Source organism: Desulfitobacterium sp. (assembly GCF_035539115.1).
GTDB lineage: Bacteria > Bacillota > Desulfitobacteriia > Desulfitobacteriales > Desulfitobacteriaceae > Desulfitobacterium_A.
Genome location: NZ_DATLJA010000015.1, coordinates 1 through 57,671, shown reverse-complemented (window position 1 = coordinate 57,671; position 57,671 = coordinate 1). Strand labels below are relative to the sequence as shown.

Here is a 57,671-nt window from a genome sequence, read left to right as displayed (position 1 = left end):
GAGCATACGTGGGTTGGTAAGGTGGCGAGTTAGGGGAACCCTGACGAATCTTCGCGAGGGGGTGTTTCTAGGGCTTCTCGTTATTTCAGGTTTGCTTTTAATGATAGGGTTTAATCAGGGAGCTTTTCAACATCTTTTCGATTGGAGAATAAGTAATTCTTTAGGAGAGAGGTTCCTCTATGTGCAAGATGGGTTAAAACTAGCATGGGCTCATCAGGGGATGCCTCAAGCTGGGGGGTGGTTCGCGTTTCCTGTCGTCCAAAACATTCCCTACTGGACGTCGGATCCCCATTCCATATTAATTCGGGTCCTTCTGAATCAGGGAGTCTATGGAGTACTAGCATTAATTCTTTGGGGGATCCTTACTTTTAAACAGATAGGGAGAGTAAATAAGTATAGAAAATCAGCGCTTAGCCCGGATTGGGATGACCGACGACCAGATAGCTATAGCGCGCTCCTCTTTTTAGGGCTGCACGCCATGATGGATGCGGATTTCTTATTTGGCACGCTTGGAATTTTATTTTGGACATTACTCGGAATGTTCCTTCCTCAGCAAGATCGAGAAACCTCACGATTTGAATCCCAAAAGGCAATAAAGAAAACCCGGCTTGCGCCGAGCATAGCGAGAACGAAAGCCGTTGGTTGCACTTATGCTATCTGCCCTAAACTTATACTTTCTGTTAGTAAAATAAATGCTTTAAACCTTAGACATTTTTTTCAGGATATTCATTTTCCTTATTTGAAGAATCAATTTATGGGATTATTCTTCCTATTATTAAGTTTGACGCTCCTGGGATCTTGGGTTTATCCGCAATGGCTTGATCCCCAGAAAAGCCTTGGGCAGGAAACGTTCAAGGGGAAAGGGGATCAGCAACGCTCTCTCCAAATCCTGCAAAGAGGCTTGGAGCAGGATCAGACCCAGCTTATGGTTCGACGAGAAATTGCCAGTTTGGAGCTTGAGCTGTATGGAGCAGAGGGTTTAGATGCTGCCGAAGATGTTTTAGCCTGGGAGAAGTTCGATCTTCGAGCATATGAATGGATTCAAGGACGTGTACTTGAAGAGGCGGAAAAACGCCGAAGCACGAACCCAGGTGAAGCATTAACCCTGTATCGATGGAGTGCGAAATTACCATCACGTCTCCAAAGGCTTGTTTCCGTGAGCGCCTTCGAGAGAAGGCTGTGGCCAGACACAGTGAATTTCCAGCCGTCAGAGTTGATGAACTTTTTCGCGAGTGCCGCTCAAGAGAGACAACTTACCCTTCGCTAATCCTAGACATAGGCTAGGGTTAAGGGGGGAGTAACATGCGTGAAATTTGGCCGATTTTTGGCGTTGTTTTAACAGGTACCCTTTGGGGGATCAGTGGGCTATGGGAGTGGACAGTTCCTGAACGTCTTGAACAAAGAATTCTCGAGTGGAAAAGAAAATGGTATTGGTCTCAAGTCATTATCCGAGTGATAAGTGATGTACCCATTGAAGAGTTGGAGCAGTTCGCCTGGTCAATAAAATCGACTATACCGAAGCTGCAGCGGGAGCTCGGGATTCCGGTTGTCTTGGAGATTGAGTGGAAGGCTCCGGAGCTGTTAATTGATCCAGCGGAGTGCTGCCTGACAAATGCTTCAAAACGAGTTCAAGATCAAAATTCTCCTGAATTCAAAGTGGCTAGACAGAATCTTGATGAGTATAGTGATGAAAAAAAGAGTGATTTAAATTTTGAAAAGAATGAAATCGACCCAAAATCGTACTTCTCCTGCTTAAGTCGTCGCTTTCCTGAGTTCTTTTGGATGGGGCAAGTGGAGTGTGAATAAGAATAGATCCCCCAGCTCTTGAGTTGGGGGATTGGGATAAGTTCCAGTTAATATCTGTAGTTTACTTAGAGATTAAGTGTTACTTGGAGAAGGACTCGTTTGGGGAACGCTCTGAGCCTTGTGTTTGCACTCTTTGTCAAAGCCCTGACCGTGTTTCTTCCCAAAGCCCGTGTATTGCCCATTAGCAAAATCTTCTTCCACTTGCTTTTGGCGTTTCTCGATGAAGGTTTTCATCTTAGTAGCCTTTTCCTTATCGAGCAACCCTGCTTCCTCTTGTTTGTCCACCATTTGCTTCTTCAGCGTAAACATTTGCTGGTTTAACGCTTTGAGCTCGTCAAGTTTGGCAGGGTCTGGCGAGGCTAAACTCGTCCCAGCACCTAAAGTTAGGAAAGCTAATGTCAGCAAACTTACGGCGAATTTCTTCAACATTTGCACTCCTCCTTGTAAAATTTCGTTTAACTGGAACGTTCTTTAGAATACCCAATTTACAGGAAGAAAATTTCAGGGATCTGTTAAGATTCTGTGAATATATTTTGTATAAGCAATACCCTTCGTGTGGGCTAGTTTTCCGTACGATTCTGTTGATTGAACTTATTTCGTCGTACAGTATCGAAAAAAGAGGAGGAAGTAGAAATGCGCGCATTTCTCATAGGTCTTGTGATTGGAATTTTAGGGTTCGTCGTTTCCCTCTTTCTGAAAGAACCGGGGTTAGCCGAGAATGGATTACTGATTCTTGGACTTGGAGCGATGGGGCTTGCTGCAGTCTTCGGAGGAGCTTTAAATAGCGGAGACCGGGGAAGGGCGAATTATTCTGATGAACAAGATTTTAAGCAACGTATGAATTGGTCGACGCAGCTTTTCTTGTTTGGGCTGCCTTGTGTTTTAGCGTCTTTAGCGATTTATCTCCTCAATATGAAGTAGGAATGGGTAAATGTGATTCAGCGATCCTTTTTATGGATTTATTCGTTTACGTTAATCAAGGGCTAAAAGACCAATTAATTAGAGTTTCAGAGGCTTTGAAGGCCCATTATAATTAAAGGGAGGGAAGGTTTTGCGAAAACGGGTGATTTGGCTGCCCCTTATTTTGCTGATCGGCGTAGTGGCAAGCGTGGTCTTCATTTTTGGGAAAGCCCACTTCAAAAATCCAATTCCCTTTCAGCCATCTGTAATAATCCCTAGTGTTGCTTGCCCAACGGACAAAGATGGGGATGGCTTAGACGACCTAAAAGATATCGTTGCCGGTGCCAAAGCTGAGGTCAAGAGGAAACCGGAGTATCGCAGTGCCTATTATCAAGAGGGATATCCTCCGGAGAATGAAGGCGTCTGTACCGATGTCGTGTGGCGAGCTTTTCGGGATGCAGGTTATGATCTAAAGGGTCTAGTGGATCAAGATATTCGCTCAAATCCTAGTCAATATCCTCGCATACAGGGTAAGCCAGATCCGAATATTGATTTTCGGAGAGTGCCGAATCTGATCTCTTTCTTTCAACGGAATGGTCAAGAGTTAACTCGGGAAATCAAACCTGGAGATATTGAGAATCTAACTCTTTGGCAACCCGGAGATATTGTCACTTATGGTTTGCCTCATGAACATATCGCCATTGTTTCGGATAAACGCAGGCCTGATGGAGTTCCTTATATTATCCATAATGCGGGCCCCATACCCACTGAATCAGATCAATTAGAGAGCTGGCCTTCGCCCATGACCGGACATTTTCGGTTTCCTCAGTTTTGAAGTTTGGAACGAAGAAGGATTCTTTAACTGAATGAACCATATTTGGAGCCATTGCGGACACATGTTTATAGGTTGAGTCAGGAGGAGGCAGGTTATGCATAGCTTAAAGGTAAAAATAGGAATTGGGGTACTCATTTCTTTCCTAACGATTTTTGGATTTATGGTATACCAATATCAAAGCAAAGTCGACGAATTAAAACAGCAAAATTGGAGTTTAACGGCAGAAATTGGTAAGTTACAACAAAAGAATGAGGAGGGTATTGCGGATCTGACACGTTTGAATAGCGAAATTCGAAAACGAGATGAATAAATTAAAACTCTGCCGAAATTAGAGCAACCGATGTTGCTGAGACTCCAGAGTAAAGGATTTAAAGGAGACCCGCAAGAGATTGTTTCGGATTTAAGAAAACACAGCGAGCTGATTCCTTATAAAGGAGTTCTAGGTGGGACAATGGGTTTTTATAATGAAAACGCTATCCATGTACTTACTGATCAATGGGTGCTGGCGTCATTTAATGATGGTCATATCGGGGGGTACATGTTGCTGAAATACGATTGGAATGACGGGGAGTTTTCTTGGAAGGTTATGGAGTCCTACTTGCCGGACTGGTAAGATTACCTACAAATGGATAACAGGGGCATTCGAATCGATGAGTATGCTATCATAGATATGATCTGCAATGATAGGGCAGGGGAATAAACTTTGGGGGTAGGGCTATTGATCCATCTGAATCGAAACAAACGAATAATTTTAAGTGTAATCATCCTTTTGGTAACTGCATTTTTCGTAAAGAAAGTACTGATAGATATTGTCTATGTTGGTCAGCAGTATGAGAAAAATAGAATTGTCACGCCTTATGGAGAAAAGATAAAATCGGGTAACCTGTCCGTCGATTATTCCATTGAACAGGTTATGATGGATATCGAGCAACTCGGGCTCAATACGGTAAATGTACCTGTGCAGATTGATATTCCTTCGTTAACAGCAAATACAATGACGGTGAACCCTGAAAGTAAAACGAAAGCGCTGCAATTGATTAAAAAGTTAAGGTACAAAGGAATCAACGTTATCTTGGAACCCTATCCTTATATCCGTAATGGAGAGCTTTATGAAACAGAATTGAATCCTGAGAATATAAATGAGTGGTTCTGGAATTGGAAACAAGTCGTGCTGAGTCCACTGATTAACGATATCGCCAAGCCTTATAAGGTTTATGCTTTATGTTTGGGTTCAAACTTTGATCAGTTTGAGAGTGAATATAATTATTGGTCTGACGTGGCCGATTTTGTTCGAACAAATTATCAGGGCCGAATAACCTATAAAACCAACTGGTGGTATACCGCCGAGTGGGATACTCAAAAAGATAAACGAATTGGCAGCTATACAATGAAGTTAAACAATCCCATACTTCAGAAAGTGGATTTCATTTCGGTCGCTGCCTACTTCGAATTGACGGATAAAGAAACAAATACCGTTGAGAATCTTGTGAGTTCGATTTATAGCACCCCAATCTTCAATCGGCACCAAAATATTTATGAAGAACTAAAGAATTTGTCTACTCAGTTAGATAAACCGGTTTTTTTTGGTGAACTGGGTTTTCCGAAAAGAAATGGAGCGGCAGTTCATCCTTGGAATCCCCTACCTTCAAATATCGTGAATGAGCAAGAGCAAGCCAATGGGTTCCAAGCCTATAAAGAAGTATTCGAAAAAGAGACTTGGAATTTAGGATTCTCTGTTTTCGCAATCGGGAAAAAGGATGAATTAAAGAATTATTATCCTAGTGACCAGAGCATTGCCATAATTAAGAGTTGGTATAGGTAACAATTCAAATATTTGAAGCAGGAATTGGTACAATCAATGAGGAAGTAAATGGCAGAGGATGGATAAGCAAGAATTTTATTGAGGGTACGTATCATTTAGTATTACTGAAGAATTAGCACATAGAACAAAAGGGTTTGCGACAACGGGAAGGACATTTAAGAAAATCCCGTACGCAAACCCTTTTGAGCTTTGGAAAATGAGATAGCAAAGTTCAAGTCTGAATCTCAGAAGTAATTCGCAAATACTGAGTAAAGTAAAATTTATGAGGGAGGTTGCTATGAAAAAGTATATTATTGGTTTATGTATAGCTGTGCTTTTACTTGCATCTCCCAGAGTTACTTTTGCGGCAGATGCGCTTTATCGGATGTTACATGCGGATGAAGTTGAATCATTTAAACAAGACCAAGATGCGATGATTTTGGGTCAGTTAATGGATAAACAAGGAGACACGTTTAAGGTTAAAATAATAAAAGTTTTCAACGGAAGAGTTAGCTCCGACTTAATACTTGTTGCCGATGATTTTAATTACGGATGGGATCAACTTACACCGAGGGTTGGAGATTTTTGTGTTCTATCCCTTAAAAAGCAAGGCGCTTTCTATAAAAAGGCATGGGGTATTTTTAAAGCTGACAGTGGTGATTATAGGACCCTAAGATTAGATGCGTCAAATGCTTCTACTTCAGGGTTACTTGGAGACCTTGCCTGTATTCAATGGTACGTAAATTCAGGAGGTCAAGAAAATGATTTTTCGGGGGTTAGCGGGACTTATTATGTAAAGCGTCCAAATGATCAAGAGGTTCAAATATATCCAGTCCCAACGACGGATGCAGAGGCTCCAATTTTGGATAATGCTCAAACCCAAATAAGCAGTGGGTTAATACAGAATAATAAATCACGATCAAATCCATATAGCTATGTCCTATTAATTATTGCCATTTTTTTAATTGGAATTGGGACGGCGGTGTTTGTCCGATCTGGAAGAAGAAAGGAATAGTCATGGAAAAGGATTTATTCGATCCAATAGTTACTTGAAAGGGGAGTAAGAAGATGAGCCAAGGAAGTTCCCAAGGACTAATTTTCAATTTTGATTGGGGTGCATCCGATAGTTTTGCTTTTCGTATTAAAGAGATTCTCCAGGATTATATAACGGGTGATGTTATTGAAGATAAATAAACTGTTTTCGTGGCACATAAGAGGTGGTAAGTTTGCGAAAGACACTTAAGGGATTAGGGAGATCTGACCGGCCGAAAGTGCGCTCCAAAGTGCGACTACGTCTAGGAAAACTTTTTTTTACCTTGCACCGATATTTCTTATGGTATTTTGGTCGATCAATCCGGTATGCCCAAATGGCTATCCCAGATTCAGAGAAACCTCCCTATATTATTGCGAATCATCAGACCCCTTTATTTCGTCATTTGAAGAATGTAGATATGTGGTTGCAGGTAAATAAAGTAACAAATTTGAAGTTGGCGAGTGCGAGAATGAATGGAATCATTCTCAAGCCGGGAGAAACCTTTTCTTTTTGGCATCTTGTGGGAAAGCCCACAAAAGCGAAGGGATATCTGGAGGGGATGGTTTTATCAAATGGCTCCTTTCTTCCGGGAGTAGGTGGCGGCCTTTGTCAACTTTCGAATTTGATCTATTGGATGACGCTACATACTCCTCTAACGGTTACCGAACGGTGGAGGCATACCCATGATGTGTTTCCCGATTCCAATCGGACCCAACCCTTTGCTAGCGGTGCGACTGTGGTTTATAACTATGTTGATTTGCAAATACGGAATAATACCCAAGACGATTATCAGCTCTTTGTGGAGGTTGGAGATAACGAGTTAACTGGAGAATGGAGATGTGGGCAAAAGAGCCCCTGCCAATATCAGGTATACGAAAGCGAGCACCGTATTACCCATGAATGGTGGGGAGGATATATGCGCCATAACGTGATTAGTCGGAAGGTTTTTGATGAACTAGGGCTTGAAATATCGGATGAAGTTATAACGGAAAACCATGCCATTATGATGTATGAACCCTTACTTGCTTCAAAAGTTTCTAATTAAGCAATGCCCATCGTTAATGATGCCAAAAACTCCTAAAGCGAAGGATGTAAAGGAATGCTGTTTTACATTATAAGAACAGATTCGGGGGAACCTTCTATTTCTCCAATCGTTCAAGGGGACAAGCTCCCCTCGCGAGCTGAGATGCTCACACCGGGGTTGCCGTTGGCTTTCGCGCAAAGTCTAATCGAAATTCTTAAATCACAACAGGTGAAGAAGGGCAAGCAGGAAATCCTGAAGTTTTTACTTCGTAAACATTCGGGACTTGCAAGCATGGACTGGCGATGGAGAAGTACACAACCGGAAGCTAAGAATCCAATAGTCCATACGCAAGAGGTTGAAGTTGACGTTGAAGAGTTTGCCTTCGCTTCCCGTGTCCAAAGCCGGCAGCTTTCAGAAGCAGATTTTCAAAGATTAGCAAACGAAATGGGTCTTAATCTTAAGGAAGTTATCCTGCTTTGTCATGAGTCCGTTCTGCAGGGTCAAGCCGAATGGATTCCTGCTGTCCAGAAGGAGGGTCAGGGCTGGCGCTGTATGCGATGCGGGGAGACGGAAATTAAGGAATGGCCCAGCATCTATGGTTTAGCTGGAACATGCCCTTCATGTGCTGCTTTAGGAGCATTGAGTTCACTGCAGACGCTTTACCGAAGTTTAGGACCTCACCCAGATTGTAAGGAAGGTGGAATGCCTTTTGCTAAGCTTCCGGAGAATCAGGGTTTAGGTGATTCTGTAGAGTTACAGCCTGTTAGATTTTCTCCTCATTGGACGTTAAGCCTAGCACAGGAACAAGCCAGCCAGGGAGTCTTAGAGTTTGTTTCGACCGAAACGGGGAAGAACCTCCTGCTCTGGGCTGCGTGTGGGGCAGGGAAAACGGAGGTCTGTTTTCCGGCAGCAGCTTGGGCCTTAGAGAGAGGGCAAAAAGTTCTCTTCGCAGCACCTCGCCAGGATGTGGTCTTGGACGTGGCGCCCCGATTGGAGCGAGATTTTCCAGAATTAAGTGTGAGTGTATTGACCGGAGTGAGTACTGAACGTTTCTCGCCGGCTCCGTTAGTTCTAGCGACAACCCATCAAGTTTTACGTTTTTATCAAGCCTTTGATTTGATTTTTATGGATGAAGTGGATGCCTTCCCTTATCATGGAAATGCGGCTCTGGCGTGGGGATTACAACAGTCACTGAAACCTGGAGGAAAGATCGTCTATTTGACCGCCACTCCGTCTCCAGAGAATAGAGCTAAAGTTCAGAACAAGGGAATGCAACTAGTGCGTTTACCAGCGCGTCACCATCGTAAGGCTTTGCCTGTTCCTGAGTGGATCAAATATTCCACAAACCAGGAGGTAGCTTCTCAATGGATTAAAGCGCTTGCTGAATCTGGACCCGTCCTTATCTTTGTTCCCAAAATCTCATGGGTTAACATGTACGTCGAAAAACTTCATGACCTCTTTCCCGGATGGGCCATTGAGGGAAGCTATAGCTCCGATCCTGGCCGACGAGAGAAAATTGAGCGGCTTAGAAAGGACGAATATCGAGTTTTCATCAGCACTTCCATATTGGAACGAGGAGTAACTATACCCAATGCTCAGGTGATGGTTTTAGCAGCGGATCATGAACTTTTTGATGAACGGGCACTTGTCCAGATGGCGGGGCGAGTAGGTCGAACCCAAGAGAACCCCGAAGGAAGAGCCTTGTTTCTTGCCAAACACAAAACTCCGGCAATTGAGAAGGCAATCCATTGGATTCAGGAGCAAAATCGACTCGCTTTGGAGCAAGGGCTCATAGATCCGTTTTAAAACATAATAACTCGAATGCGCGAAATGCTACATTGACGCATTTACTTCCTTCAATGATGCTGCAAAGTGGCATGAAGGGCTACTATAAAACGAGGGGAGGGAAGACCCTTTGCCTAAACTCAAAGCGCATGGGGAGACTATCAGAGCCCTTTGGCAATCGGTGTTGTATGAAAAACAAGAGAATTGTCTCTTATGTGGTAAAGCTCATGGTCCAATCTGTCCAACTTGCGAGGAAGAGTTTTTCCATCCTGAGCTGGGACGATGTCGAGACTGTGGAAAGTTAGTTTCGAAGGAACAACTCCTTTGTCGGGACTGTGGTGAAGGACGAGGCCCCAAGGGACTAAACAGAGTAGCCGCTTGGGGCCATTATACTGGAGCCTGGCGGGATTATATCCAATCTGTAAAATTTAAATCTCAACCCTATCTTCTTAGAGAAATTGCACGACCTTTCGCGGATTGGGCTATTCGAAACTTGCCACCACCAGATGCGCTCGTGCCTGTCCCAATGCACCTCGAACGTATAGCGGAAAGAGGATTCAATCAATCTTCTGTACTCGCCTCAGCACTCCATTGGGAACTGGGGATACCTCTCATCGAAGGATTGGAACGAACGACCCCGACAACACCGCAAGTCGGGTTAAACCGCTATGACCGTTTGCATAATTTATCGGGTGTTTTTTCACTCTCGGCGATTGGAGAAAAGTGGGGATTTAAAGGGAGAAGAATTTGGTTGCTTGATGACGTGGTGACCACTGGAGCCACCCTGGAATCATGCGCTAACGTCTTAAGGGAGTGGGGAGCTGAGGAGGTATATGGACTAACTCTGGCTGCAGGAATCCAGGTCAATATTTAGGCATTGGCGAATAAAGGTGGTAGCGAGGAACGACATCTGAAGTCTAGCCAATTTATCCTCGTGGAATAAAAAAGTATTGTTTACTTAAGCCAATAAATGTTATAATGGCATTGGATAGGCGTGAGTCTGTTACATTTTTTAAGGTAAGGGGATTTTCTTCATGGCGTTTCAAGACAAAGAACTCGTTTGCAAAGACTGCGGAGCTACATTCATTTTTACAGTTGGTGAGCAAGAATTTTACGAAGAAAAAGGATTCGAAAATGAACCACAACGTTGCCGCGAATGCCGCAATGCACGTAAAGCTGCCCGTAACAATTCTGAACCTCGTCAACGCGAAATGTACACCGTTGTTTGTGCAGAATGCGGAGTAGAAACACAAGTACCGTTCCAACCGACGTCTGATCGTCCCGTTTATTGCCGCGAGTGCTACCAAACCCATCGCGTAGCTCGTTAATCGGTAATATACGCGAATATAAGAAAGCATTGGGTCAAACCAATGCTTTTTATTTTACTAACAGAAAGTATAAATTTTGGGGCAGATAGTATAAGTGCAACCAGCGGCTTTCATTCTCGCTGAAGCTCGGCGAAAGCCGGGTTTTCTTTATTACACTTTTTATGTTTTTTGTATTCTTCTGAGATTTCCCGAATTAAGCTTGCACGGAATTACATAGATTTGTATAATAGCGACATAAAGTTTGGAATTTGAACAATCAAAGCGCTAGATGAGAAATGGAAGGGGAATATTTGAAGATGAAGAAGTTTTACAAAGCGGGTGTGGCAGTCCTAGTCATGGTGAGCTTGCTGGGGTTAGCAGGCTGCGGAGGAGCCAAGACTCCAAGTGCACCAGCGCAGAATGGTTCGGGTAGCGCGAATACGGCTTCAAGTGAGAACGTACTTAAAGTGGGTTCGGATATTGCCTATGCTCCGATGGAATATATGAATACCCAACAGCAACCTGAAGGTTTTGATGTTGATTTGATGAACGCTATAGGAAAAGATTTGGGTTATCAGGTTAAGTTCGAATCGGGGACTTTTGATGGCTTGATTCCGGCGCTTAATTCAGGAAAATTTGATGCTATAATTTCTTCGATGACGATTACGGAAGAACGCGCAAAAACGGTTCAGTTTACGAATAGATATTTCCAGGCAACGCAGTCTATTGCGGTAAAGCAAGGTTCACCCATTAAGTCTGAAGCTGACTTCAAAGGGAAGAAAATTGGAGTTCAATTGGGAACGACGGGTCAAGACGCTGTAGAAAAAATGGGTCTAACGCCCCAGAAATATGAGACAGCACCGGATGCCCTGAATGACTTAATCAATGGCGGAATAGATGTAGCGGTTATCGATTCTCCAGTTGTTGCTTATTTCATTAAACAGAATCCCGATAAGAAGATTGTAACGATTCCAGGAAATTTTGACCAAGAGTATTATGGAATTGCCGTTAAGCAAGATCATAAAGCATTAGCCGATCAAATGAATGCTTCTTTGAAGAAACTCATGGATAACGGAGAATATAATAAGATTTTTAAGAAATGGTTTAATTCAGAAGCTCCGAAACTTTAATTGTTTTTAGTTTCCTACCCGGTTCAACCGGGTATTTTTTTTACTAACAGAAAGTATAAGTTTTGGGCAGATAGCATAAGTGCAACTAAGGCTTCCGCCTACGCCAGAGCCTTGGCGCAAGCCAAGTTTTCTTTATGCCTTAGGGAAGTATATATAATTGATGCCGGATAAGGGTATTGAATAAATTTGTAAACATATGTATACTTATTTAGGTTGTACTATGATTTTAGGATAAATTATGAGAAGGAGAAATGGAGATATGTTAAAGATCGGATTAAAAACTGCTTTGGCTTCCCTTGTTATTTTATCTTTAGGTTTAGCAGGGTGCGGGAATACAAGCACTCCACCAGCGACATCCAATCAAACCACGAGTTCGGATAGTGCAAAAGTGCTTAAGGTGGGGACGGATCCAACATTTGCTCCGTTTGAATTTATGGATGATCAAAATAAAACCACTGGTTTTGATGTCGAACTGATGAATGCTATTGGGGCAGATATGGGGTATAAAGTTCAATTTGAATCTTCCTCTTTTGATGGCTTAATTCCTGCTCTGCAAGCGGGAAATTATGGTGCAGTTATTGCTGCTATGACGATTACACCTGAGCGTGAGAAAAGTGTGGACTTTAGTAATAAATATCTGATGGCAGCGCAATATATCGCGGTTAAAAAGGATTCCTCAATTAAAAGTGCAGCAGACTTGAAAGGGAAAAAGATTGGTGTCCAAAATGCTACGACCGGTCAAACGGTTGTGGAAGGGATGGGGATTACTCCTCAGAAATATGAAGCTATTCCAGATGCAATGAACGATCTTATCAATGGCGGGTTAGATGCAGTAGTTGCGGATTCCCCAGTCGTGCTCTATTTTATTAAACAAAACCCAACCACTAATATTCACTATATTAATGGAGATTTCTCAAATGAATATTACGGAATTGCTGTGAAAAAGGGAGACAGCGAGCTTAAGGATAAGATCAATGCTTCCTTGAAAAAGATCCAGGATTCTAGTAAATATAATGAGATCTACAAGAAATGGTTTAATGAGGATGCACCGACCTTAAAGTAAACGCAAAAGACATATGTTGATATTGCAGGAGGCGTTCAGAATGATCTGGACGCCTCTTGTATCTTACGCTGAAAGTTAAGTTCGGCTTTTTAAAGAATTAGAAGGAAAACTTCTTATCTTGAATAAAATTACGTAAAACTGTATAATGACCAAGGAATTGACGAATTTCTATCAGATGGTGTTGAACTCCACCTGAAATAATCTTCAATGATGTTGAAAGGAGGATTCCTGTGGGAACAATCCGTTGGGAATTAATAATCCCCAGTTTTCAACCCTTATTAAAAGGGACACAGGTAACTATAGAGCTTACGGCAGGAGCTGTGGGTATAGGTATCGTACTTGGCTTGTTTTTGGCGTTGATGAGGTTATCCAGTAAACGTCTTCTTAAAGGAATTGCAATTTCTTATATTGATTTTTTCCGGGGGACGCCACTTCTTGTGCAGATCTTTTTAGCTTATTATGGGCTCCCACAAATTTTAAATTTCACACCTCCAGATAATTATAAGTATATCGCAGCTATTTCAGCGATGGGATTGAATTCTGGGGCATACCTTGCGGAGATCTTTCGCTCGGGAATTCAGTCGATTGATCGGGGGCAAACGGAGGCAGCCCGTTCCTTGGGTATGACTCAGACCCAAGCAATGTGGTATATTATTCTGCCGCAAGCGTTCAAACGTGTGATCCCACCGTTGGGAAATGAGTTCATCGCTTTGCTGAAGGACTCTTCTTTGGTAGCCTTAATTGCCTTGGAAGATTTAATGTATTCTGGGAAAATCATTGTTGGACGGACTTACCAATCTTTTCCGATCTACATTGAAGTTGCTTTTATCTACCTGGCGATGACACTGGTCCTTTCTCGTATAGTCAGTTATACCGAAAGGAGGTTTGGTAAGAGTGATATACGTTAAGAATTTGCATAAGTCTTTTGGCAAACTCGAAGTCCTGCGCGGGATCGACTGCCATGTCAAAGAAAAAGAAGTGGTCGTGGTGATCGGCCCGAGTGGCTCTGGAAAAAGCACGTTTTTGCGATGCTTAAATAAACTGGAAGAGCCAACGAGCGGGGAAATCGTTGTTGATGGAATTCCTCTCAACTCGGAGACGAATGTGAATGCAATTCGCCGCGAAGTAGGGATGGTATTTCAGAGCTTTAATCTTTTCCCTCATATGACAGCTTTGCAAAATATCGTGCTTGCTCCAGGGGTCGTTCGGAAAACACACAAAAAGGAAGCAGAAGAAAGTGGTATGGAGCTTCTGCAAAAAGTAGGTCTTGTGGAGAAGGCTCACGAATATCCCGACCGGCTTTCTGGTGGGCAGCAACAACGGGTTGCTATTGCCCGAGCGTTGGCGATGAAACCGAAAATTATGCTTTTCGACGAACCCACTTCAGCACTCGACCCGGAAATGGTCGGTGAGGTTCTTGCGGTTATGAAGGATTTAGCGCGTGAAGGGATGACCATGATGGTTGTTACTCATGAAATGGGCTTTGCACGAGAGGTCGGGGATCGGGTTATTTTTATGGACGAGGGTATCATCATGGAAGAGGGAAAACCAGATGAAGTCTTTGGAAATCCTCATAATCCACGAACCCAGTCCTTCTTAAGTAAAATCCTCTAGGTGTTTAGAATTGGCGTATTCTGGTTATCCTCATGGGGTAAGGCTTTATGGTATGTGTTTTCTTTTGAAAACCTCCAAGCGGCCAAATTCAAGGAGGTAGTTTTTCAGTGTTAGGTAAAGTCAAATGGTTTAGCAAGCAAAAAGGGTATGGATTTATTGAGAGTGAAAGCGGTCAGGATATCTTTGTCCACTTCTCTTCCATCACGAGTGATGGATTTCGCACCTTGGAAGAAGGCCAGAGCGTTGAATTCGATGTTATCCAGGGGCCGCGTGGAGAGCAAGCTTCAAATGTAATCCTTCAGTAAGACCTTAGAGGCTTGGGAATATTAAACTCTAAAAACTATAGGTTGTTAATCTTTTACAGGTATTGAAAAAGAGAGTTGTTGAAATAATTTACAATGATTCTCTTTTTTTATTGAGAAGAAAATTATAGACGTGGTCATCATATAGCAGGATTTTTCGGCGAAATAGGGAATATTAATATTTAAGCTGATTAAAAGGGGGTACAAACTATGAACATCATGATTCGAGGCAAACATATCGAAGTAACGGATGCCCTGAAAGAGTATGTACTGAAACGGGTCGGCAAACTTGAAAAGTACTCAGATGAGTTTATGGATGTCAAAGTGACTTTACTGGTTGAGGAAGGCCGCCACCGGGTAGAAGTCACAGCCCCTATTCATGGAATTATTCTGCGCGGAGAAGAAGAAAGCGCCGATATGTATGCTTCCATTGATCTTGTCGTCGAAAAATTAGAACGCCAAATCGACAAATATCGTACCCGAATTAACAAACGGATGCGCTCGAAGGTCTTGAAGGATCATGAACCAGAGCATCCTGTTGATCTTGCGGATGAAGATGAAAAGGTTGTACGGATTAAGAAATTCGCGTTGAAACCGATGTCAGTTGACGAAGCAATTATGCAGATGAACCTCGTTGGGCATAACTTCTTCGTATTTACGAATTCAGATAATCAGGCAGCGAACGTGGTTTACCGTCGTCATAACGGCGATTACGGCTTGCTGGAACCTGAAGCCTGAGACGAAGATCGAATTCAATGAAATCTGGAGTTTTAAAAGAGGCCCAATTTGAATTTGAACGGGTCTCTTTTTTTGTTAGGATAGGAAATATCTAACCTGAATTTTCCATGCTGGTTTATACTATCGTAGTTGCACCGAAAGTAGGGTAATGCTAAAATGAGATGATACGCTGGGACGTTTGAAAGGTGGATCGGTTAATGGGATTTTTAAATAGCCTTCTTGATGACAATGCACGTGAAGTAAAGAAGTATCAGAAACGCGTACAAGCAATTAACGCTCTTGAACCTGAGATACAAGCTTTAAGTGATGAGGAATTGCAAGGAAAGACTGCAGAATTTCGACAAAGGTTAGAAAATGGAGAAAACATCGATAATCTTCTGCCTGAGGCTTTTGCGGTTGTGCGCGAAGCATCACACCGGGTTATCGGGCAAAGGCACTATGATGTACAATTAGTCGGCGGTATGGTTTTGCATGACGGTCGAATCGCTGAGATGCGTACTGGGGAAGGTAAAACCCTAGTTGCGACCCTGCCCTCTTACCTTAATGCTTTAACAGGCCAAGGTGTGCATATTATTACCGTGAATGATTATTTAGCTCGTCGTGACAGTGAATGGATGGGGCAGATCCACAAGTTCCTGGGGTTATCTGTTGGGCTAATTGTTCATGGCTTAAACTATGAACAACGCAGAGAAAGTTATGCTGCGGATATTACGTATGGGACGAATAATGAATTCGGTTTTGACTATTTGCGCGATAATATGGTCACACGCCCAGAAGGCTTGGTGCAACGTGAACTAAATTTTGCGATCGTGGATGAAGTGGACTCCATTTTAATTGATGAAGCACGGACTCCTTTGATTATTTCAGGTGAGGCGGACAAGCCTACAGAACTCTATTACCGGGTGGCGATGATCATTCCTCGCTTAAAGCCTGAAGAAGACTATAATTTGAATGAAAAAGACAAGGTTGTGACCTTGACGGAACAGGGAATTAGCCGAGTCGAAACCATGCTTGGGGTTGAGAATCTGTATGATGATGTTCATACCGAATTAGCACATCATGTGAATCAAGCCTTAAAAGCGCATGCCCTTTTCAAACGGGACCGGGACTATGTTGTCAAAGACGGCGAAGTGATCATCGTCGACGAATTTACAGGCCGTTTGATGTTCGGACGACGCTACAGCGAAGGACTTCATCAGGCGATTGAAGCCAAAGAAGGCGTTAAGATCGAGAAGGAATCGCAAACGTTGGCGACGATCACCTTCCAAAATTATTTCCGGATGTATGATAAACTTTCGGGGATGACGGGTACAGCATTGACTGAGGAGCCGGAGTTTAAGAAAATTTATCATTTGGATGTTGTCGTGATCCCCACGAATATGCCTATGCTTCGCCAAAATATACCGGACGTAGTTTATCGTACGGAAAAGGGTAAGTACCAGGCCGTTGTCGAGGAGATTGTTGAACGACATGCCAAAGGCCAGCCTGTACTTGTAGGGACAGTCTCCGTTGAGAAGTCAGAACAATTGAGTGCTTTACTCGAGCGCCGGGGTATTCCACACCAAGTATTGAATGCTAAATATCATGAAAAAGAGGCCGAGATTATTGCCGGAGCGGGGCAACGTGATATCGTAACGATTGCGACGAATATGGCTGGTCGCGGTACGGATATTATCCTTGGCGAAGGAGTATCGGAACTGGGTGGTTTGCATATTATAGGTACAGAACGCCATGAATCCCGACGGATTGATAATCAGTTGCGGGGACGTGCCGGACGTCAAGGAGACCCGGGTTCTTCTCAGTTCTTCCTCTCTTTGGAGGACGATTTAATGCGTCTCTTTGGAGCAGAGAACATTATGGGCATCATGGATAAGTTGGGCATGGATGATAGCGTGCCAATTACGTCCAAAATGATTACCCGTTCGCTTGAAACTGCACAACGTCGTGTGGAAAATCGGAACTTTGAGATTAGGAAAAACGTGCTCGATTATGATGATGTCATGAATCAGCAACGGGAAATTATTTATGGACAGCGCCGTATGGTTCTTGAAGGTGAGAATCTCCGTGAAAATATTATGGAGATGGTTAATAAGGTCGTTACCGACACGGTTGATATGTTTAGTGGAGAAAGCCCTTACCCGGAAGAATGGGAATTGGATAGCTTTTTAGAATATATCGATACTAACTTCTTACCCAATCACGATATTACGGCTGACCAGGTTGTTAATCTCAATAAGGAAGAAGTCGTCGAGTTATTACTGGATAAGGCTGTAGCTTTATATGAAGCTAGGGAGAATGCGTTTGGTCCCGAACTGATGCGGGAAATCGAGCGCGCAGTTATGCTCCAGGTCGTGGACGGTAAGTGGATGGATCACTTGGATGCCATGGATATGATGCGTGAAGGAATCGGGTTGCGTGCTTATGGGCAAAAGAATCCGCTTGTCGAGTATAAACACGAAGCTTTCGATATGTTCCAAGCGATGATTGATGCAATTCAAGAAGATATCGTCCGCTATATGATGAGAGTTGCCCCACAGGTAACGGAACAAGCTCCGGAAGAACCTCAACGTGTTCACACGAATCGGGATGAAGAGGAAGCAGCTCGTCCAGTGCATAATGCGGGGCCTAAAATTGGACGTAATGATCCTTGCCCTTGCGGGAGTGGGAAAAAGTATAAGAATTGCCATGGAGCAAATGAGTAAATCCTGATAGAAATACCAAAAATAGTTTTAAAAAGAATAGCGAGAAACAGGTGAAGGCTTTAAAGCGAGTCGTGATCAAACTTGGTTAAAACGCAACATGCATAGGCAGGGCGGAACACACGATGTGTTTCGCCGCCAACAGAGTCAGGAGACGATTTTGGCGGGAACCTTGCCTCCCCAGATCAGGCGTTTGAACCCTAGTTTGATAGGCGAGCGCCCTTGTCTGAACCTGTTCTCGCAATTCTTCGGAAGGAATGAAGAAAAGTGTTACTAGCTGACTGGAAAAGAGAGCTTGAAAGTTTAGAAATGCGCTTGGCAGATTTGAGGGCTTCTCTTTGACGTCGCTCAGCGCATAGATAAGATTAGCGTATTAGAGCGGGAGTTTAACCGCCCAGATTTTTGGGATGACTCGACTTCTGCTCAGAAATATATGCAGGAGCTTTCCATTCAACAAGGAAAAGTAAAAATCTATGAAGATCTTCGCATTGAATTAGGAGATTTAACAGCACTTTACGAACTGGCGATGGAAGAGGATGACGATTCTCTTGAGCCGGAAGTAGAAGCAGGGGTTAAGAAACTACAGGAAAAATTCGATGGATTGGAACTGGAGATTCTGCTCAGTGGACAATATGATCGGAATAATGCGATCTTGACTTTACACGCGGGCGCGGGGGGTACGGAGGCTCAGGATTGGGTTTCCATGCTCTACCGGATGTATGTCCGTTGGGGCGAGCGTCGCGACTATAAAGTGGAAACGATGGACTTACTTCCAGGCGATGAGGCAGGAATCAAGAGCGCAACGATTTCGATCGCGGGCGAGAATGCTTACGGTTATGCTAAATCGGAGAAGGGGGTTCACCGTCTTGTTCGGGTTTCCCCGTTTGATGCAGCTGGGCGCAGGCACACCTCTTTTGCTTCAGTGGATGTTATACCGGAAGTTCCAGAGGATGATTCGGAGATCACGATCAATCCCGATGAATTAAAAGTTGACACCTATCGGGCAAGTGGAGCGGGTGGGCAGCATATCAACAAAACAAGCTCAGCGGTGAGGATTACCCACTTGCCGACAGGAATCGTGGTTGCGTGTCAGAGTGAACGTTCCCAGATTCAAAACCGCGCGTACGTGATGCGGGTTCTCAAAGCCAAGCTTTTAGAGCTTAAGCGCAAACAGCAAGAGGATGAGATCTCTGAAATCCGTGGGGAGCAACAAGAAATTGCTTGGGGTAGTCAAATCCGTTCGTATGTGTTCCATCCGTATAATTTGGTTAAGGATCACAGGACGAATGTGGAGACCGCAAACGTATCGGCTGTCATGGATGGCGAGATTGATGAATTTATTGCAGCCTACTTGCAAAAAACCAAAAATGTGAAATAAAGTCTAGCCATCGGATGAAATCGAACTCATTAACCCCTGCGGGTTAATGAGTTCAAACTATACATCTACGATGCAAGTATCACAAAAAAAATAGCAGTTTTAGGGAGGAAATTAGCGTGTCAGTCCTTGAATTAAAACGCATGGCGAATCAGCTTCGTCAAGATATCATCACGATGCTTTTACCCGCTAAATCAGGTCATCCCGGAGGAAGTTTGTCTTCTGCGGATATTGTGGCAACCTTATATTTTCATGAGATGAGGGTTAACCCACAAGACTCGCATTGGCCAGATCGTGACCGTTTTGTTCTGTCGAAAGGTCATGCTGCACCTGTTCTTTATGCTGCCCTAGCAGAAAAAGGGTTTTTTCCAAAGGAAGAGCTTCTGGGTTTAAGACAAACCGGACGGATGCTCCAAGGACATCCCGATATGAAAAAGATTCCAGGCGTTGATATGTCCACAGGTTCCTTGGGACAGGGCTTATCTGCTGCAAACGGCATGGCTTTGGCTGGAAAATTGGATAAAAAAGACTACCGCGTATACGTCGTGATGGGCGATGGGGAGATGGCTGAAGGACAGATTTGGGAAGCGGCGATGGCTGCGGCTCATTTTAAATTGGACAATGTCACCGCTATCTTGGATTGCAACGGGCTACAGATTGACGGACCCACTGAACAAGTAATGTCTTCGAGTCCTCTGTTGGATAAATGGCTGGCCTTTGGTTGGCATGTGATCGAGGTTGATGGACATGATATTGAACAATTAATCGCAGCGTTTGCCGAAGCGAAAGCGACGAAGGGCAAGCCCACTCTTCTATTGGCTAAAACGATCAAAGGTAAAGGTATCTCCTTCATGGAAAACCAAGTCGGCTGGCATGGTAATGCGCCCAGTGCCGAACAAGCAGAACAAGCGCTGAGCGAATTGAGAGAGGAGGCATCACGTCTTGGCTAAGCAAGCAACCCGGGAGGCCTATGGTAAGGCTTTAGTCGCCTTAGGAGCAGAAAATCCCGATATCGTCGTTTTAGATGCGGACTTATCGAAATCTACAAAAACTGCGGATTTCGCTAAACATTACCCAGAACGTTTTTTTAATATGGGGATTGCTGAAGCAAATATGATGGGCACAGCGGCTGGATTAGCTGCGGCAGGCAAGATACCATTTGCTAGCACTTTTGCTGTCTTCGCAACAGGGAGGGCTTTCGAGCAAATTCGTAACTCAATTGCCTATCCGAAACTCAATGTCAAGATTGCCGCCACCCATTCGGGTGTAACCGTCGGTGAAGATGGGGGTTCCCACCAAGCCATCGAAGATGTAGCGATCATGCGTGCTCTACCGAATATGACTGTTCTCGTACCTGCCGATGGCGAAGAAACGCGCCAAGTGATTTATGCTGCAGCCCAGTATAAGGGACCTGTTTATATCCGCATGGGGCGGCTTGATGTTCCTTTACTTTTTGATGAAAATTACACCTTCGAGATTGGCAAGGCCAATGTTATTCGTGAGGGATCAGATGTCGTAATTTTTGCGAATGGCGTAATGGTTGCTGCAGCTCTGGAGGCGGCGGAGGAATTAGCGGGACGCGGAGTTCAAGCTGCAGTCGTGAATGTAGCGTCTGTTAAACCACTTGACCAAGAGACGATCGTCCGGATGGCTAAAGCAACGGGTGCTGTGGTCACAGCCGAAGAACATACCATTATTGGTGGTTTGGGGAGTGCTGTAGCTGAAGTTTTGGCGGAAAATGCACCTACTCCCATGGTTCGGGTCGGGCTCAAAGATTGTTTTGGGGAATCTGGGCGCCCATTTGAGCTGTTAGCGAAATATGGGTTAACTCAGAAGGAGATTCTGGAAGCGGTTGACGAGGTTTTGAAAAGAAAATAGCTTAAAGCTCCTCGGAAAAAACCATTAGATCAGCAATAAATAATAAAACAAAGCGACAACCTCAAACTGTCTGGAAAGTAGATGTTTCAGACATCGCGGCGCCAAAGTTAGTTCTTTAACGGATAAATTTTGGTGCTTTTTTATCACGGTTTTATTTGTCGAAGTGCTTCAATCATTTCTTGCCCATCTGGAACGTTGTCTGGCAAAAGAATGCCAATTCGTCGGCACATCCGTAAATGCAACTGCCAATGGTTCAAAATATGTTTTCCATCCTTTTTTTAATAAATTCCATGTTAAAACGATATCTTCACCAATTGCGTCTGGCCATCCACCTACTTCTATAACATTTGCAGTTCTATATATACTGTAAGCCCCTTGTGCAACAAGAGTTCCTTGATAAAGACCCTGCATTCTTTTGATGGACGCAATTCCCAGAAAATAATTCCATTCCTGAATTTTCGTTTTGATGTTATCCCTGCTGTTGCGGACAAGTACCGAACCTGCAACTGCACAGACCTCTTTAGGTGAACTTTCAATACGAGAAACTAAATATATGATGGCTGATTTATGTAAAAGTGTGTCCGCATCTAATGTAATAACCAAGTCGGTATCGGTATATTTAAGACCGGTGTTTAAGGCGTTAAACTTTCCCGGCTGCTCTTCTCTGATAACTGTTACATCAAGATTTAAATTTTTACCCTCAAGGTACGCATTAGCTTCTGTGTTATCAGTAGAGCCATTATCAATAACGAAAACTCTGATTCTTCCGGTGTAATCTTGGTTAGCTACATATTTAAGTGTATTACCTATGGTATTTGCTTCATTTCTTGCTGCGATAAGAACCGTAATATCCTTGGTTGGATATCCATCCTTAATGGGCGGCTGTCTATCGAAAATCAGGCTAATGACCATAAAAGCATTTAAATATCCCGGTAAATAGGCTATACCGGTGATAATTATCAGTGCTGCCGGGAAAGTAATAATTTTGGAAAATTCGAGAATCCACGGAATAGACTGTTCAAATTTTCACTTTTCACCTACTTAAGGGTTGCTGAACATCCCCCGTTGTTATCGTTCCTCCCGTTGTTACCCGTTAAAACCTTCACAATTACTTTTCCGAGTTTATCCGGATGAAACGGTTTAGTCACAAAAGCAACTGCACCGATCTCCAACGCTTCGCGAACGCTGGTTTCTTGCGAAGCGGCACTACACATAATCACCTTAGCTTTCGGGTCAAAAGCGATGATTTCGATAAGGGCAGACAACCCATCAAGTTCCGGCATCGTAATATCCAGAATCGTGAGTGCGGGTGTATTTGCTTTATAAATTTCAATCGCTTCAAAACCGTTCTTAGCTTCCAAGATGTTAGTGTAACCTAAACGGGTTAAAACCTGGCGAATCATCATACGTATAAAACTCGCATCATCCACGACCAGAACTTTACAAATCATTGAATAGATTCCCCTCGATTTTTACCGATAGCTTAGTTGTATAGGGTAATTCTATCACTATAAAATACTAATGGTCAACATGAATCATACCAGCAGCATCTTCAAGCCTTATCCTCAATACCATATAGTGGGATCGAAGGGGGCTATGAAGATGGTATACAAACATTTGGGTCAGCGAATCCGAGAAGAGAGAACGAAGTATAGACTCACGCAGGAACAACTTGCCGAGGCAGCACAAGTTAATGAGTCATACGTCGGTCAGGTCGAGCGGGGAGAGAAGAACCCTAGCCTGGAGACCGTAGTCAATATCGCAAGTTCTTTAGGGGTCACAGTCGATTACCTCCTTCAGGAAGAAGTAAACGTTGAACCCAACAGTTTGATCAATGAGCTAGTATCCATAGCTAAAAATAAAGAGCCGGAGGAGCTAAGGCTGATGCTCAACATCTGGAGAATGATCAGCGAATACTCAAGCAAACTTAAGAAAAAATAAATGGTTGGTAAATTAACCCTTTGCCATCTTGCTCTTAATCTGTGAAAATAGATGAAGGGCTTTTTTTACTTCTAACAGGAAATCTCTGGCTCGTGTCGAATTGGAATATAAGTTAGGGAAAAAAAGGGATCTGACACATAATAAGTAGGAGGGCTAAAATGATCCAGTTTACAAACGTTTCGAAGATTTACCCGAATGGTGCCAGGGCCCTTGTCGATATTAATCTAAAGATTGAAAGTGGAGAATTTGTCTTTTTAGTGGGGCCAAGCGGCGCAGGAAAATCCACGATTATTCGTTTGCTTTATCGCGAGGAAACTCCAACTCGCGGACAAGTGGTCATCAATGGGAAAAACCTTCTGAGGATGAAGGACCGCGACGTTCCGCACCTCCGCAGAAATATCGGAGTTGTTTTTCAAGACTTTCGGCTATTACCCAGTAAAACTGTTCTCGAAAACATTTCCTTTGCCTTAGAAGTTATTGGCGTGGCCAAGAAAGAAGTACGAGAACGGACACGGGCGGCCCTGGATCTTGTGGGGCTGGCTTCGAAGGAAAAAGTTTTCCCAAATGAACTTTCAGGAGGAGAGCAACAACGGATCTCTGTTGCTCGAGCAATCGTAAATAATCCAGCGTTACTGGTTGCTGATGAGCCTACAGGTAACCTTGATCCGGATACGGCCTGGGAGATCATGGATTTGCTTTATAACATCAATAAACGGGGTACGACCGTTGTGATGGCTACACATGCCCGTAATATTGTCGATCAAATGCAAAAAAGGGTTATTGCGATTGAGAGTGGAAAAATCACCCGGGATGAGCAAAAGGGAGGATACGGATATGTCGATTAACTCCCTAAAGTATATTTTACAAGTCGTTTTAAAGTCGATACGCCGCAACTTCTGGCTCAGTCTAGCTTCGGTTTTAACGGTGTTGGTTTCTCTTGTGATCTTAGGTGCATCGGCTTTTTTCTTAGTCAATGCGAATAACATGGCTAAGGATTTTGAATCTCAACTCCAAATTGCCGTATTTACCCAAGATAAGTTGAGCCAAGCTGAAGTTCAAAGCTTACAGAAACAGGTTGAAGAATTAAGTGGAATTACCTCGGTTACATTGGTTCCCAAAGAACAGGCCTTGAGGGATTTTTCGCAATCCATGGGATCGAATACGTTAGTTTCAGATTTAGGAGGGACAAATCCTTTCCCGGATAAATTTACCGTGCAAGTGTCTGACCCTCAACAGGTACAGGCGGTTGCCGACCAGATTCAAGCACTTAAAGGCGTAGAGAAGGTCCGCTACGGTCAAGAGATTGTGGACAAGCTTCTGCCTTTTACACGTTGGCTGCGGTGGGTCGGGATTGGCATTGTTTTGGCTTTTGCTCTTGCTTCCTTGGTCTTGATTTCGCTTAATATTAAAATGAATGTTTTCTCAAGAAGACGTGAGATTCAGATTATGAAGCTTGTGGGAGCAAGTAACAGTTTTATTCGTTGGCCTTTCTTAATCGAAGGGATGTTTCTCGGGTTAATCGGAGGGGTGTTAGCCACCTTCGTTGTCGGTTTTGGTTATCAATGGCTCGCGGGTTATGTTAGCTCTACCTTAACGTTTATGCCAGTTGTCCAAGATTCCCATCTGATTGGCCAAGTGTTGATATCACTTCTCTTGGTGGGGATGGCAATAGGAGCGATGGGAAGTGTAATTTCTCTTCGTAAGTACTTAAAGGTTTGATGCTCGCGAATGTGCATGAGAAAGGAGAGGAAAGATGCCTAAACAATGGGCAGTATCCCTAATCCTAACCAGTGTCTTGATCGGAAGCACGGTTCTCCCAATCCAAGCGGGAGAACTTGATGCGGCAATCCAGCAACAACAAGATTTAAAGCAAAATCAGAATCAAATCAAAGGACAGTTAAATCAACTGACCTATTCCGAGGATAAAATCAAAGCTCAAATCCAGGATCTAACAACGCAAATTTCCTCTGCCAAAACATCATTGAGCCAACAACAAGTGGCTTATACCAAAGCGCAGAAGGATGTAGCTGTCTCTCAAAAGGAGTTGGAACAACGCATCCAAGAGCTCGATGCTCGTCGTGAGGTTTTGAACAAACGGGTGCGGGGAATTTATGAAGAAGGTCAGCTCAGCTATTTGGAAGTCCTTTTTCAATCGGCTGACTTGGGTGACTTTATCACGCGTCTTGAGTATTTCTCCAAATTGGTGGAGAATGATCAACAAATTTTAACGGAAATTCGAGTGCAAAAAGAGGATGTTGAACAAAAAACAAAGGAGCTGCAATCTCGTCGTGATCAAGCGGCTCAACTTCAAGCTCAGGCGGCGAGAGCCAAAGCGGATTTAGATGGGAAGAATCAGCAATATCAGGTTGCTCTTGATCAGAATAAAAAAGCGCAAGACGACTTATCAGAACAAAATTCGCGATTAGCCGCAGACTCCGCTACAATTTCCCAGAAAATTCGTCAATTAACAGCGGCTTCGTCTGGAAAAGTCCTAGGGACGATTAGCACTTATCCTTTACCCGGGTATTATGAGGTCAGTGATCCCTATGGCTGGCGAATCCATCCGATTACACATCAGAAAAGTTTACATACAGGAACAGATATCCCCGCTCCGGGGGGGACTGCAATCCTTGCTGCAGGTTCCGGTGAAGTCATCATGGCAGGCTGGTATGGAGCCTACGGAAATGCGGTTATCATTGACCACGGGGGCGGTTATACTTCCCTTTATGGGCATCAGTCTCGGCTTGGAGTGTCTGTAGGAGATAAAGTTAAGGCCGGGGATGTAATTGGCTATGTTGGTACGACTGGCTGGAGTACGGGAAACCACTTGCATTTCGAAGTCAGAGTGAATGGAAATCCTACCGATCCACTGCAATTTTTTCATTAAGTATGACTGGAATAGGATAAGCATATAATATCAAAAGGTTTGTCTCAAGCGATTGAGGACTGCAGTTGCTGGGTAGGAAGGGGTTAGGGTAGTGCAAGAGAGAAATTGGAGAGACTTTTTTAAGCATCTCGGAATATTCATTGGCATTGTTAGTATTATCTTTACAGTCACAGTTGGCGGATTCATCGTGGTGAATTTACAACATATGGGGCGATTAGCTCGGGTTGTCCAGCTCGTCCAAGGAGATTATCTGGAGAAGACATCCATTAGTCAGCTCATCGACGGGGCGACACGCGGGATCGTCGATTCTCTGGGAGATCCCTATTCCGTCTATATGGATGCTCAGGAAAACACGCAATTAATGGAACAAATTGAAGGAAAATTCGGTGGGGTCGGAATTATCCTCAGTCTTAAAGACCCGCAAAAGCTGGTCGTTTTGCGTCCGATTAAAGGTACACCAGCGGACAAAGCAGGGCTTGAGCCCGGCGACGTGATTATGAAGATTGACGATCAAGATGCAACAACGATTGATCAAGACAAAGCGGTCTCTTTAATGCGCGGAGATCCTGGGACCAAAGTGACACTAATGGTCTATCGCGAAAACACTAAAAAAACGTTGACTGTACCCTTAACGCGGGAAGCCATTTCAGTGCCCACGGTTACCGGCGAAGCCTTGCCAGGGAATTCTGATCTTGCGTATATCGATATTTCCCAATTCTCCCCGAACACGGCCAATGAATTGGCCAGTGTCTTGAAAACTATGGATATTTCCAAATATAAAGGGATGGTGCTTGACCTCCGTTATAATCATGGCGGCGAACTCGATGCTGCCGTTGGCGTGGCAAGTTATTTTGTTCAACCGGGCCCTGTCGTTTATATCGTGGATAATCAAGGACGAACGGTGACAAAAGCGTCCGAAGGAAATTTTCTAGGTAAGCCCTTTGTCGTACTTGTCAATGAAGAAAGTGCTTCCGCGGCAGAAATTGTGGCTGGTGCTATTAAAGACCGGGGAACCGGAACCCTTGTCGGTGTGAAGACGTTTGGCAAAGGGATTGTGCAAACGATTTTCCCGCTGGATGCAGGAACAAGTATGAAACTGACGACTGCCAAATACTTAACTCCGAATAAAATTGATATTCATAAAAAAGGAATCGAACCCGATCTGAAGGTGGAGATAAAGAAAGGCGAAGAGGCTACGATTTCACCGACGGATAAGAACTTTGACGTGCAGTTAAAGCAAGCGGTTCAGGTTCTGCGGGAGAAAATTAAGTAATTTACCCCTATAAAAAGATGATGCCGCCCTAAAAATTTAGGGCGGCATTTTCACGGTGAGGATAGAAGTGACCATTCCCCTTCCACTCGCATAGACTACGGCGAACAAAAAAATGGGGGGGAAGGACATGGTTCAAAAACCGGGAGTACGTCATTACTTTGCCGAAGGAGTAACGAGCCGGGGCTACATATCACTTTTGCCAGATATGATGTCAGAATGGGAACGTACTTATGTCCTCATGGGAGGGCCGGGAACCGGCAAATCGACAATGATCAAAATGATCGGGCTAGAACTTCTTGATCGGGGCTATGAAGTGGATTTTATGCGGTCTGCGCGCGATCCGGATTCAATGGCCGGTTTCAGTATTCGCCGGAGTAACTTGGCAATGCTTGATCTATATGAGGTAGCTCCCCTGAAATGGCGCGCCCCGGGGATTGTGGAACGGTTTGTCGATTTTACACCCCTGTGTGATCTACGTAAGCTAGAGTATCAGCGTCATCGGATTTTAGAGTTGGAAGATGACGGAAAGCGACTTCAGAAGGAGATAGGGGTTCGTTTAGCTGAAGAATTTGGAGAAAAAGTCCGGGGTAAAGCTCCTACCGCTGAGGATAAACATGAACGGCCTTGGCTACTCAACAGCTACTCGTCCTCAGATCTCGAGGAAGCAAGGGAGGGACCCTGGAGTAAAGCCCAAGGCGCGTTAGACAAACTTCAAAAAAGCAAAGTAACCTCCTTTTTTCTCCAGAGACTGGATTGTGAAGGATGGCTAAACCTTGCTCCCCATTATCTGGCTGATTTTGACCAGATTCGCTTAGACGGAAAAGAAACATCAGAAGCGATGGACTGGATCCTCAGTGAAGCAGAGCAACTCGGTCAGATTATCAATATAGTGCTTCATCCTCTTTATCCAGATAAAATCATCGGCATTGTTTTCCCCCAAAGGAACCTCGCTGTTTGGCAGGGCGCACCCGAAGAACTGAAGGATCAAGGCCTAGATCGCCCCTTCAGTGAAGCGCTTAAAGATGCTCTGGTTAAGTTTCAAAATTTGAGGGAGCATTTGAAAACAATTTATATGGACGTGATCGACTTTTCGCGAGTGGATCAGTTACGGGATGAGATGTTGAATCAGATTTTAGGAGATCTCGAAGAACTAAAATAAGAAAGTCTCCATCATTAATAGGATGGATTATAATATTGAGGGAAAAATATAGTGCTGAGCTTGCTAATCATGATTTCAGTTAAATAAATGAGTTAAGACCATACTTACAAGACTTAAAATAATCGCTCCCCAAAAGGCCGCAGAAAAGCTACTGATGCTGAATCCAGGCACAAGCTTGGCGGTTAGGACTAACATAAGAGCATTAATCACTAACGTAAAAATCCCTAAGGATAAAATCTGCAAAGGAAACGTAAAAAACGAGAAAATAGGTCGGATGAGTGTATTAACTATTCCCCAGATAAAGGCAGCAAAAAAGGATGCCGTTATACCAGTGAGTTGGAGTCCCGGAACAAAAAAAGTCGTGATAATCAAAGATAGGGCGTTGATTAATAACCTAATGAAAAACCCAGTCATCAAATACATCTCCTCACACGCATTTTTCAGATAATCAGGGGAAAACTAAGTAAGGATTCGAGCCTGGAAAGGAGCGTGTCCCATGAAAAGAATTCTCCTGATTGTTTTTGCTTTATTTCTTAGTTTAACCTTAACGGGATGCAGTCTTCAAGACCTTCTCGGGAATAAAAAGCAAAAATCACAAAGTTCTTCGCAAAGTCAGCAAAAAGCGGTCATTGCCGTGGCCTTAAATGAGCAAGACCCTAATAAAGACTTAATTCTCCGCGGCATTGAGGACATGGCCCAAAAGGAAAATATAGAGGTTAAAATGATTTCCCCGGGAACGTCGGGAGGACAGCAAAGCGGCTCGAGTTCTGGCGGGCAAAGCTCACAGGGGGGTAGCTCTGGAGGAGCCTCAGAGAGCAAAGGCTCTCAGGGACAAAGTTCTCAGGGACAGAGTTCGGGTGGGAGTAACAGCCAGGATTCTTCTTCCCAGCTGAAAGGAGCAAAAATTCTCATTTATCAGGGCGGTAATCCAGAGCTTCTACAAAGCGTACAAAAAGATAAGATTCCGGTAGTCGCCTTAAACGCATTACCTGCTGGCGTTAAGCCAGCAGGAATTATCTTACCTGACCCCCAAAAGGCCGGAGAATTAATGGCTGAGCCAGTGCTGAGTAAAGTATCGGAGGGGCAGGTCGTTGTTTTACAGGGAGATCCTAGTGATAGTGCCACACAAAAAACGCTAGCTGCAACAAAGCAGACCTTGAGTAAGAATCCGAAAATAACAGTTCAGGCAATAGCGAGTCCTGCGGGGTCAGAAGCTGTAGCCCGGCAGGGGTTCGTTGATTTACTCCAAAAAAACCCGGGGAAAATCCAAGCAGTGATTGCCCAAACTGAAAAGCTGGCAGCACTGGCTACGGAGGTTTTGAAAAGCCAACAATTAGAGAAAAAGGTGCTCTTGGTCGGAGGGCAAGCGAATCAACAATCCTTGCAGCGCATGGCAGGAGGGACTCAGGTTGCCGATATTGACACCTCTCCCTATATCCAAGGGGTCAATGCTTTTCAGTGGGCACAAAAGATCGTCAATAAAGAAACATTAGATATTAGTGAATCCGTAACAGGAGATCAAGGGGAAGTTCCAGCCAAAATCGTACCCGTCAAATCCGTAACTCCGGAAAACTTAGCCGTTGTCCAAAAAAGTTATGCCAAAGCAGCTGAGACGGCTGCGAAAACATCAGGTCAGAGTCAAAAAGATCAGGGTTCCTCGAGTAGCGGAAGCAAGGATCAGAAGGGACAAAGCTCAGACACTCAAGGGGGCACTCAAGGCCAAGATCAGAAGAAAGGTTCTGCTCAGGGACAAAGCCAGAGTGGGGGTACATCATCAGGTGGAAATGTTCCCCAGGGTGCCACTAAAGTAACGGAAAAAGTGCAGACCATTATTACCCGAGACTATCTTGATTCTCAAGGGAAAGTACTGGGTACTGAAAAAAGTACGAGTGAACAAAATCGGACGATTCCTTCCGAAATGTTAAAACAAGAAACCCAACAAAAAAGCCAACAGGATCAGGGCCAGAAGGGCCAACAAGGCCAAGAAGGGGCTAAGAGTGATAAAAAGAGTTAAGGCAAATAAGAAAACCTCGTGTCATTGCTCCTAAAAACATGATACGAGGCTTTTCTATGGTGTACTTTAAGTTTCCCTGGAATTAGTGTTATAATCTTCTTTAGAATTAATGTAATGAAAGGAGACCAGAGAATATGGAGTTTCGTTTACATGCTCCCTATCAACCCTCCGGGGATCAGCCACAGGCGATAGATGCTCTGGTCGCCGGGGTGTTAGAAGGAAAACGTCATCAAACACTAATGGGGGTAACGGGTTCTGGTAAAACATTTACAATGGCAAATATTATTGAGAAAGTCCAGAGACCAACACTCATTTTAGCGCATAATAAAACTCTGGCTGCCCAACTTTACAGTGAATTTAAAGAATATTTCCCAGAGAATGCAGTCGAGTACTTTGTCAGTTATTACGATTATTATCAACCAGAGGCTTATGTTCCTTCGAGTGATACTTTTATTGAGAAAGATGCCTCAATTAACGATGAGATCGAAAAAATGCGCCATTCGGCGACGGCCGCACTGTTTGAACGACGAGACGTCATCGTGGTCGCCAGTGTATCCTGTATTTATGGGTTAGGTTCGCCTGACGAGTATTACGATATGGTTTTATCTTTAAGGCAAGGACAGGAAATCGACCGTAATGATATACTTCGCAAGCTTATCTCCATTCAATATGACCGTAATGATATTGCCTTCCAGCGCGGGACCTTCCGGGTGCGTGGCGATATCGTCGAAATCTATCCCGCTTCGTCTTCGGAACGCGCGATTCGTGTGGAAATGTTTGGCGATGAAGTTGAGCATATATATGAAGTGAATGTTTTAACCGGAGAAATCCTCGGGGAACGTCAACATGTCTCCATCTTCCCAAACTCTCACTATGTCACAGAGCGGGATAAAGTGATGCTGGCTTGTGAAAATATCGAGGCAGAACTTGAGGATAGACTTAAGTTCCTGAAATCCGAAAATAAACTGTTAGAAGCGCAACGCTTGGAGCAAAGGACTCGGTATGATCTGGAAATGCTCCGTGAAATGGGCTTCTGCAACGGGATTGAGAACTATTCCCGCCATATTACGTTTCGTGAGCCGGGAGAGACGCCCTATACTTTGATCCATTATTTTCCGAAGGACTTTTTGTTTATGGTGGACGAATCCCATGTAACTTTACCTCAAGTACGCGGAATGTATGAAGGAGACCGCTCGCGTAAGACCACCTTAGTTAATTATGGCTTTCGCTTACCTTCGGCCTTAGATAACCGTCCACTTAAGTTCAATGAGTTTGAACAGTTGGTCCCTCAACGATTGTACATTAGTGCAACTCCCGGTCCTTATGAGCTGGAGCACTGTCCGCAAGCTGTTGAGCAAATTATCCGGCCAACCGGGCTTCTGGATCCGGTAATTTCCGTTCGGCCATCGAAAGGCCAGATTGATGATTTGCTAGGTGAAATTCAGCAACGAATTGATCGGGATGAGCGGGTTCTAGTCACAACTTTGACCAAGAAAATGGCGGAAGACTTAACGGACTATATGAAGAATCTAAACCTCGCGGTCAAGTATCTGCACTCAGATATTAAGACACTGGAGCGGGTGGAGATTCTGCGGGAACTCAGGCTTGGAGACATTGATGTTGTAGTCGGGATTAACCTCCTTCGGGAAGGTCTGGACTTACCGGAAGTTTCCTTAGTGGCTATTCTGGATGCGGATAAGGAAGGATTTCTGCGCTCGGAACGATCTCTAATCCAGACGACTGGGCGGGCTGCTCGGAATTCCGAGGGAAAGGTCATCATGTACGCTGACCAAATCACGAAATCCATGAAATTGGCGATCGACGAAACGAATCGTCGGCGTACGATTCAACAAGCTTATAATGAGGAGCATGGAATTACCCCGCAAACGATTCGCAAGAAAATCTATGACGTCCCCGAAGCCACTAAGATCGCGGAGAAAAAAGCGGCTTATGGGAGTAAGCTTCCTCCCGAGGAATTGGCGACGCTGCTCAAGAGCCTGGAACAAGAAATGCGCTTAGCGGCTAAAAATATGGACTTTGAACAGGCGGCAGAAATCCGTGATGCAATCATTGAACTCAAGGGTGAGGAGAACAAGTATAAGCGTTCCGTCCAGACTCGGGGCAAGAGACGGGAAGGTAGTGGGGCCAAGTCGAGTAAGGCAGGCAGTAAAGCAGGGAAGGCTGGAGCAGCTTCTTCTCGGCAGAGAGCGAAACGATAGGCTCATGATATGCAATCCAGCATCGTACAAGAAATGTAGCCTTTCGCGCATCCGTTCACTTCCCATCTCCGGGGCTGCCTCACTCGCTTCCGAGGCAGCTCTGCCAACCCTTCTGTTTTCAGCAAGTGAACCTCGGCGACGCTGAGCTAAAGCGCGAAACCCCTTCACGGGCTTTCGTCTTCGGAAGCATCTTTCGTCTCATCCCCTTCGAGGATAAGTCAACTAAGGCTTGCATTTCGTTCCTCAACTCAAGCCAAGTTTCCTATAATGCCCCTCCGAAGAAATCGTTCACTCTTACGCGAAAAGCTACGCTTTCGGGTCTAATATATTCTTCGATAGTTTCTTGGGTTCTTGAGTTTCTTGCTTGAGCAATCCGCGAAGTAGGACCCAAGTCATTCTGCGATGCGTGTTACGATTACAGTAAGCGAGGACTTAAAGTGAGCAGCTACCAAGCTTGGGCAAAACTGCTCCCACTTTAGCGGGACGAGTCACATGCGAAATCCTCTAGTTGAGGGTTTCACTCGCCGACCGTGAACCAAGGCGACGGCACAGGACGTGCCTAGTGCAGAGTGCGCCATGGACGGCATAGCAGCTCTGCGCGGCGTTTTAGGAGGGAATCCCGCTGCTTGCATCCAGCAGTTATGCCCTTAGCTTGGTCTGTGAGCGTCGGTTCGAGCGTCTGTAACGTAACTCTGCTTGCAAAAATCCATAATTGACACGAGAGTGAGGAAAGACTATGTTTCGAGAACTCCGAAGGCAAGACCGCAAAATGGAAGATAACGCTGTCTTAGAACTCCTCACGAAGGGCGAGTACGGCACATTAGCAACGGTGGACGCTGAAGGGTATCCCTATGGTGTCCCTCTCAGTTATGTTTATATCGATAAGACCCATTCGATTTATTTTCACTGCGCTCGCGAAGGACACAAGTTGGATAATATTGCTGCAAACAACAAGGCATCGTTTTGCGTGGTTGGCGAAGTTCAAACCTTGCCCGATCGATTTAGTGTTAGATTTCAAAGTGCCATTGCCTTTGGACGGATGTTTGAAGTTAGTGGGGTTGAAAAAAGAGAGGTGTTGACCGCTTTTCTAACGAAATACTCTAGTGAATTTATGGAGAAAGGCCTAAAGTATCTGGAAGCGGATGAACCGAATTGCCGGGTTTTTAAACTCGAGATTGAACATCTAACCGGGAAATCGCGCTTTAGTTAAGAATTTTAAGGAGGATTTATGACCCAGGATTTTATTAAGGTACGGGGTGCCCGTGCTAATAATTTAAAAAATATTAACGTTGACATTCCACGGGATAAGCTGGTAGTTATTACCGGCTTGTCCGGGTCGGGAAAATCTTCTTTGGCGTTTGATACGATTTACGCTGAGGGGCAGCGACGATATGTAGAGTCCTTGTCATCTTATGCGCGTCAGTTTTTAGGACAAATGGACAAGCCGGATGTGGATTATATCGAGGGTCTTTCGCCGGCAATTTCGATAGACCAGAAAACGACCAGCCGGAATCCGCGTTCGACCGTGGGAACGGTCACTGAAGTATACGATTATCTGCGCTTGCTCTATGCGCGGATTGGGCATCCACATTGTCCCCGCTGTGGCAGGGAAATTAGCCAGCAGACCGTTCAGCAAATGGTCGATCAGATTTTGACCTATCCAGAACGTTCAAAATTGCAAATCCTGGCGCCCTTGATCAAAGGAAAGAAAGGGGAACATGTTAAGGTTTTTGAAGAAGCGCGTAAAGCGGGCTATGTCCGAGTTCGTGTGGATGGAGAAACGCATGATTTAAGTGAAGAGCTTAAACTGGAAAAGAACAAGAAACATTCGATCGAAGTCATTGTCGATCGGATCGTGATTAAACCGGATAGTGCGACACGTTTAGCAGATTCCTTAGAAACCGCTTTGAAGCTGAGTGAAGGGAACGTAATTGTGAATATCATCGGTGGGGAAGAGATTCTTTTTAGCGAGAATTTTGCTTGCCCCGAGTGCGGGATTGCCCTTGAAGAGATTTCACCGCGCCTTTTTTCCTTCAACAGCCCCTTTGGAGCCTGTCCGGCCTGTACTGGCTTAGGAGCAAACCTGGAAGTGGATGTTGATTTGATCCTGCCGAACCGGAAACTCACCTTAAACGAAGGGGCGGTTGCTCCTTGGGCGAAGTCTCAATCCAACTATTATCCACAAATGCTTCAAGCCGTTTCGGAAGCACTCGGGTTTACGATGGATACCCCCTTAGACCAGTTAAACGAGGACCAGTGGCAGGGACTTCTGCAGGGGACAGATAAACCGATCAAATTTCGCTATATCAATGTTTTTGATCAAGCGAAGATTTTTAATGCGCCGTTCGACGGACTCGTTCCTTATTTTGAACGTCGGTATCGCGAGTCTTCTTCAGACTATGTTCGGACAGAAATGGAAAGTTATATGAGTCAACGAGCTTGTCCAGTCTGCCAGGGGAAGCGTTTGAAACCTGAAGCTTTAGCGGTCACCGTGGGTGAAGTGTCAATTTATGATGTCACTAGTATGCCCATCACGGATGCCTTGGAGTTTAGCCAACATTTAGTACTGAGTGAAAAGGAACAGATCATTGCCAAGCAAGTTTTGAAAGAGGTTCGTGAACGGCTAGGTTTCTTGGTCAATGTTGGACTCGACTATCTCACTTTAGGCCGGGCAGCTGGAACCCTTTCGGGTGGGGAAGCCCAGCGGATTCGGCTGGCAACGCAAATAGGTTCGAGCTTGATGGGGGTTCTCTATGTTCTGGATGAACCCAGTATTGGACTCCATCAGCGGGATAATGAGCGGTTGCTTTCCACGTTAGAACATTTAAGAGACTTAGGTAATACCCTAATTGTGGTTGAGCATGACGAGGAGACAATGTTGGCAGCGGATCATATTATTGATATCGGACCGGGTGCTGGGGTTCACGGGGGATATGTTGTGGCTCAGGGGACTTTGGCAGAGATTAAGGCGAATCCAGACTCTATAACAGGTCAATATCTGAGCGGCCGAAGAAAAATAGAGGTTCCGACTGAGCGCCGTAAGCCTAACGGCAAATGGCTGGTAGTTAAAGGAGCTAAAGAAAACAACCTGAAAAACATTACCGTTAAAATCCCGTTGGGGATGTTCACGTGTGTGACGGGTGTCTCTGGTTCTGGTAAGAGTACCTTGGTCAATGAGATCCTTTATAAAAGTTTGGCTTCTCAACTTAATGGGGCTCGGCTCAGGCCGGGTGCACATAAGAGTCTCGAGGGACTGGAATATCTGGAAAAGGTCATTGATATTGATCAATCTCCGATTGGACGGACACCGCGCTCTAATCCGGCGACCTATACTGGGGTTTTTGACTTTATCAGAGAACTCTTCTCGCAGACTCCGGAAGCGAAGATGCGCGGATATGCTCGCGGCCGCTTCAGCTTTAACGTCAAAGGCGGTCGCTGTGAAGCCTGCCACGGAGACGGTATTATTAAAATCGAGATGCACTTTTTACCGGATGTCTACGTTCCCTGTGAAGTGTGTCATGGGAAGCGTTATAATCGGGAAACCCTCGAAGTTCGTTATAAAGGGAAAAATATTGCTCAAATTCTCGATATGACGGTAGAGGAAGCTCTGGAGTTCTTCCAAGCCGTTCCTCGAATTGCACGCAAGATGCAAACGCTGCAGGATGTCGGCCTCGGCTATATTCACCTCGGACAGTCGGCAACGACTCTTTCAGGTGGGGAAGCGCAGAGAATTAAGCTGGCAACCGAACTCAGCCGTCGCAGCACGGGTAAAACCATCTATATTTTGGACGAGCCGACGACGGGGTTACACACGGCAGATGTAGATCGCTTGCTCCAGGTTCTTCATCGTTTGGTCGATGCTGGGGATACAGTACTTGTGATCGAACACAATCTCGATGTTATCAAAACAGCCGATTATTTGATCGATCTCGGACCAGAAGGCGGGAACCGAGGCGGAGAAGTTTTAATTGCCGGAACCCCAGAGGAAGTAGCGGCCGAGGAGTCTTCCTATACGGGACAGTTTTTAAAGCGCTATTTAAATTAAAGTGGTCGAATTCTTCTTAACGTAAAAAGTGTCACCTCGTCCCTCTTGAATAATGGAGGAATACGAGGGGACATTTTTTATACTAACAGAAAGTATAAATTTTGGAGCAGATAGTATAAGTGCAACCAACGGCTTTCTTTAACGTCTTTAACGTGAAATTCATAACAATAATGAAGGGTTCTTTTGTTCAGTGGGGGTCCGCGAATGTGAATGAACTGAGAGGAATAAGTTAAATTTTGTCGAATAAATGACTTGTTAGGAGATGATTTATTGTCCTACGATGAAAGTAATTATGTCCGGTCTTCTTTACCTATACGCTTAGTTGCTATGGATATGGATGATACCCTCCTCAGGAATGATTTGACGATTTCGGAGCGAACGGTGGAAGCTATCCAGCAGGCCCAGAAGCAAGGGGTTTATGTTACGTTGGCGACTGGAAGAATGCCTGCATCGGTAAGGCCTTATGCTCAACAATTAGGGCTAGATCTTCCGGTGATTACCTATAACGGAGCAATGGTACAGGAGGCCCTAAGTGGTGAAGTACTCTACCGCAGAGTGATTCCGATAAAAACTGCTCAGGCAATTGTCAATTGGCTTTTGCCTCAAAAGGTTCTTTTCCAGGTTTACCTTGAAGATCATGTTGTTGTCGAAAAAATGAATGATTGGTCTAGGCAATACGCGCGCGCGACTCGGGTGCCTGTTGAGGAAATGGATCTGCAAGAATGTTTAGCCCAGGAAAAAGAAGGTGTCGAGAAAATTCTTTTGTTTGGTGAGCCTGAGATTTTGAAGGTTTGGGAGGGCAAAATCCATCTTAAGTATGAGGGTCAGGTGCGAAGCACAAAATCAAAGCCTCAATTTTTAGAACTCATTCATCCTACAGTGAATAAGGGTGCAGCCTTATCCTCCTTAGCAGAGCGTCTTGGGGTTAAACAGGAAGAAGTCCTGGCCGTAGGGGACAGCTTAAATGATCTTGAAATGATCCGTTATGCAGGTGTCGGTGTGGCTATGGGAAATGCCCGCCTAGAAGTTAAAGAAGCTGCGGATGTGGTGACGGCGACGAACCAAGAAGATGGGGTTGCCCATGTGATCGAAAAATATGTTTTGGGGTGGGGCTAAGCACATTAGGTAGCCGTTAGAATAAGCAACAGAGTATGAGGCAAAAAAGGGGCGAGCAAAATGGCGACAGTGAAACAGCTTAAAGGGCAAAGTAGGATTACACGTTATCTTCTTTCGTTGATGATAATTCTCGCCCTCGGTCTTTCGGGATGCAGTAGAACAGCCTTTATCTCCCCACAATCCAATAGTTCAGCACAACCAACTAAGACAGACCAAATCAGCCAGAGTGATTTAGATCAAGGAATAAAAGAAACGGACATGATTCCAAAGAGCGGGACTTCTCAAGATGAAACAGAAGGTCAGACAAAGACAACCTCCCAACAAGAGCAAGTTTCGGATGTTGCTCCCATACCCATGACGCCGCCTCAGCCTGATCCTCCGCAAACTCCGCTCCGACCGTTTTACGAATTGGCGGGAAGTCCGCCGATGGCGCCCGGACTGGCGATGCGCACCCGGATCTTTAGCAGCGAGCCAGCAAAAGTCGTCTATCTGACGTTTGATGATGGTCCCTCTCCAAACACGCCGCATATTTTGAGAATCCTTAAGGATGAAGGGGTCAATGCTACGTTTTTTGTGATTGGAACACAAATCGAAAAATATCCGGACTATTTGCAGCAGGAGTATGCTGAAGGAAACGCGATCGGCAATCATACCTATTCCCATAAGTATGCAGAAATCTATCAAAGCCCGCAATCTTATCTGGCTAACATTAAAAAGAATGAAGATTTGATATCCAGCTTGATCGGCATCCGTCCTCCGATTATTCGGACGCCGGGCGGCACACAAGGACATTTTCATGTGGATTACTACAATGCGGTAGATGCTGCAGGCTATCTTGTATACGATTGGAACGTAAGCGCAGGGGATGCTACAGCGCCTGTGGTTCCAGCGGATCAATTGGTCCGGAATGTCGAGAAGCAAGTTCCAGGGAAAGACCGGGTGATCCTGCTCCTGCATGATGCATCAGGTAAAACGACAACTGTGGATGCCCTACCGCAGATCATCCGCTATCTGAAGAAAGAAGGGTTTACGTTTGGCATTTTAAGGCCTGAAGTGGCACCGATTCTTTTTCCCGGAGGGTTCAAAAGTTAGTTGGCATAAGAATTGCATTGTGCATGTCTTCAGGCTATACTGGATATAGAAAGGGGCCGATTTTTTGAGAATTCTTTTAGCGTGTCTGAACTCAAAATACGTGCATACCAATCTGGCCCTACGTTACTTACGTGATGCGGTTCGTCCCGAGTTTCCGGAGACCAATCTTCGGGAGTTTACGATTAATGAACGCGTTGAGCGAATCGCGGGAGAAATATTTGAAGCCAAGGCAGAGGTCATTGGCTTTTCCTGTTATATTTGGAATCTTACTGAAACTTTAGCGCTCATTCGCCGTTTGCGACCTGTCTGCCCTGATACTCGATTTGTCTTAGGGGGTCCAGAGGTCTCTTTTGATGCAGGAGAGTTCCTGAAGGAACATCCAGAGGTGGATGGAGTTGTTTACGGAGAGGGAGAAGAAACCTTTTTAGAGTTGCTTCGGGCTTGGCGCAAGAAGCGAAAGCCGGAACAGGTATTAGGGTTAGCTTGGCGGGAATCGACCCCGGAGGGGCTAAAGATTAGACTCAATTCTTCTCGTCCGTTCCTACCTTTATCGGAAAACTCGATTCCTTACCAAGAAAAAGAGGATTTTCAAGGACGTCTCGTTTATGTAGAAACGACCCGGGGTTGTCCTTTTAATTGTCAGTATTGTCTTTCTTCGACCCTTCCAGGGGTTCGTTATTTAGATCCTGAAACTTTTCGAATTATTTTGAAGCGTCTCCTTAACTATGGCGCACGTACGATCAAATTCGTTGACCGGACGTTTAATGTTCAAAAAAAACATGCTTTCAGAATTCTCGATATTGTGAGGGAGGAGGCCCAAAATTATCCACCCGATGAAGGGATTCGAGTCCACTGCGAAATTGCGGGAGAACTGTTGGATGAGGAGTGGGTCAATTATCTTAAAGGATATCCTGCAGGGTTGGTGCAATTCGAAGTGGGGGTTCAATCGACATATCGACCCACGCTTCAAATTATCGAGCGCACCCAGCATTTTGAACGCTGGTCTGGTTATGTTCGAGAATTACACCGCTTGGGAACTGTACCACTTCATCTGGATCTCATTGCCGGCTTACCGAAAGAAGATTGGGAGCACTTTCGATTATCTTTTAATGATGTGTATGATGTTCAGCCAGATATGCTGCAGCTCGGTTTTCTTAAGGTTTTAAAAGGGTCGGGCTTGCGTGAGAAAAGTCAGGAATTCGGATTGATATTTTCTCCAGATCCACCCTACACAATTCTTCAGACACGTGACATGAGCCATGAAGAACTTCTTAAACTACACCGTTTAGAAGAAGTTCTCGATCGGTATTATAATTCCGGAAAGTTTCAGGAGGTTCTACCTGAGGCGGTGCTTCTCTTTCCTACCCCGTTTGATTTTTATCATGAATTAGCGGAATATTGGTACCGCCAGGGCTGGTTTAGACAAAGCTGGTCTGGCAAAGCACTCTTTGATAAATTATGGGAGTTTCTCGAAGCTAGCTTGAGACAAGCTGAGCAAGAAGAACCCTCGGAGAGAACGTTTCTCTCCGAAAAAAGGATTCATTCCTTGGAAAAATCCCTTAGGGAACGCTTACGCTTCGACTATTACCGCTGGGAACGTCCAGTATCAGTTCCAGAATTTTTGCAAATCCCGGGAGAAGAACAGCCTGAAGACTACCCGAATCGTAAGGCTCAAATCCAGGCGGATGAGCGTTGGGAAAGTCAAATTCCCAAGCGAAAGCAGATGGATCGGCGTCAATGGGCACGCGCGACTGCTGTCGAATATTTTACAAAGGAAAAATGGGTCTTGTTTTTCTATCAAAAGGGACGGGTTCAGGTGTACCCGTTAGTTGAAGGAGCGTAATCGATGAAAAAGGGGTCTTCTTCGCGGAGAATTGGACTGACTATTATAACTTTAATCTTCCTTCTCGGATTTGCTATGGGCTGTAACCGAGCTCCTCAGCAGGGAATACCTGGTGGGGAGGCTCCTGCGGTGATTGAAATCTGGCATACGCTCCAAGGGGTCGAGGCGGATAACTTAAACAAGCAAGTCCAGTTGATCATGGATCAACACCCTGAGGTTTTGCTCCGGGCTAAGTCAATACCTGAGGATCAATTGGCAGGGTTAACCTATCAAGCGGAAGCAGGCGGCGAAGGACCCGAAATTCTGATCGCTTCTCAGGAGACGTTGACAAAACTCTATACCCAAGGGACTCTGGCTCCTGTAGTTGCGGAGGCGGATGCGTTTACCGGGCTAGTTTCTCCTTACCGTTATGGAGATAAAATTTATGCTCAACCCTGGCTTACCGATCTCCCGTTGTTTTACTACCGTGCGGATGTCGTTCAGCCTCCAACGAGTTTAACCGACTGGCTTAATACTAAAGGGATAATGACGATCCCTTCGCTTAACAGCAAGACTCTTAGTTCCTGGTGGAACGGTCAAGGGGGAAAGCTCATCACTGGAGGACAGCCCAGTTTAAACGATCCGGCAAATGTGTTATTCGCCCAGCAGCTTCAGGCCTGGCAGAAGGCTAAGCTTCTGTTGGTCGACCCGAATGCGCAGACTCTGTTTGTGAATAAAGAGGCCGCTTATATGATTGCGGCGGCAAGTCAAGCTCCTGCCTTGACGCAGGCAAATATTCCTTGGGGAAGTATTCCGCTCTCAAATCTTGTAGGAGGTCAGGGACAAGGATTAGCGGGTCCGACACTCGGAATCGCGAATTCTTCGATCAAGACAACAGCTGTGCTTGAACCCTTGATTAAAATGGTGGAGGAAGCACTTCTTAAGCCCGATATTGAGGGATCCTTCGCTCAGTCTGGAACGCGTTTTCCGGCAAGCGTTGCTTACTATAAAACACCGGAGGGTCAAAAAGGGGTTGCTCCTCAGGTTGCCCAGAGCTTAGATAAGCTCTGGCCTTTAACTGGGGATGCCCTGGAGTGGAAACTCCTTGCCTTACAGGAGGCAGCTTGGCAGAGAGTCTGGGGAGGAACAGCACCTCAAGATGCGTTAACTCAGGCTCAGACCGAAGCGGCTAAATTGAGTGCAACGAAGTAGCTGTTAGACTAGTACTAGGCGTTCTTCATGCCCAATAAGATGTAGAGACAAGATCTTTTTAAGGAGGTGGCTAAGTTGGAACGAAAACCTATGAAATTACTTGTGATTACAGGCTTATCTGGGGCGGGAAAAACCCAGGTGCTACAGTGCCTCGAAGACCAAGGGTACTTTTGCATCGACAACTTACCACCCACATTTATCGTTAAATTTGTTGAGTTATGTGCCCAATCCCAAGGAAAGGTATCCAAAGCGGCCATTGTTTGTGACTTGAGGGGAGGAGAATTCTTTACTTCCTTAGCTGAAGCATTTAAGGATTTGGATAAGGAAGGATTCCGTTATGAAATACTTTTCCTTGAAGCCTCGGATGAAGCCCTTGTCCGACGGTATAAAGAATCTCGTCGTCGACATCCGCTATCACCGCAAGGACGCCTTCTGGAAGGAATTAACGAAGAGCGGAAACTCCTTGCCGAATTACGAGGGCAGGCCCATAAAGTTATTGATACATCAAACCTCCTTTCCAAGCAGCTCCGACAGCAGATTACCGAACTTTATGGCGAGGGCCGAGGACAGGGACAACTCGCGGTCTCCGTTATTTCGTTCGGCTTTAAATATGGGGTACCGCTTGATGTCGATTTACTAATTGATGTTCGTTTTTTGCCTAATCCATTTTATGTTGAGGAACTCCGCCCGCTGACGGGAGAGCATCCTCTGGTTCAAAACTATGTTCTTGAAAACCCAGTGGCTCAGGAGTTTATGAAGCGATATCTTCACCTACTCGAATATATTCTGCCCTATTATGTTAAAGAGGGAAAAAGTCATTTGGTGATTGGCGTCGGCTGCACAGGTGGTCAACATCGTTCAGTTGCGATTGCAGAAAAGATTGGTCTCTTTTTGAAAGAGCAGCATTTTACCATGAGTGTGAAGCATAGGGATGCTGCTCGTAACCGAAGAGGGGAGACGATGCGATGAAAAAAAGCGCAAGCGGTTTCCGATCCAACGCCATCAAGTGGCTTTATCCTAATCTTGGTGTGAAACGTTGGTTCCTTTTAGCAGTCTTAGGAATCTTCTTATTTGCGGCTGGTTTGTCTGTCATGAATTATGGAGTTGCCTTGGGATACTTGGAAGTGCAATTCCGAGAAATGGTTTATCATTTAACAGGAAGTGCACCACAAACCGCTGTGCCGATGGGAGTTATTATTAGTTCGCTAGGGGTCACGGCGATTGTAATTGGTTTTAAACGCATGCTGAACTCGGTTATCTCAGTACTTTTGCCTGATGATGAGGGGCGGATCGTGGATGTCATGTATACACGCCAACATTTGCGACGTGGTCCGAAAATTGTAGTTATAGGGGGAGGAACCGGACTTTCAGCCCTTTTGCGGGGTTTGAAGGAGTATACCTGTAATTTAACGGCAATTGTCACGGTGGCTGATGATGGAGGAAGCTCGGGTAGACTTCGTCATGAAATGGGAATCCTGCCTCCAGGGGATGTCCGCAACTGTCTAGTGGCCTTAGCCGATACAGAAAACATCATGGAACATTTATTTTCCTACAGATTCAATACCGGGACCTTAAAGGGCCATAGTTTAGGGAACTTATTGATAGCAGGCTTAGCCGATACCTTTGGTGATTTTCAAAAGGGAATTGAGTCTGTGAGTAAGGTTTTTGCCTTGAGGGGAAATGTTTATCCTTCTACACTAGAACAAGTGGTACTGGGTGCAGAACTTGAAGATGGATCCGTGATTAAAGGAGAAACAGCCGCCCGAGATGCCGAAGGGCGGATCAAACGGGTTTTTTTGGAGCCTAGCGATTGTCATCCTATCCCGGAGGCCTTGAAGGCAATTGAAGAGGCAGATTTGATAGTACTGGGGCCGGGAAGTCTCTACACTAGCGTACTTCCCAATCTCTTAGTGGAAGGACTTCAGGATAAGCTAAGAGAGGTTCAAGCTCCATGTGTCTATGTTTGTAACATCATGACCGAGCAGGGGGAGACTGATGATTACAAGGTGGCTGATCATCTCCAGGCGATCGTAGATCATTGCGGTGCGGACTTTGTTGATGTTGTCCTCGCTAATAATCGAGAAATTCCCCAAGAACTACTTGAACGCTATGCTCAGGAAGGGTCTTTCCCGGTCGTAGGTGAAGCCCAAAGCGTGGAATGGCTAGGTGTAAAATATGTAGAAAGAGACCTACTACTGGCCGATGGTACGATTCGTCATGATTCAGTGCGTTTGGCCAGGGAATTGATTCGTTTGCTGTTTCGGATGAAACCCATGGGAGAACGGATTGCGTTGGTGGATTCTTATCTTCTGAGCCAAAAGTTAAAGGAAGACTCTTAGAAAGGACTGAGACCATGTCTTTTAGTGCCATGACAAAAGAGGAGTTAGCTCGAATCACAGTGCCCAAGGTCTGCTGTAATTTGGCGGAGCTTGCGGCATTGGTGCGGATGGATGGAACGTTGCAGATTTCCAATCAGGTTTATGCCTTGAATGTCGTGACCGAAAGTGCTCCAGTCGCCCGGAAGATTTATCGTTTGGCGAAGACGGTATTGAAATTGCCGGTTGATATAGTCGTCCGTCGCAAGCTTCGTCTGAAGAAAAACAATTCGTATCTTGTTAGAATCTATCCCCAAGGCCAATCTGATTTACAGAGATTGGGTATATTGGATAAAGACGGGGATATCCAACCGGGGATTGCGGACGAATTGATCAAACATCGGTGTGATCAAAAAGCTTACCTACGGGGAGCCTTCCTGGCCGGAGGTTCGATTAATAATCCAGAAGGGACCTATCATCTGGAGATCATTTCGAATGATGAGCACCATGCGGAAGATTTATGCAAACTTTTGAACCGCTTTCACCTTGGAGCAAAGGTGAGTATCCGTAAAAATTGGCATGTCGTTTATCTCAAAGAAAGTGAGCATATCGTGGATTTCTTGGGCTTTATTGGCGCTCATCATGCGCTGCTGGAATTCGAGAATGTCCGAGTATTTAAGGATATGCGTAATCAAGTCAATCGTTTAGTGAATTGTGAGACAGCTAATTTGAATAAAACCGTCGATGCTTCAGTGCGGCAAGTTGAAAATATAAGGAGAATTTCGAGAACGATAGGTATGCAATCTCTATCAGAGCCCTTACGAGAAATTGCGGAACTTCGGCTGGAGTTTCCAGATGCCAGTCTTAAGGAACTGGGAGAAATGGTTCATCCTAAGGTTGGAAAGTCCGGTGTAAATCACCGGATGAGAAAAATCGATGAGCTCGCTGAGAAGATCCAAGAGCAAAACAGCTAAAAATGAATCTAAGGAGTATTTTCGAGGAGGAAATAGTGTGCGGAGTGGTTATGGCCTTAGACTAGAACAAACTCAAAAGTTAATAATGACGCCCGAACTACGTCAAGCAATCACAATCTTGCAGCTCTCAGCACTCGAACTCTCAACCTTTGTCGACCAGCAAATGTTAGAAAACCCCTTGCTGGAAGTTGTTGAGGAAGATGCGGCCAGCCCAGATTCAGAAATAGACGAAGAAAAAGACAAAGAAAAAGAAAAAGAAGCAGAAGCAGAAGCAGAAGCAGAAGCAGAAGCAGAGATCTCCGCTGAACACAATGAGCCTGAAAATACTTGGGACATGGACTGGGAGGAATATTTTCAGAGACAGGAAGAGCGAATAACCCGGGAATATGAACCGGATTCCTCCCAAATGAGACGGTTAGAGCCCTTTGTTGCCACCGCTCCTTCTTTACAGGAGTATTTACTCGAGCAGCTTCATGTCCAAAAAAATCCAATTTCTTTAAACCATATCGAGTATATCATTGGTAACTTGGATGATAATGGTTACCTAGAACTCTCGCTCGAAGAGATTGCTCGGGAACAAGGCATTTCCCTGGAACGTGCGGAACAGGCTCTGGCTGTCGTCCAAGCCCTCGATCCGGCAGGAGTGGGGGCACGCAGTTTGGAAGAATGTTTAAGACTTCAGCTCCCCTTGATTCCGGATGCTCCTGCCGAAATGCCAGAATTTCTCGGCCACTTGGAGGATCTAGCGGCTGGACGTTTACAGCGAATTGCCACTCAGATGAAAATCTCGACCTCCGAAGTTCAGCTCCTTGGGGACTGGGTGCGTAAGCTCGATCCAAAGCCTGGTCGAAGTTTTTCGGGAGCGGACGAAGTCCGTTATATCGTGCCCGATGTTGTGGTCGAAGAGATTGAGGGAGAATTCATCATTTTAGTCAACGATATTACTGTTCCACGGCTGGGAATCAATCAAGCCTATCGTACAGCCTTAAGCCAGAATAAGGAGAATGAGACACGGAAGTTTGTGGAGCAGAAACTCAATTCTGCTGCTTGGTTAATTCGCAGTATTGAACAGCGGCGGACGACAATTTATAAAGTAGCTAATGCGCTTGTACAACGACAAGAGGGATTCTTGCGCCGAGGAATACGTTACTTACACCCCTTGACACTGAAGGATATTGCTGATGAAATCGGGGTTCATGAATCCACAGTGAGTCGCGCTACCGCCAATAAATACGTGCAGACTCCACGAGGAATTTTTGAGTTTAAGTTTTTCTTTGCCTCAGGCATAAAAAATGAACCCGGTGTAACGACTGAGGGAATTAAGCAAGCATTAAAGAGTTTAATTGCCGGGGAGGATTCGCAAGCTCCTTATTCAGATCAGAAACTATCTGAGTTATTGAAGGCGAAGGAAATGGAGATTTCCCGTCGTACCGTTGCGAAATATCGGGATGAATTAGGAATTCCATCAACAGCGTTGAGAAAGAGATACTAATGATTATGAAAGAATCAAGATTTAAGCAAGCTTTATTGGAACGGCGAATTGTACCGGCTGTTAAACATATCGAGGATATGGCAGAGGTCTTAAATATTCCTTGGGTAACCGTGATCATCCTGTTGGGTGGGGATATTAACCGTTTAGAAGAGGTGCTGGCACTCAGGAATCGTTATCCGGATAAATATCTTTTGGTCCATATCGACCTCATTGATGGGATTGGCAAAGATGAGGCTGGAATCCGGTACCTTAAACGGATGGGGCTAGATGGGATTGTTTCGGTGAAGTGGCAACTCCTTCATTATGCCAAAAAAAATCAGATGCTCACCGACCAGCGCTTGTTTCTGGTTGATTCCGAGGCGATTCGCACGGGGCTTAAAATCATTAAAAAAGTTACACCGGATGCCATTGAGATCCTCCCGGCAACCGTTCCTAAATTTGTGATTGACGAATTTCACAGGGTTACGGATTTAAGTATTCTCGGCGGAGGTTTACTTCGGACCGAACAGGATGTTCGATCGGCTTTAGCGAATGGCTTGTCAGCGGTAACAGCCAGCCATCGAAGTTTGTGGAACTTAGCTTTGACGGAATAAACGTTTAAGCGTAAAATAGAGAAGAAAGTTCACAGAATGAATAGAGTCTGGGGCAATGAGTGAGTCTAAGTTTGATAAAGAATTGGCTTAGAGAAGTAGAGAAGCCACTGAAGGAAGCGTTTAAACGAGCGGTTCTTTCAGTGGCTTTATATTTTACTAACAGAAAGTATAAATTTTCGGCAGATAGCATAAGTGCAACCAGCGGTTTCGCTTTCCTACGATGAATGCGGTTAAGTTCGGCAGGATAAGGCGACTAAGGCCACCGCTTTGGCGCTGACCAAGTCTTCTATATCGCAAAGCTAGGCGAAAGCCGGGTTTTCTTTATTACTGGAAATATGAAAGTCGTTGGAAACGATAGGAGGAACGGCGATGTTAGCGTATTCAACCCAAGTTGTCATTGTGGGAGGAGGAGCGACTGGTGTTGGGATTCTTCGGGATTTGAGCATGCGTGGGATTTCGGCCCTGCTCTTTGAACAAGGTGACTTGGCGCACGGCACGAGTTCTCGGTTTCACGGATTACTGCACAGTGGAGCACGCTATGTGGTGAAGGATCCGGTCGCTGCTACTGAGTGCATTAAGGAAAATCTAATTCTCAAAAAAATTGCTGCGAATTGTATTGCTGATACGGGAGGCTGGTTCGTCCAGATGAAAGAGGATGATCCTGATTTTGTTGAACGTTGGTTAGCAGGCTGTGCAGCTTCCGGGATTCCGGTGCAGGAGATATCTGTAGAGGAAGCACGTTCCCGAGAGCCTTTATTAAATTCTGAGACGGTACGTGTTTTTGAAGTGCCTGATGCAGCAGTGGACGGGTTTAAGATTATCTGGGGGAATGCTCACTCGGCTCAGCGTTATGGAGGACAATATAAGATCTATCATCAAGTGACACAGCTTCTCCGCGAAGGGGATCAAATTACAGGAATCCTCGGAATCGACCACGTCACAGGGGAGAAATTTAAAGCGAAAGGCGATGTTGTGGTGAATGCAGCCGGAGCCTGGGCTTCTCAGATAGCAGGATCAGCCGGGATTCCCCTTGAGGTAATTTGTGATAAAGGAACACTGCTCGCATTTAATCATCGACTTTTCAATCGAGTCATCAATCGTTTGCGGACACCAGGGGATGGTGATATTTTTGTCCCGCATGAGACGATAACGATCCTGGGTACGACCTCGGAGATTATCGATTCTCCTCAGAGAAACCAACCTTCAGATGCTGAAGTGAGAAGACTGATGGACCTCGGAACTCAACTACTTCCAAGGTTAGCTGAGCAGCGGGTGCTTCGGGCGTTTTCTGGGGTAAGACCGTTACACCGAGAGGATCAGGAGGTTCCCGGGTCAGAAGAGGTTGGGCGCGAGGTGAGCCGAAATTTTGCCCTCATTGATCATGAAGTACAGGACGGAGTCCATGGATTCATAAGTATTGTCGGAGGAAAGTTCACAACCTACCGACTGATGGCTGAGAAGGTTGCGGATTGGGTAGCCGAGAAGCTGGGGAATCAGGTGCCTTGTCGGACGGCGGAGGAAAGTCTGGTTCCAGCAATAACCGAAGCTCTCAGGGCTAGAGCGTTCCAGCTCCTGCCGTTGGGTGCAACTGATAAAATGCTGGAGCGACTTGGCGAGTGGGCACCGCTCGTGCTTGACCAAATTGAAGCAAATCCAGCGAAGGGGCAAATGCTTTGTGAGTGCGAACTGGTGAGTGTGGCTGAGGTTGAACACGCTGTGACGGATGCGGATACGCACAGTTTATCAGATATCCGGCGCAAAACTCGTTTGGGGATGGGAACTTGCCAGGGTGCCTTTTGCAGCTATCGGGCTTTGCCTCTGCTGTGGCAAGAAGAAGAAAAATATAGCTCGTTAAAGGATCAGTTAATCGAGTTTTTGAATCAACGTTGGAAGGGAATTCGACCTGTTTTATGGGGGCAGCAGTTACGCGAGACGGAATTGACTCGGGCGGTTTATTCCGGAATTTTACGGCTTGGGGATTCAAAAAAAGCTTAGCAGGGGATTATGGAGGTATTGGAGATGTGGGATGGGGTAATCATCGGCGGGGGTCTAGCAGGTCTAGTAGCTGGCATTCGAGCCTCGGAACGTGGCAAAAAACTGATGCTGGTTGCCGAAGGAACAGGAAGTCTCACTTATAGCTCGGGGGCGTTGGATATTGGGGCCATCGATCTGTTGCAACGAAGTGAGAAACATCCATATGCTCTTTTACAAGAGAAGAGCATTCGTGACGGACTTGCTTATTTCCAGACTCTTTTTCCAGAGTATCGAGAAAATGCGGAAAAACCTCCGCTCGTACTTACTCCCTTGGGTTCCTGCAGAACGGGCGGACTTGCTCCAGCAGGACTGATAGCCGACAGGTTAAGCCAGGTCCGGAATATTGTCCTTATGGCACCTAAGGGTATGAAAGACTTTTTTGCATCGGTTGTGAAAGCAAATTTGGAGAAGGAATTTTGCCAAAGTACAGTACGAATTTATCCCTTCCAGGTCTCCGCCTTTGCTTCGTGGTATCAAGTTGGCAGGCCAGTGAATGGCATCGAATATGCCCGCTTTTGGCGGACGGAAACCGGGATGCAAGAGCTAGGTCGCTTGCTCGGCGAGCTGACTCAAGATATTGAGGGGAGCAGCGTTGCTGTGGTCTTTCCAGGCTTAACCCGTGTCTTTTCTGAATCTTTGCAAAAACTTCTAGCTCAGTTCCCCTTTCCTGTGGTGGAAATGACCGATATGTCTCCCGCTTTTGGGGGGGATATCCTACACGAAGCTTTGAAACGGAAATTCAAGGAACTTGGCGGGGAAATGATGATCGGAAGCGGAGTTTGGCAGGCCGATTGCGAAGGGAAAACCTGTCAGCAAGTTCGCGTAAAAAGCAAGGGAAGAGACAGTATTTTAAAGGCAAAGGAATTCATTCTGGCAACGGGTGGAGTTTTTGGCGGCGGAGTCGAAGTCACTCCAACCGGAGCGCAGGAAAAGGTCTTGAAAATTCCTCTCTTCCTGCCATCAGAGTGGACTCAGGCTCAGTTTCTAAGAGAACAACCCTACGCACGCCTCGGGGTTGAGGTCGATGCAGCGCTTCGTCCGCTCGATCCTCAAAGCGGAGAGCTCATCTTCAAAAATGTTCGAGTTGTTGGACGGATGCTCGCCCATTGGGACCCCTGGGTGGAATTCTGTGGAGGAGGAGTTTCGGTGGCGACAGGGTGGTTAGCCGGGGAAACTCTTTAGACGGAAAAAAAGAAAGGATGCAGCGGTCAATGGAACATTTATTAAAATTAGAGCAGGAAAGAGATCTGACACTCGATGATTGTATCAAGTGTAGCGCCTGTTCAGCCCAATGTCCGGTTGCTGCCGTTTATCCCCTCTTCCCAGGCCCCAAAAGTGTCGGACCGGATATGGAGCGACTGCGGTTAGAGGGCGTTCGACTGGATACCTCGATCTTGAGTTTTTGTTCCAATTGTAAAACCTGTGAGGTAACCTGCCCTTCAGACGTAAAGATCACTGAGATGATTCTGGGTGCGCGGCAGGCAGCTGTTAAAGCAAAAAATGTATCTTCCCGACATAAGCTGAGAGATGCTATGCTCGGGCGCGCTGAGTATTTGGGGATCTTAGGAACGATCTCGCCGGGACTGACGAACGGGATTCTCGGAATTTCTTCGGTGCGCTGGCTGATGGAAAGATCACTCGGGATAAGTCAGTTAGCGCCTCTTCCCAAATATCAGCCTCGGTTCAAAGGCTTACGCAAGTCGAGCGCTGTTTCAGGCTTAACTCAGAGCCTGAAGCAGGAGCCTCCCTCCCGTAAAAGGGTTGTTTATTTCCCCGGATGTTTCATCAACTATAATGATCCGCAAACAGGGGAAGCCGTGGTCAAAGTCCTCGAACATAACGGGTATGAGGTGATCCTTCCGCCGTTTCATTGCTGTGGCGTCCCCCTGCAGGCGAATGGGAATTTCAAAGGAGCAGAAGATAATGCGAAAAAGAATCTTGCGCTCCTGGCTCCGTATTTGCAAGAGGGACTTCCGGTTGTCGCCTCCTGCACAAGCTGTGGGTTGGCCTTGCGCGAAGAGTATCCTCACGTGAAAGCTGAGGGTGCTGAACGAATCGGGCTTCAGACCTATGATTTGTTTGAATTTCTTTGGGAATTGCATAAACGAGGTGAGCTTCAGGAAGATTTTCATGAAGTTCCGCGGTCTCTTGGTTACCATCCACCGTGTCATTTGAAGGCTCAAGGGATTGGTACTCCCTCGGTGCGTCTCTTAAGGCTAATTCCCGGAGTTACAATTGACGATCTGGATGCAGGTTGCTGCGGACTTTCCGGCAGTTTTGAATTTAAGGAAGAAAAATATCCTCTTGCTATGCAGATTGGCAGTCATCTTTTTAAGCGTGCGCAAGAGGGGGTTGCTCAAGGAAAGTTTGAGCGTCTGATCACCGAGTGCGGCGGGTGTAAGGTTCAGATTGAACATGGATCGGGTGTGAAGGCAGAACATCCGATATGGGTGATGATGGAAGCATATGGATTATCTGACATTAGATTATCTGATAAATAAGTAAATTCAGGTATTGCCAAATTCTTGGAAAACCAATAATAAAGGCTAGAGTTAAAGAGAAGCCGCAAACAGATCTGTTTATTAAAACAGATTGTTTGCGGCTTTTATTTTTTCTCATACTAACAGAAAGTATAAGTTTTGGGCAGATAGCATAAGTGCAACTAAGGCTTCCGCCTACGCTAGAGGCTTGGCGCAAGCCAAGTTTTCTTTATCACTTGTATAGAATATAAGTGATTTGGCATTTGGATTCTACCTATAGATTACAGAGGGGTGAGTAGGATGGCGATTTTTCGGACCACTGGATTATGACCGGGTACTGTTAAAAATCAGTGCTATGACGGTAACCCTCGCAGGTTCTGTGCGGCGAAATCTTACTCAAGACTTTATCCACACTGGAAAGCCCGGATTAACAGGAGAATTGGCGAATTCTTGACAGCCAGATTGATCAGATTCGAGACCGGAATGTGGACCGGATCGCGGATTATGCGTGTGACATTGCCGAGTTGAGCGAACTGCTTCCAGAAGGGGATAGATCTCCAGAAATTCTGCACATGGGCAAACATCTTCTCAGTATGTATAACTATGTTTTAAGTGTGCTGAGAGAAGAACAAGAGATGATCATCGATCTGAATGATGAAGATGATCGTTTGGGGGCTGAACCCTTTTTAGCGATTGTCGTGGGTTTAGTTTTAACAACGATGATTCAAAGCAGTACAGCCGTCTTTGCAATTATGATGTCGCGGGTGAGCAGCTCTTGGGGTTGTCTGCGGTAGTCCCTTTGGTTCTTAGAGCGAAGCATGGACTGGAAAGATCTTTAACAAAACCCTTACATTGGATTAATTTGGTCTTATCAAAAGTAGAGTAAAATGATGACTAGGATTAGACTCGCTGGAATTAACCGTTATTTGTTTTGTAGGAGGCTTGGTATGAAAATCTTAGGGCACCGGGGTGCAGCAGGGACGGCTCCGGAGAACACACTCTTTTCTTTTGCGAAAGGGTTAGCTTATGGTGTAGATGGTTTCGAGTTTGATGTTCAGCTTTCACGGGATGGGGCGGTGGTGATCTGTCATGATGAACGGGTTGACCGAACGAGTGATGGAGTGGGCTGGGTAAAAGATTTTACTTTGAAGGAACTAAAAGCCTTGAATTTCGGTGTGCGTTTCGGAATCCAAGCCGAGCTCCCGACGTTCGAAGAGCTCTTAGAATTGCTGAAAGGAAAACCGCTTCTTCTCAATGTCGAAATTAAGACGGGCTTGTTCGATTATCCGGGGATTGTGGACAAGGTTATTCAGCTCCTGAGTACCTACCAAGTCCTTCCGCAAAGCATTGTTTCTTCGTTCGAACACAAGACCGTGGTTGAAGTGATTCAGCACTTTCCTGGAGTGCAGACCGGTCTGCTTTACGCCTCAGGGCTCATTAATCCCTGGGATTACGCGCAAAGACTGGGGGCCAATCATCTGCACCCCCATTTCGCTTTTGTGACACCAGACTTGGTGAGGCAGAGTCACGCCCAGGGTATTGGAGTGAATACCTGGACAGTGGATGAACCTTGGGCGATGGAAAGGGTGGTCCAAGCTGGAGTGGATGTCGTGATTTCGAATTTTCCGGAGCGGTTTATCCGCTGATGTTCAAAGGCGAAAAGGAAGGTGTTATCTTTTAATGCACCCCAAGAAATCCTGGAAAGAGTTTTTTACAGCTTTGCTCTATTTGAGTCCGTCTTTATTAATTTTTATGATCTTCATCTTCTATCCTATGGTCAAAACGGTGTATCTCAGTTTATATTTGACGAATCCTCACGGGGATGCAGTGGTGTGGAAGGGCTTACAGAATTATATCGTTTTGTTTTCTTCTGAAACGTTTCGCAAGAGCCTGGTTGCGAGCTTACTCTTTGTTTTGTACACTGTCCCTGAGACGATTGTTCTAGGCTTAGCGTTCGCAGTCTCAGCCAATGTAAAGTTACGGGGGATCGGTATTTTTCGAACGCTTTATTCTTCAACGATAGGCGTGTCGGTTGCTTCCGCTTCAACGATTTGGATGTTCCTTTTTTCATCAGGGAACAATGGAATGTTCAATTACGTTTTGAGTAGCCTAGGACTTTCTAAGATCGGTTGGCTCGTGACGAGTCAGACCGCTCTCCCGGCGATCGCACTGATGACAATTTGGATGGGGGTTGGCTTTAACTTTATTGTGCTGATTGGTGGGCTGCAAAGCCTACCTGAGGAGGTTTACGAAAGTGCTCGCATTGATGGGGCGGGTTGGTGGAAGCAACTTCGCTATATTACGATCCCGATGCTTTCTCCAACCTTGTTCTTTTTGATCATTGTAGATACAATTAATGCCTTCCAGGCATTTGGGCAATTTAACATTTTGACCCAAGGGGGGCCGGATAACGCGACCAATGTTCTCGTACACTCAATTTACCGAGAAGCGTTCTTTAACTCACGGTTCGGCCCAGCCAGTGCCCAGGCGGTCATCCTCTTTTTCATTATTTTAATTTTAACGCTTGTACAATTTAAGATGGGAGAAAAGAAGGTGCATTATCAGTGAGAGCTTCTCGAAAAAAAATCGCTCTTACCGCACTTCAGTACCTGTTACTGATCATTGGGGCGCTAATCGTCGTTTATCCCATCTTTTTCGCTTTGGGCCTAAGTTTAATGGGGGCCGGGGAAGTGGGGAGTTTTCCGCCTCATATTATCCCGCACAGCATTGAACTGGGTAATTTCAATGCCGCAATGGACGCCGCGCCACTCGGCCGGTTTATGCTCAATAGCTTTCTGGTTTCCATGATTGTCACGATTGCTCAGTTGATTACAGCGAGCCTAGCGGCTTATGCCTTTGCCTTCTTCGAGTTTCGTTATAAAAATGTTCTCTTTTTGCTCTTTCTCTCAACAATGATGATTCCTGGTGAATCGACGATCATCCCGAATTACTTGACGATGCGCTCGTTAGGCTGGATTAATACCTATCAGGGTTTGACCATTCCCTTTATGGCGACTGCCTTTGGAACGTTTTTACTCCGGCAGTACTTTATGACCTTGCCGAGGGAACTGTTTGATGCAGCTCGAATCGACGGGTGTTCGCGATTCCGTTACCTTTGGTCGATTGTTCTCCCGATGTCTCGTCCAGCTTTAGGAACCTTGGGGGTCTATGCGTTCATCACGACGTGGAATCAATACCTCTGGCCTTTGCTCATGACGAATGATGCGAATATGCGGACGGTGCAAATCGGGATTGGAATGCTTCAGTTCCAAGATGCGACGACGTGGAATGTCGTCATGGCAGGTGTTGTGATTATTTTACTGCCCTCCTTGTTAACCTTGATTTTGGGACAAAAACAGCTGATTAAGGGATTAACGGCTGGGGCAGTTAAGGGGTAGATCTTATACTGAAGTTTAGTTTGACCCCAGTGAATCTTTGAGGAGGTGGGGTGTGGGGAGAATCTAATAACGACTAGAACAAATTGCCTCGCCTGGGTGAACAAAGTACAAAAAAGTCTCGAAAAAGGTTTAAAAGGAGAGAGTAAATTTATGCGTTTAAAACACAATTTCGGGGTAAAGTTTATAGCGGTTCTGATTGTCCTCGGTCTTTTAGTAACGGGTTGCGGAACAAGTACGGGAACAGCAAATAATGCCAAGCAAAACGGCCCGGTTACTCTGACCTTCTGGCACTCCATGGGTGGCGGTGCTGGAAAAACCTTAACAGCCCTAGTCGATAAATTTAATGGTGAACACAAGGATATCCAAGTGAAATTGGAATACCAAGGAAACTATGATGATGCTTTTAACAAACTGAAAGCTTCTCCTGATCAGGGACCGGATTTATTCCAGGTTTATGATATTGGAACCCGTTATATGATTGATGCAGGGCTGGCTAAGCCAATGCAAGACTTTATTGATAAGGATAAATTCGACATAGCTCAACTCGAGCCCCATGTTGTCAACTACTATACAGTCGGGAATAAACTCTATTCCATGCCCTTTAACTCTTCGATGCCGGTCCTTTATTACAACAAAGATATGTTTAAGGCAGCAGGTCTTGACCCGGAAAAACCTCCGAAGACTTGGGATGAAGTGGAGCAAGATGCCAAGGCTTTAACCCAAAAATCCGGAGACAAAACGGTTTACGGTTTCTCTCAAGCCATTTATGGCTGGTTTTTTGAACAGTATCTGGCTCGAAATGGCGCACTTTATGTGAACAATGGCAATGGACGTGACAGTGCAGCAACCGAAGCGATGGTTAATTCCCAAGCGGGCGTGGATATTTTGACCTGGTGGAAAAAACTCATTGACGAAGGCGTCGCCACCAACCTGGGACGGAAAACTGCAGATACTCAAAAGGCCTTTGGCTCCCAGCAAATTGCGATGACAGTTGACTCCAGCGGTATTCTTCCGAACTTAACGGCAGCTTCGGATGGCAAGTTTAACATCGGAATTGCGCCTTTTCCCCGCGGAAATAATGTTCAAGAGAGCGGGCCCATCATCGGTGGAGGTTCCATCTGGATTTTGAAAAACAAGCCTCAGGCACAACAAGATGCTGCGTGGACTTTTGCGAAATGGGCGGTGGCGCCGGAACAGATGGCGATGTGGGTTACCGGGACAGGTTACCTTCCGATTACCAAAGAGGCGGTTAACACTCAAACCTTTAAAGATTTCATGGTGAAATATCCTTCTTATCAGGCTGTTTTAGATCAGCTCCACAACACTCCGGAAAACCGAGCAACTCAAGGCGGGCGGATTGGCGTTTTTACGCAAGCGCGCGCTACAATCGAGACTGCTACCGAGCAAGTGATTTTAAATAAAGCTACGCCTAAAGACGCTTTGGATTCAGCCAATGGAGCGATAACGAATTCCATTAAGGAATACAATCAAACGATGGGAACAAAATAATATCTTCCCAATATCTTCTGCATGAGGAGCTGCGAGAAATCGTTAGCTCCTCATTTATCTATCTGTCTTAAAGGTTTTTTAAGAACAATTTGGGTCTAATCTCTTTTTCTCCGATTATGGCAGGAATTTTCGCATCAAAGGAGAATAAGAAAAGGTTAAAGAAATTCATGTGTAGGAAATCCAATCCGAGGAATAATAGAGAAAAGTCAACAAAACTTCTTTCAATAATGTTGTGAGTAAGAAGAAGGATATGAGAAAAGAAAGGAGAGTAGTTTATGAATAAACAAAGTGTTAAAGATATTAAAGTGCAGGGAAAGAGAGTTCTCGTGCGCGTGGACTTTAACGTACCTGTGGATGAACAGCAAAGAATTACGGATGATACCCGAATCCGTGCGGCTTTGCCTACTCTTCGTTATCTCCTTGGGGAAGGGGCAAAACTCATCCTCATTTCTCATTTTGGCCGCCCCAAAGGGCAAGTGAACCCTAAATATTCGTTATCACCTGTGGCTGTGCGTTTAAGTGAACTTCTAGGACAAGAAGTTCCTTTAGCCCAGGATTGTATTGGTCCTGAGGTGATGGCGCAGGTGCAGGCCTTAAAAAATGGACAGGCTATTCTTTTGGAAAATGTCCGTTTTCACGCCGAAGAGGAAAAAAATGATCCGGAATTTGCTAAGCAACTCGCTGCGCTCGCAGATCTTTATGTTAATGATGCGTTTGGAACAGCCCACCGAGCTCATGCTTCGACTGAAGGGGTGGCGCATTATATCCCAGCTGTCGCAGGTTTCCTTATGGAGAGGGAAGTCGAG

Annotated in this window: 55 protein-coding genes (1 of these 55 running past the window's edge); 51 read left to right on the top strand and 4 right to left on the bottom strand. The window is 45.3% G+C overall.

What is annotated here, in order from left to right:
• Together VM640_RS02520 and VM640_RS02515 are read left to right on the top strand one after the other, a co-directional pair.
• On the top strand, window positions 1-1,267 hold the 3' portion of the coding sequence (locus VM640_RS02520) for an O-antigen ligase family protein (RefSeq protein ID WP_325389586.1). It extends 650 nt beyond the left edge of the window; the window shows 1,267 of its 1,917 coding nt (coding positions 651-1,917); its start codon lies off the left edge, out of view; it ends in the stop codon at window positions 1,265-1,267.
• Window positions 1,268-1,302: 35 nt separating this feature from the next.
• Window positions 1,303-1,806 carry a hypothetical protein gene (locus VM640_RS02515; RefSeq protein WP_325389584.1) on the top strand — a complete coding sequence of 168 codons (504 nt, stop codon included), beginning with the start codon at window positions 1,303-1,305 and terminating at the stop codon, window positions 1,804-1,806.
• Window positions 1,807-1,878: 72 nt separating this feature from the next.
• On the opposite strand, the gene VM640_RS02510 is transcribed toward VM640_RS02515, so the two are convergent.
• Window positions 1,879-2,235: a DUF2680 domain-containing protein gene (locus tag VM640_RS02510; RefSeq protein WP_325389582.1), complete on the bottom strand. Its 357-nt coding sequence runs from the start codon at window positions 2,233-2,235 to the stop codon at window positions 1,879-1,881.
• Between the two features lie 204 nt (window positions 2,236-2,439).
• On the opposite strand from VM640_RS02510, the gene VM640_RS02505 reads away from it, so the two are divergent.
• The 21 genes from VM640_RS02505 to VM640_RS02405 all read left to right on the top strand — a co-directional run bounded on the left by VM640_RS02505 (window position 2,440) and on the right by VM640_RS02405 (window position 21,290).
• Window positions 2,440-2,727, top strand: coding sequence for a DUF5316 family protein (locus VM640_RS02505; protein ID WP_325389580.1), 288 nt, complete (start codon window positions 2,440-2,442; stop codon window positions 2,725-2,727).
• Window positions 2,728-2,857: 130 nt separating this feature from the next.
• On the top strand, window positions 2,858-3,541 hold the full coding sequence (locus VM640_RS02500) for a DUF1287 domain-containing protein (protein ID WP_325389578.1): 684 nt from the start codon (window positions 2,858-2,860) through the stop codon (window positions 3,539-3,541).
• Window positions 3,542-3,635: 94 nt separating this feature from the next.
• Window positions 3,636-3,851 carry a hypothetical protein gene (locus VM640_RS02495; RefSeq protein ID WP_325389576.1) on the top strand — a complete coding sequence of 72 codons (216 nt, stop codon included), beginning with the start codon at window positions 3,636-3,638 and terminating at the stop codon, window positions 3,849-3,851.
• 30 nt (window positions 3,852-3,881) lie between these two features.
• Window positions 3,882-4,154, top strand: a complete 273-nt coding sequence (locus tag VM640_RS02490) for a hypothetical protein (protein WP_325389574.1) — start codon at window positions 3,882-3,884, stop codon at window positions 4,152-4,154.
• A gap of 114 nt (window positions 4,155-4,268) precedes the next feature.
• On the top strand, window positions 4,269-5,363 hold the full coding sequence (locus tag VM640_RS02485; RefSeq protein WP_325389616.1) for a glycoside hydrolase family 113: 1,095 nt from the start codon (window positions 4,269-4,271) through the stop codon (window positions 5,361-5,363).
• A 277-nt stretch (window positions 5,364-5,640) separates the two neighbouring features.
• On the top strand, window positions 5,641-6,357 hold the full coding sequence (locus tag VM640_RS02480) for a hypothetical protein (protein ID WP_325389572.1): 717 nt from the start codon (window positions 5,641-5,643) through the stop codon (window positions 6,355-6,357).
• Between the two features lie 53 nt (window positions 6,358-6,410).
• Complete coding sequence (locus tag VM640_RS02475; RefSeq protein ID WP_325389570.1) at window positions 6,411-6,536, top strand: hypothetical protein; 126 nt, start codon at window positions 6,411-6,413, stop codon at window positions 6,534-6,536.
• Between the two features lie 32 nt (window positions 6,537-6,568).
• Window positions 6,569-7,420, top strand: coding sequence for a VanW family protein (locus VM640_RS02470; RefSeq protein ID WP_325389568.1), 852 nt, complete (start codon window positions 6,569-6,571; stop codon window positions 7,418-7,420).
• Window positions 7,421-7,474: 54 nt separating this feature from the next.
• Window positions 7,475-9,205, top strand: a complete 1,731-nt coding sequence (locus tag VM640_RS02465) for a helicase-related protein (protein ID WP_325389566.1) — start codon at window positions 7,475-7,477, stop codon at window positions 9,203-9,205.
• Window positions 9,206-9,314: 109 nt separating this feature from the next.
• Window positions 9,315-10,058 carry a ComF family protein gene (locus tag VM640_RS02460; protein ID WP_325389564.1) on the top strand — a complete coding sequence of 248 codons (744 nt, stop codon included), beginning with the start codon at window positions 9,315-9,317 and terminating at the stop codon, window positions 10,056-10,058.
• A gap of 160 nt (window positions 10,059-10,218) precedes the next feature.
• Window positions 10,219-10,512, top strand: coding sequence for a zinc-ribbon domain containing protein (locus VM640_RS02455; RefSeq protein WP_325389562.1), 294 nt, complete (start codon window positions 10,219-10,221; stop codon window positions 10,510-10,512).
• A 296-nt stretch (window positions 10,513-10,808) separates the two neighbouring features.
• A complete protein-coding gene (locus tag VM640_RS02450) occupies window positions 10,809-11,621 on the top strand; it encodes a basic amino acid ABC transporter substrate-binding protein (RefSeq protein ID WP_325389560.1) in 813 nt (270 codons plus the stop codon).
• Between the two features lie 259 nt (window positions 11,622-11,880).
• Window positions 11,881-12,684: a basic amino acid ABC transporter substrate-binding protein gene (locus tag VM640_RS02445; RefSeq protein WP_325389558.1), complete on the top strand. Its 804-nt coding sequence runs from the start codon at window positions 11,881-11,883 to the stop codon at window positions 12,682-12,684.
• Between the two features lie 239 nt (window positions 12,685-12,923).
• Window positions 12,924-13,592 carry an amino acid ABC transporter permease gene (locus VM640_RS02440; RefSeq protein ID WP_325389614.1) on the top strand — a complete coding sequence of 223 codons (669 nt, stop codon included), beginning with the start codon at window positions 12,924-12,926 and terminating at the stop codon, window positions 13,590-13,592.
• Entirely contained in the window at window positions 13,579-14,298 is a 720-nt protein-coding gene (locus VM640_RS02435; RefSeq protein WP_325389556.1) for an amino acid ABC transporter ATP-binding protein, read from the top strand. Before VM640_RS02440 ends, VM640_RS02435 begins: the two co-directional genes overlap by 14 nt.
• A 107-nt stretch (window positions 14,299-14,405) precedes the next feature.
• Window positions 14,406-14,603, top strand: a complete 198-nt coding sequence (locus VM640_RS02430) for a cold-shock protein (protein ID WP_325389554.1) — start codon at window positions 14,406-14,408, stop codon at window positions 14,601-14,603.
• 207 nt (window positions 14,604-14,810) lie between these two features.
• Window positions 14,811-15,338, top strand: coding sequence for a ribosome hibernation-promoting factor, HPF/YfiA family (hpf, locus tag VM640_RS02425; RefSeq protein ID WP_325389552.1), 528 nt, complete (start codon window positions 14,811-14,813; stop codon window positions 15,336-15,338).
• 197 nt (window positions 15,339-15,535) lie between these two features.
• A complete protein-coding gene (gene secA, locus VM640_RS02420) occupies window positions 15,536-18,040 on the top strand; it encodes a preprotein translocase subunit SecA (RefSeq protein WP_325389550.1) in 2,505 nt (834 codons plus the stop codon).
• A gap of 306 nt (window positions 18,041-18,346) precedes the next feature.
• Window positions 18,347-19,415 (top strand): peptide chain release factor 2 gene (gene prfB, locus VM640_RS02415; RefSeq protein ID WP_325389612.1). Its coding sequence is split into 2 segments (ribosomal slippage): window positions 18,347-18,376 and window positions 18,378-19,415, totalling 1,068 coding nucleotides; the frame shifts between segments, so codons are not numbered across the junction.
• A gap of 116 nt (window positions 19,416-19,531) precedes the next feature.
• The gene (locus tag VM640_RS02410; RefSeq protein ID WP_325389548.1) at window positions 19,532-20,362 is read left to right on the top strand and encodes a transketolase; all 831 of its coding nucleotides are present in this window, start codon (window positions 19,532-19,534) and stop codon (window positions 20,360-20,362) included.
• Window positions 20,355-21,290 (top strand): transketolase family protein, encoded by a 936-nt coding sequence (locus tag VM640_RS02405; RefSeq protein ID WP_325389546.1) that lies wholly within the window; start codon window positions 20,355-20,357, stop codon window positions 21,288-21,290. Before VM640_RS02410 ends, VM640_RS02405 begins: the two co-directional genes overlap by 8 nt.
• Window positions 21,291-21,458: 168 nt before the next feature.
• Here VM640_RS02405 and VM640_RS02400 read toward each other — a convergent pair whose 3' ends face one another.
• Together VM640_RS02400 and VM640_RS02395 are read right to left on the bottom strand one after the other, a co-directional pair.
• A complete protein-coding gene (locus VM640_RS02400) occupies window positions 21,459-22,202 on the bottom strand; it encodes a glycosyltransferase family 2 protein (protein ID WP_325389544.1) in 744 nt (247 codons plus the stop codon).
• 125 nt (window positions 22,203-22,327) lie between these two features.
• Window positions 22,328-22,741 (bottom strand): response regulator, encoded by a 414-nt coding sequence (locus VM640_RS02395; protein ID WP_325389542.1) that lies wholly within the window; start codon window positions 22,739-22,741, stop codon window positions 22,328-22,330.
• A gap of 151 nt (window positions 22,742-22,892) precedes the next feature.
• Between VM640_RS02395 and VM640_RS02390 the strand changes: the two genes are divergently transcribed.
• The 6 genes from VM640_RS02390 to VM640_RS02365 all read left to right on the top strand — a co-directional run bounded on the left by VM640_RS02390 (window position 22,893) and on the right by VM640_RS02365 (window position 28,550).
• Window positions 22,893-23,231, top strand: coding sequence for a helix-turn-helix domain-containing protein (locus VM640_RS02390; RefSeq protein WP_325389540.1), 339 nt, complete (start codon window positions 22,893-22,895; stop codon window positions 23,229-23,231).
• 158 nt (window positions 23,232-23,389) lie between these two features.
• Window positions 23,390-24,076 carry a cell division ATP-binding protein FtsE gene (ftsE, locus tag VM640_RS02385; protein WP_325389538.1) on the top strand — a complete coding sequence of 229 codons (687 nt, stop codon included), beginning with the start codon at window positions 23,390-23,392 and terminating at the stop codon, window positions 24,074-24,076.
• A complete protein-coding gene (ftsX, locus tag VM640_RS02380) occupies window positions 24,066-24,950 on the top strand; it encodes a permease-like cell division protein FtsX (RefSeq protein WP_325389536.1) in 885 nt (294 codons plus the stop codon). The genes ftsE and ftsX overlap by 11 nt, the downstream gene beginning before the upstream one ends.
• A gap of 34 nt (window positions 24,951-24,984) precedes the next feature.
• Complete coding sequence (locus tag VM640_RS02375) at window positions 24,985-26,118, top strand: murein hydrolase activator EnvC family protein (RefSeq protein ID WP_325389534.1); 1,134 nt, start codon at window positions 24,985-24,987, stop codon at window positions 26,116-26,118.
• A gap of 91 nt (window positions 26,119-26,209) precedes the next feature.
• Window positions 26,210-27,391: a S41 family peptidase gene (locus tag VM640_RS02370; protein ID WP_325389532.1), complete on the top strand. Its 1,182-nt coding sequence runs from the start codon at window positions 26,210-26,212 to the stop codon at window positions 27,389-27,391.
• 127 nt (window positions 27,392-27,518) lie between these two features.
• Entirely contained in the window at window positions 27,519-28,550 is a 1,032-nt protein-coding gene (locus VM640_RS02365; protein WP_325389530.1) for a hypothetical protein, read from the top strand.
• 75 nt (window positions 28,551-28,625) lie between these two features.
• Here the strand turns inward: VM640_RS02365 and VM640_RS02360 are convergent, their stop codons facing one another.
• Entirely contained in the window at window positions 28,626-28,964 is a 339-nt protein-coding gene (locus VM640_RS02360; protein ID WP_325389528.1) for a phage holin family protein, read from the bottom strand.
• An 82-nt stretch (window positions 28,965-29,046) separates the two neighbouring features.
• Here VM640_RS02360 and VM640_RS02355 point away from each other — a divergent pair, with 82 nt between their 5' ends.
• The 22 genes from VM640_RS02355 to VM640_RS02250 form a co-directional block, all read left to right on the top strand.
• Window positions 29,047-30,564, top strand: a complete 1,518-nt coding sequence (locus VM640_RS02355) for a sugar ABC transporter substrate-binding protein (RefSeq protein ID WP_325389526.1) — start codon at window positions 29,047-29,049, stop codon at window positions 30,562-30,564.
• A 134-nt stretch (window positions 30,565-30,698) separates the two neighbouring features.
• Complete coding sequence (uvrB, locus tag VM640_RS02350) at window positions 30,699-32,783, top strand: excinuclease ABC subunit UvrB (protein ID WP_325389524.1); 2,085 nt, start codon at window positions 30,699-30,701, stop codon at window positions 32,781-32,783.
• Between the two features lie 736 nt (window positions 32,784-33,519).
• Entirely contained in the window at window positions 33,520-33,993 is a 474-nt protein-coding gene (locus VM640_RS02345; RefSeq protein ID WP_325389522.1) for a pyridoxamine 5'-phosphate oxidase family protein, read from the top strand.
• Window positions 33,994-34,011: 18 nt separating this feature from the next.
• Window positions 34,012-36,828, top strand: coding sequence for an excinuclease ABC subunit UvrA (gene uvrA / locus VM640_RS02340; RefSeq protein ID WP_325389520.1), 2,817 nt, complete (start codon window positions 34,012-34,014; stop codon window positions 36,826-36,828).
• Between the two features lie 327 nt (window positions 36,829-37,155).
• Window positions 37,156-37,944, top strand: a complete 789-nt coding sequence (locus tag VM640_RS02335) for a Cof-type HAD-IIB family hydrolase (protein ID WP_325389610.1) — start codon at window positions 37,156-37,158, stop codon at window positions 37,942-37,944.
• Between the two features lie 60 nt (window positions 37,945-38,004).
• A complete protein-coding gene (locus VM640_RS02330; protein WP_325389518.1) occupies window positions 38,005-39,036 on the top strand; it encodes a polysaccharide deacetylase family protein in 1,032 nt (343 codons plus the stop codon).
• 64 nt (window positions 39,037-39,100) lie between these two features.
• Complete coding sequence (locus VM640_RS02325; RefSeq protein ID WP_325389516.1) at window positions 39,101-40,879, top strand: B12-binding domain-containing radical SAM protein; 1,779 nt, start codon at window positions 39,101-39,103, stop codon at window positions 40,877-40,879.
• A gap of 3 nt (window positions 40,880-40,882) precedes the next feature.
• Window positions 40,883-42,070, top strand: a complete 1,188-nt coding sequence (locus VM640_RS02320) for an ABC transporter substrate-binding protein (protein ID WP_325389514.1) — start codon at window positions 40,883-40,885, stop codon at window positions 42,068-42,070.
• A 90-nt stretch (window positions 42,071-42,160) separates the two neighbouring features.
• Complete coding sequence (rapZ, locus tag VM640_RS02315) at window positions 42,161-43,039, top strand: RNase adapter RapZ (RefSeq protein ID WP_414647882.1); 879 nt, start codon at window positions 42,161-42,163, stop codon at window positions 43,037-43,039.
• On the top strand, window positions 43,036-44,409 hold the full coding sequence (locus VM640_RS02310; protein WP_325389510.1) for a gluconeogenesis factor YvcK family protein: 1,374 nt from the start codon (window positions 43,036-43,038) through the stop codon (window positions 44,407-44,409). Before rapZ ends, VM640_RS02310 begins: the two co-directional genes overlap by 4 nt.
• 14 nt (window positions 44,410-44,423) lie before the next feature.
• Window positions 44,424-45,359: a DNA-binding protein WhiA gene (gene whiA / locus VM640_RS02305; protein WP_325389508.1), complete on the top strand. Its 936-nt coding sequence runs from the start codon at window positions 44,424-44,426 to the stop codon at window positions 45,357-45,359.
• A 37-nt stretch (window positions 45,360-45,396) separates the two neighbouring features.
• Window positions 45,397-46,851 carry an RNA polymerase factor sigma-54 gene (gene rpoN, locus VM640_RS02300; protein WP_325389506.1) on the top strand — a complete coding sequence of 485 codons (1,455 nt, stop codon included), beginning with the start codon at window positions 45,397-45,399 and terminating at the stop codon, window positions 46,849-46,851.
• A gap of 5 nt (window positions 46,852-46,856) precedes the next feature.
• Window positions 46,857-47,444, top strand: a complete 588-nt coding sequence (locus VM640_RS02295; protein ID WP_325389504.1) for a glycerol-3-phosphate responsive antiterminator — start codon at window positions 46,857-46,859, stop codon at window positions 47,442-47,444.
• A 369-nt stretch (window positions 47,445-47,813) separates the two neighbouring features.
• The gene (gene glpA / locus VM640_RS02290; protein WP_325389502.1) at window positions 47,814-49,439 is read left to right on the top strand and encodes an anaerobic glycerol-3-phosphate dehydrogenase subunit GlpA; all 1,626 of its coding nucleotides are present in this window, start codon (window positions 47,814-47,816) and stop codon (window positions 49,437-49,439) included.
• Window positions 49,440-49,463: 24 nt separating this feature from the next.
• Window positions 49,464-50,660: an anaerobic glycerol-3-phosphate dehydrogenase subunit GlpB gene (glpB, locus tag VM640_RS02285; protein WP_325389500.1), complete on the top strand. Its 1,197-nt coding sequence runs from the start codon at window positions 49,464-49,466 to the stop codon at window positions 50,658-50,660.
• 29 nt (window positions 50,661-50,689) lie between these two features.
• Complete coding sequence (locus tag VM640_RS02280) at window positions 50,690-51,979, top strand: anaerobic glycerol-3-phosphate dehydrogenase subunit C (protein ID WP_325389498.1); 1,290 nt, start codon at window positions 50,690-50,692, stop codon at window positions 51,977-51,979.
• Between the two features lie 464 nt (window positions 51,980-52,443).
• Window positions 52,444-52,752: a phosphate signaling complex PhoU family protein gene (locus VM640_RS02275; protein WP_325389496.1), complete on the top strand. Its 309-nt coding sequence runs from the start codon at window positions 52,444-52,446 to the stop codon at window positions 52,750-52,752.
• 153 nt (window positions 52,753-52,905) lie between these two features.
• A complete protein-coding gene (locus VM640_RS02270) occupies window positions 52,906-53,604 on the top strand; it encodes a glycerophosphodiester phosphodiesterase (RefSeq protein WP_325389494.1) in 699 nt (232 codons plus the stop codon).
• 34 nt (window positions 53,605-53,638) lie between these two features.
• The gene (locus VM640_RS02265; RefSeq protein WP_325389492.1) at window positions 53,639-54,526 is read left to right on the top strand and encodes a carbohydrate ABC transporter permease; all 888 of its coding nucleotides are present in this window, start codon (window positions 53,639-53,641) and stop codon (window positions 54,524-54,526) included.
• Complete coding sequence (locus VM640_RS02260) at window positions 54,523-55,356, top strand: carbohydrate ABC transporter permease (RefSeq protein WP_325389490.1); 834 nt, start codon at window positions 54,523-54,525, stop codon at window positions 55,354-55,356. The genes VM640_RS02265 and VM640_RS02260 overlap by 4 nt, the downstream gene beginning before the upstream one ends.
• Before the next feature lie 96 nt (window positions 55,357-55,452).
• Entirely contained in the window at window positions 55,453-56,865 is a 1,413-nt protein-coding gene (locus tag VM640_RS02255) for an ABC transporter substrate-binding protein (protein WP_325389488.1), read from the top strand.
• Between the two features lie 275 nt (window positions 56,866-57,140).
• Window positions 57,141-57,671 (top strand): phosphoglycerate kinase (locus tag VM640_RS02250; RefSeq protein WP_325389486.1); only part of this gene is annotated, 531 nt, incomplete at its 3' end.

Excerpts from the sequence above, each read along its gene's own strand:
- VM640_RS02445 (WP_325389558.1), top strand. The coding sequence starts at position 11,881 with ATGTTAAAGATCGGATTAAAAACTGCTTTGGCTTCCCTTGTTATTTTA.
- VM640_RS02510 (WP_325389582.1), bottom strand. The coding sequence starts at position 2,235 with ATGTTGAAGAAATTCGCCGTAAGTTTGCTGACATTAGCTTTCCTAACT.
- VM640_RS02505 (WP_325389580.1), top strand. The coding sequence starts at position 2,440 with ATGCGCGCATTTCTCATAGGTCTTGTGATTGGAATTTTAGGGTTCGTC.
- VM640_RS02390 (WP_325389540.1), top strand. The coding sequence starts at position 22,893 with ATGGTATACAAACATTTGGGTCAGCGAATCCGAGAAGAGAGAACGAAG.
- rapZ (WP_414647882.1), top strand. The coding sequence starts at position 42,161 with ATGAAATTACTTGTGATTACAGGCTTATCTGGGGCGGGAAAAACCCAG.
- VM640_RS02480 (WP_325389572.1), top strand. The coding sequence starts at position 5,641 with ATGAAAAAGTATATTATTGGTTTATGTATAGCTGTGCTTTTACTTGCA.
- VM640_RS02280 (WP_325389498.1), top strand. The coding sequence starts at position 50,690 with ATGGAACATTTATTAAAATTAGAGCAGGAAAGAGATCTGACACTCGAT.
- VM640_RS02320 (WP_325389514.1), top strand. The coding sequence starts at position 40,883 with ATGAAAAAGGGGTCTTCTTCGCGGAGAATTGGACTGACTATTATAACT.
- whiA (WP_325389508.1), top strand. The coding sequence starts at position 44,424 with ATGTCTTTTAGTGCCATGACAAAAGAGGAGTTAGCTCGAATCACAGTG.
- VM640_RS02450 (WP_325389560.1), top strand. The coding sequence starts at position 10,809 with ATGAAGAAGTTTTACAAAGCGGGTGTGGCAGTCCTAGTCATGGTGAGC.
- uvrB (WP_325389524.1), top strand. The coding sequence starts at position 30,699 with ATGGAGTTTCGTTTACATGCTCCCTATCAACCCTCCGGGGATCAGCCA.
- VM640_RS02360 (WP_325389528.1), bottom strand. The coding sequence starts at position 28,964 with ATGACTGGGTTTTTCATTAGGTTATTAATCAACGCCCTATCTTTGATT.
- VM640_RS02495 (WP_325389576.1), top strand. The coding sequence starts at position 3,636 with ATGCATAGCTTAAAGGTAAAAATAGGAATTGGGGTACTCATTTCTTTC.
- glpB (WP_325389500.1), top strand. The coding sequence starts at position 49,464 with ATGTGGGATGGGGTAATCATCGGCGGGGGTCTAGCAGGTCTAGTAGCT.
- VM640_RS02465 (WP_325389566.1), top strand. The coding sequence starts at position 7,475 with ATGCTGTTTTACATTATAAGAACAGATTCGGGGGAACCTTCTATTTCT.
- glpA (WP_325389502.1), top strand. The coding sequence starts at position 47,814 with ATGTTAGCGTATTCAACCCAAGTTGTCATTGTGGGAGGAGGAGCGACT.
- secA (WP_325389550.1), top strand. The coding sequence starts at position 15,536 with ATGGGATTTTTAAATAGCCTTCTTGATGACAATGCACGTGAAGTAAAG.
- VM640_RS02345 (WP_325389522.1), top strand. The coding sequence starts at position 33,520 with ATGTTTCGAGAACTCCGAAGGCAAGACCGCAAAATGGAAGATAACGCT.
- VM640_RS02515 (WP_325389584.1), top strand. The coding sequence starts at position 1,303 with ATGCGTGAAATTTGGCCGATTTTTGGCGTTGTTTTAACAGGTACCCTT.
- VM640_RS02475 (WP_325389570.1), top strand. The coding sequence starts at position 6,411 with ATGAGCCAAGGAAGTTCCCAAGGACTAATTTTCAATTTTGATTGGGGT.
- VM640_RS02395 (WP_325389542.1), bottom strand. The coding sequence starts at position 22,741 with ATGATTTGTAAAGTTCTGGTCGTGGATGATGCGAGTTTTATACGTATG.
- VM640_RS02330 (WP_325389518.1), top strand. The coding sequence starts at position 38,005 with ATGGCGACAGTGAAACAGCTTAAAGGGCAAAGTAGGATTACACGTTAT.
- VM640_RS02400 (WP_325389544.1), bottom strand. The coding sequence starts at position 22,202 with ATGGTCATTAGCCTGATTTTCGATAGACAGCCGCCCATTAAGGATGGA.
- ftsE (WP_325389538.1), top strand. The coding sequence starts at position 23,390 with ATGATCCAGTTTACAAACGTTTCGAAGATTTACCCGAATGGTGCCAGG.
- VM640_RS02310 (WP_325389510.1), top strand. The coding sequence starts at position 43,036 with ATGAAAAAAAGCGCAAGCGGTTTCCGATCCAACGCCATCAAGTGGCTT.
- VM640_RS02265 (WP_325389492.1), top strand. The coding sequence starts at position 53,639 with ATGCACCCCAAGAAATCCTGGAAAGAGTTTTTTACAGCTTTGCTCTAT.
- VM640_RS02365 (WP_325389530.1), top strand. The coding sequence starts at position 27,519 with ATGGTTCAAAAACCGGGAGTACGTCATTACTTTGCCGAAGGAGTAACG.
- uvrA (WP_325389520.1), top strand. The coding sequence starts at position 34,012 with ATGACCCAGGATTTTATTAAGGTACGGGGTGCCCGTGCTAATAATTTA.
- VM640_RS02455 (WP_325389562.1), top strand. The coding sequence starts at position 10,219 with ATGGCGTTTCAAGACAAAGAACTCGTTTGCAAAGACTGCGGAGCTACA.
- VM640_RS02375 (WP_325389534.1), top strand. The coding sequence starts at position 24,985 with ATGCCTAAACAATGGGCAGTATCCCTAATCCTAACCAGTGTCTTGATC.
- VM640_RS02335 (WP_325389610.1), top strand. The coding sequence starts at position 37,156 with ATGGATATGGATGATACCCTCCTCAGGAATGATTTGACGATTTCGGAG.
- VM640_RS02270 (WP_325389494.1), top strand. The coding sequence starts at position 52,906 with ATGAAAATCTTAGGGCACCGGGGTGCAGCAGGGACGGCTCCGGAGAAC.
- VM640_RS02490 (WP_325389574.1), top strand. The coding sequence starts at position 3,882 with ATGTTGCTGAGACTCCAGAGTAAAGGATTTAAAGGAGACCCGCAAGAG.
- VM640_RS02295 (WP_325389504.1), top strand. The coding sequence starts at position 46,857 with ATGAAAGAATCAAGATTTAAGCAAGCTTTATTGGAACGGCGAATTGTA.
- hpf (WP_325389552.1), top strand. The coding sequence starts at position 14,811 with ATGAACATCATGATTCGAGGCAAACATATCGAAGTAACGGATGCCCTG.
- VM640_RS02355 (WP_325389526.1), top strand. The coding sequence starts at position 29,047 with ATGAAAAGAATTCTCCTGATTGTTTTTGCTTTATTTCTTAGTTTAACC.
- ftsX (WP_325389536.1), top strand. The coding sequence starts at position 24,066 with ATGTCGATTAACTCCCTAAAGTATATTTTACAAGTCGTTTTAAAGTCG.